Consider the following 55,202-nt stretch of genomic DNA (forward strand, 5'->3'; position numbering starts at 1 on the left):
CCCCGCCCGTTGCCGAGCAGGTCAGTGTTCTACGTGGGTCAATATTCGATGCAAATTACTACGCAGGGTGGGTCAGGATTCCGTGCAAATCAACAATAACCAGAAGCGCAGCCGCTATCGCGAGATCTAGACTCGTCAGGTTTCCGAGCATCCAGTTCAGCCGCCTGAATCGGTTAATGTGTGAAAACGGAACCTCGGGTGCGCCGGGAGGAAACGCAAAGAGACCTGATCTCGGAAGTAGGTGATCGTTGCCGAAATAATCTCGTTCCGCCCACGCGCTATGACGATAGCGGATAACGGCGAGCAGGTCGGCCAGAGAGCGCTCGCTGTGGCCCCCAGTCGGATGGTCTGCAAGGCTTTGCCTGGATCGGCCAGTCCCCGAGCGGTCCTGTTTAATCAGTCTCGCTATTGTCAATGGACTCGTTTTGCTCATTAGCCTTTGTCCATAGTCAAAGTGCTCAACGACTGTTTGCCAGTGTGCGCTGAAGACGCGATGAAGAATCGCTCGTCGACGCGACAGCTCAGCCTCGACTTCATCGAGGTAAGCCGCGTCGGTGCGAGCGAGCGAAATGCCGACGATTAGCGATTCCTTGTCGTCTTTATCCGGTGGTTCTCCCTCCTCAGCCGCCACGGCCGGCTCGTTCCATCGTCTTGGAAGAAAATTGGCCGGTGGCCTCGGGAAAATGACGCCAGCGGGTAGGAATTCAGTCGTTTGCTGGAGATTGCTCAGGAGTGGGAGCCAGTAGCGGACCCATTCTTCCAGCCTCGTTCGTAACTTACTTGTGCGATCGGGCCGAGTAAGACAAAACCTGTAGGCATCGACCACAAATATCTGCCACGCCTCGGCAGAGTCGGGCAACGACTTGTAACGCAGAGCAGTGAGGGCGTCCCCCAGCGCAGAAGCAGTGGTGAGCACGTTGAGCCGCGAATAGAACCTCAGACCGGTGAGCCGTCGGCAAATAGCAACGAGGAGTGGCTCTGCCTGCCTGCCCAACACGGCCAACGACGTAAGATCCTTGCCCGTACAACGGGGGCCGTTCCAGACCTCAGCCCGTATTTTATTAGTGTCGAAACAGAGCGTTATGGTTCCAACCCGAGTTTTGTGCATGTCAATTTCTCTGAGCATGCGACAACGCGCAATCCCTTTGTTATAGGGCACTCAAGCACGTTTGACAATTTTACAAGTCTGGAAAATTATCGTGATACGTCGCACGGGGAAATCGAAGTTGCAGTTCTGCAGCGCCGCGCGCACGCGCTCGCGGCTTTCGCGCACTTCCAGATCAGGCAGGCCGACGATCGAAAAAGAGGGTAATCCGTTGGCGAGGTGGACCTCGACGGTTACTTCAGGCGCGCGGCCAGAGGCCGGCGCGCGACTGCGCACCACGGCAAGCGACATGTTTTCTCCCGTCGGACGGCGCGCCGGGGCGCGCGCAAATCCCCTAAAACGCTGATGACGTCACGGCTCGCTTGCCTGTGAGGTGGACAGCACTGCGGCAGCGCTGACGCTGCGCAGTCAAGCGTTACGGCGTCTGGGTCGCGACCGGCAGCTTCTGTTCGAGCTCGGCGACACGGCGTTCCAGTTCTTCAAGGCGTGCGCGGGTGCGCACCAGCACCTGCGTCTGCGTATCGAATTCTTCACGCGTGACCAGGTCGAGTTTCGAAAAACCCTGCGACAGCATGGCTTTGACGTTGCGTTCGACATCTTTGGCCGGCGAGTTCTTGAACAGCTCGCTCATGCGTGCCTGGAAGTCGTTAAAAACGTCGTTCGGTTGTTTCATGGTGTTCCCCTTGGTGCACAAAAAATGTGCATGTTTCGTTACGTCTGTGCTTTGTTACGGCGAATGGGCGGTCTTGGTGCATTGCCCGTTGCGTGCCGTTGCCGCATGAGCGCCTTTGGTGCGCGCCCGTGCGTTCAAAACCTTCGAACACTCTAGCAACGATCCAAACGCCGCGCCAGCGCGCCCGGCCAACGTTGGCCATCCGGCCAGGGCCGCTTGCGCCCCTTTGCCGGCGTGCCCGGTGCGCAGTCTGACACAACATGGCATGCGAGTTGCTGTTACTGCCCCGCGCGCACTGCCGGGAGCTTTTTACCGGTGGCGAAACGAGACCACGCGAACGGGTTACGAGTACGCAAACGGGTTACGCAACGGGTTACGCAACTTAGCGAGGGATTTCATGAAACTCATTACCGCAATCATCAAGCCGTTCAAGCTCGATGAGGCGCGCGAAGCCTTGTCGGCCATCGGCGTTTCGGGCATCACGGTGACGGAAGTCAAAGGCTTCGGCCGCCAGAAGGGTCACACGGAGCTGTATCGCGGCGCCGAATACGTGGTGGATTTCCTGCCGAAGGTGAAGATCGAGGCCGCCGTGTCGGACGACATCGTCGATCAGGCGATCGAGGCGCTCGAACGCGCCGCGCGCACCGGCAAGATCGGCGACGGCAAGATTTTCGTCACGCCGATCGAACAGGTCATCCGGATTCGCACCGGGGAGACCGGCGCGGACGCTCTGTAACACCAAAAGATAGCGACACAGATAAGCGACAAGAGGAAACGAAGATGCGCAAACTATTGATGTCCTTGCTGATGGCCGGTTCGCTGCTCGCGGGCGGTATCGGCGCCGCCCTCGCGGACGACGCTTCCGCCCCCGCAGCCGCCTCGGCCGCTGCTTCCGATACGACGGCGAGTGCGCCGGCGCCGGACGCTTCAGCGGCGCCTGCCGCTGCCGCGGCTTCGGCACCGGCCGCTGACGCGTCCGCCGCGCCGGCTGCCAGCGCCGCTGCCGCCGCACCAGCAGCATCGGACGCTGCGCCGGCTGCCCCGACCGCGCCGTTCTCGGTCGATTCGTCGAAGATCAACTCGGGCGACACCGCCTGGATGCTGACCTCCACCGCGCTCGTGCTGTTCATGACGATCCCGGGTCTGGCGCTGTTCTACGGCGGCATGGTCCGCAAGAAAAGCGTGCTCGCGATCCTGATGCAAAGCTTCGCGATCACCTGCCTGGTGTCGATCATCTGGGTGGTGATCGGCTACACGCTGGCCTTCACGCCGGGCAACTCGTTCATCGGCGGCTTCTCGCGCTTCTTCATGGCGGGCATGAACTACATCAAGGGCGACAAGGCCACGACGCTGACCGTCAGCCACCTCGCCCCGACGATTCCCGAAACGGTCTACGTCGTCTATCAGATGACGTTCGCGATCATCACCCCGGCGCTGATCACGGGCGCGTTTGCCGACCGTATGAAGTTCTCGGCGATGCTGGTGTTCATGACGCTGTGGTCGATCATCGTCTACTCGCCGATCGCGCACATGGTCTGGGAACCGACCGGCTGGCTGGCTAGCGCGGGCATTCTCGACTTCGCGGGCGGCACGGTGGTGCACATCAACGCCGGTATCGCGGCGCTGGTCTGCGCGCTGGTGCTCGGCAAGCGTGTCGGTTACGGCAAGGAAGCGATGGCGCCGCACAACCTGACGCTCACGCTGATTGGTGGCGCGATGCTGTGGGTGGGCTGGTTCGGCTTCAACGCGGGTTCGGCAGTGGCGGCAGACGGCCGTGCCGGTTTCGCGATGTTCGCCACGCAAGTGGCAACGGCAGCCGCAGCACTCGCATGGATGTTCGCCGAATGGGCGACCAAGGGTAAGCCGTCGGTACTCGGTATCGTGTCGGGCGCCGTGGCGGGTCTGGTGGCGATTACGCCGGCTTCGGGCTTCGTCGGTATGACGGGTTCGCTGGTGATCGGAATTGCGGCAGGCGTGATCTGCTTCTGGTCGGCCACGTGGCTCAAGCACAAGCTCGGTTACGACGATTCGCTCGACGCGTTCGGCGTGCACTGCATCGGCGGTATCGTGGGTGCGCTGCTGACCGGTGTGTTTGCGGTCAAGGACATTGGCGGCGCGGACGGCAGCGTGATCCTGCAAGCCAAGGGCGTGCTGACGACGCTGGTCTACAGCGGCGTGGTGAGCTACATCCTGCTGAAGGTGATCGATATGGTAATGGGCATCCGCGTGACGGAAGAACAGGAACGCGAAGGTCTGGACGTGAGCCTGCACGGCGAACACGTCGAATAAACCCAGGCAGTCGGCGCCGCCCAGCGGCGCTGACCCGACAAGCAACAAGCGCAGCGATTTTGGCCCGCCTTTCATGGCGGGCTTTTTTCTTGGCGCTTATCTTGGAAACAGCAGATTTCCCCGCCTATCATCACGATAGCGAGAATGCATTCGCATTCGCTTGCGAATGGAGAAACCGTCCCCAAATGGGCAAAGCATTTGCAATACAATCTTTTTTCTCCAGTCTGCGAGTGATCAATGGTTCCGCACCTAGTTACGGCGTTAAACGGCCCGCTGCTCGACCTCGAGCGGAAGATCCTCGACGCCACGCCTGCCATCGAACGTTGGTTCCGGCTCGAATGGCAGGAGCACACGCCGCCGTTCTACTGTTCGGTCGATCTGCGTAACGCGGGCTTCAAGCTCGCGCCGGTCGACACCAATCTGTTCCCCGGCGCATTCAACAATCTGCCGCAGGAAGTGCTGCCGCTCGCCGTGCAGGCCGCGATGGCGTCGATCGAAAAGATCTGCCCGGACGCGAAGAACCTGCTGGTGATTCCCGAGCGCCATACCCGTAACACGTTTTATCTCGAGAACGTCGCCCGGCTGGCGGCGATCATGCGTCAGGCCGGCTTGAACGTGCGTTTCGGCACGCTCGACGAAAGCATCAACGGACCGGTCACGATCGCGTTGTCCGACGGCCAGAAGCTCGTGCTCGAACCGCTCGAACGCACGCCGCGGCGTCTGGGGCTGAAGAATTTCGATCCCTGTTCGATTCTGCTGAACAATGATCTGTCAGGCGGAATTCCGCCGATTCTGGAAAATCTGCACGAGCAGTATCTGCTGCCGCCGTTGCATGCCGGCTGGGCCGTGCGTCGCAAGTCGACGCATTTCTCCTGCTATGACGACGTCGCCAAGAAATTCGCGAAGATGGTCGAGATCGATCCATGGATGATCAATCCGTACTTCGCGCATGTGGAAGGCGTCGACTTCCAGGAGCGCACCGGCGAGGAAGCGCTGGCGGATGCGATCGACGGTGTGCTGAAGAAGATCGCCAAGAAGTATCGCGAGTACGGTATCTCCGAAAAACCGTATGTCGTGATCAAATCGGACGCCGGCACGTATGGTATGGGCGTGATGACGGTGCACGACGCCTCCGAGGTGGCCGCGCTCACCAAGCGCGAACGTGCCAAGATGGCGGCCACCAAAGACGGCCTCGAAGTGCATGACGTGATCGTGCAGGAAGGCGTGTACACCTTCGAACGGCTCGGCGACGAAGTCGCGGAACCGGTCGTGTACATGATCGACCGGTACGTCGTGGGCGGTTTCTACCGCGTGCACGGCAGCCGGGAGCGCGATCAGAATCTGAATGCGCCCGGCATGCACTTCGTGCCGCTCGGCTTCGAACACACGGCGTTGCCGGACGCGCATGCCAAGCCCGGCGCGGCGCCGCCGAACCGTTTCTATATGTATGGCGTGGTGGCGCGGCTCGGGTTGCTGGCCGCTTCGGTCGAACTGGAAAAGACCGATCCGGAAGCGATTCAGGTTTAAGCCACCCAGGGTGGTCGATGGCGGCGCGTGCCGCCATTGTCATTTTCAACGCGTAGTTTGACGCTCAATGCCAAGCCCATCAGGGCGCACCGGGACCTTCATGGACATTCTTTTCATCGCCGATCCGCTCACGCAGTTCAAGATCTACAAAGACTCGACCTACGCGATGATGGCCGAAGCGGCACGCCGTGGCCACACGGTGTACGCCTGCGAACCGAAGCATCTGGCGTGGACCGGCGGCGACGTCGAGGCGAACGTGCAGCGCTTCGCGATTGTCGGCGACGTGACCGATCTGCATCGCGACACGTGGTACGCCGCCGACGCGCCCGCAGCGCGCTCGCTCAAGAGTTTCAGCGCCGTGGTGATGCGCAAGGACCCGCCGTTCGACATGGAATACGTCACGTCGACGTGGCTGCTCGAAATGGCCGAGCGCGACGGCGCGCGCATCTTCAACAAGCCGCAAGCGATTCGCGACCATTCGGAAAAGCTCGCGATCGGCGAATTCGCGCAGTTCGTCACGCCCACGCTGGTCACGCGCGACGCGGCACGCTTGCGCGCGTTCCACGAACAGCATGGCGACGTGATTCTGAAACCGCTCGACGGCATGGGCGGCATGGGCGTGTTCCGCGTGAAGGCGGACGGCATGAACCTGGGTTCGATCATCGAAATGCTGAGCCACGACGGCGCGCGTTCGGTGATGGCGCAGAAGTTCATCCCCGAAATCAAGGAAGGCGACAAGCGCATTCTGCTGATCGGCGGCGAAGCGGTGCCGTATTCGCTGGCGCGGATTCCTCAGGGCAATGAAGTGCGCGGCAATCTGGCGGCCGGCGGCCTCGGCGTGGCGCGTCCGCTGACCGAACATGACCGCAAGATTGCCGACACGCTCGCACCGGTGCTGGCCGCACGCGGTTTGCTGCTGGCCGGACTGGATGCGATCGGCGACTGGCTGACCGAGGTGAACGTCACGAGCCCGACCTGTTTCCGCGAGATCATGGATCAGACCGGTTTCGACGTCGCCGCCATGTTTATCGACGCGTTGGAGCGCGCGGCGGCCTAGCCTTGAATGCCCGCCGCGGCCCCCAAATTGTGTAGTAAATCCGCATCAGGCAGAACACCGGCTTTGGCGCGAAAATGGGCCTGCTACAATGCCCGCTCTCCCGCGCCAAGCCGAATCGACGGCATCCGAGCGATGCCCGGGGCATAGGTTGCGGACTGTGATCGAGCCGTTTTTCAGCGCTACCGGCGTCCTGTCCGGCACGGCGCCAGGCTCGTCAGATGATGCGTTCCGGTCCTCATGGCCCACGGCCGGTCGAGGGCGCTTGGGGCCAGGGCTTTGTCCCGGTCCACGGTTCGGGGCCGTTCTTTTGCAGTAAGGCTGATATGGCAGGCATTCTGATCATTGCGCACGCTCCGTTCGCCACCGCGTTGCGCGATTGTATTTCGCACATCTATGGTGGCTTGCCGGCACGCATCGGCGTGATCGACGTCTCGCCGGATTGCGATCCGGTTGAACGGGTCGCTTTCGCGAACGCCGAGATCGAGCGTCTCAGGGAAGAAAACGGCGCGCTCGTGCTCACCGACATGTTCGGCGCCACGCCCGCGAATATCGCGGGGCGGCTCGCGACGCTGCCGGACGTGCGCGTGCTGTGCGGCGTCAATTTGCCGATGCTGGTGCGCGCGGTCTGTTATCGCGCCACGCCGCTCGACACGTTGGTCGACAAGGCGCTCGCCGGCGCCACTAAGGGCGTGCATGCGATCGGACCCGCCACGCCGGCGCCCGTCGCACCGTGCGCGGCCTCGGGCGATTGTCTTCCGGCCTTGCCGCCCGACGCGGCACCGGGCGACTGTCTGCCCACGTTGCCGGTCGGCGCCGACCTGACCCAGAAAACCGATTCGGCCGGCCTCTAGGCAGACTGGTCGGTTTGGCCCAGGCTTCAAACGCATTGCAAGCGGTTTGCAGTTTCACATTTCACCACAACACTTACCCGCGCTTCGGACCATCACATGCTGCAACAGGAAACGACTATTGTGAACAAGCTGGGGCTGCACGCGCGCGCGTCGGCCAAGTTGACGCAACTCGCGGGCAACTACCAGGCGGAAATCTGGATGAGCCGTAACGGCCGCCGTATCAACGCCAAGAGCATCATGGGCGTCATGATGCTGGCCGCGGGGATCGGCAGCACGGTGCTGATCGAAACCGAAGGGGCCGACGAAAAGGAAGCCATGGACGCATTGTTGAAACTGATTGCCGATAAATTCGGCGAAGGTCAGTAAGTTGCGCGTGCAGGTTGCGATAAGCACAAACGCCGCGGCTATCCGCGGCGTTTTTTTTAGCGCGCGACAATGAGTAGATCAAGACGCGCATGAGAAGCGCGCTTGAGAACTCTGCGAAAGCGCAACGAAGAGGCAGGCAGATTTGATTAAGGTTTGCGTAGTCCGAACGCAAGCCCGGTGAAGGCGGATCGTCGTGCCGCTTACGATTTTTCGTGCTGCGCTGCACACAGGCCCAACCTACGTGCAAACAGCGCGGAATTTATAATGACGACGAGAGTCTGAGAGCATTGCAGCGGTTTGCCGCGGCATCACACAACTAGAGGAGGTGCGCGTGTCCTTCACGCTGCATGGAATTCCCGTGTCACGCGGTATCGCCATCGGGCGGGCTTATCTGATCGCCCCGGCTGCACTTGACGTAGACCACTATCTGATCGAACCCGCCCAGATCGAGGGCGAGGTCGAGCGTTTTCGCGCGGCGCAGCAACAGGTGCACCATGAGCTCGACGCGTTGCGCGCCGATCTCGCGGCCGACGCGCCGAGCGAAATGGGCGCGTTCATCAACGTTCATTCAATGATCCTGAACGATGCGATGCTCGTGCAGGAAACCATCGATCTGATCCGCACACGCCGCTACAACGTGGAGTGGGCGCTGACCGAACAGCTCGAGCGTCTGTCGCGCCACTTCGACGATATCGAAGACGAATATTTGCGCGAGCGCAAAGCCGATATCGAACAGGTGGTGGAGCGCGTGCTGAAGGCGCTGGCGGGGGCATCGGTGGGGTTGGGCGACGACGTGCATGGCGCGTGCGACGAGATGATCGTGGTCGCGCACGACATCGCGCCGGCCGACATGATGCAATTCAAAACGCAAACGTTTCAAGGCTTTGTCACCGATCTCGGCGGCCGCACGTCGCATACGGCGATCGTCGCGCGTAGTCTGGGCATTCCGGCCGCAGTGGGCGTGCAGCACGCAAGCGCGCTGATTCGCCAGGACGACCTGATCATTGTCGACGGCGATCATGGCATCGTGATTGTCGATCCGGCGCCGATCGTGCTCGAAGAGTACTCGTACCGCCAGAGTGAAAAAGCGCTGGAGCAGCGCAAGCTGCAGCGGCTGAAGTTTTCGCCCACGCAAACGCTGTGCGGCACGCGTATCGAACTATGTGCGAATATCGAGTTGCCGGAGGACGCGAAAGCCGCGGTCGATTCGGGTGCGACCGGGGTGGGACTGTTCCGCACCGAGTTCCTGTTCATGAATCACAAGGACCGGCTGCCGGAAGAGGAAGAGCAGTTTGGCGCATACCGTCGCGCGGTGGAGTTGATGAACGGGTTGCCGGTCACGATCCGCACGATCGACGTGGGCGCCGACAAGCCGCTCGATTCGATGAGCGGCGGCGACGGTTACGAAACCGCCGCGAATCCCGCTTTGGGGCTCAGGGCGATTCGCTGGAGCCTGTCCGAGCCGCAGATGTTCCTCACGCAGTTGCGCGCGATCCTGCGAGCGTCCGCGTTCGGCACGGTGAAGATTCTGATTCCGATGCTTGCGCATGCACAGGAAATCGACCAGACGCTCGACCTGATTCGCGAAGCCAAGCGTCAGTTGGATGACGCGGGCATGGCCTACGATCCGAACGTGCAGGTCGGCGCGATGATCGAGATTCCGGCCGCCGCGATTGCGTTGCCGCTGTTCCTGAAGCGACTCGATTTCCTGTCGATCGGCACAAACGATCTGATCCAGTACACGCTGGCGATCGATCGGGCGGACAACTCGGTCGCGCATCTGTACGACCCATTGCATCCGGCGGTGCTGCATCTGATCGCCTTCACGCTGCGCGAGGCGAAGCGGGCGGGTGTGCCGGTCTCGGTGTGCGGCGAAATGGCGGGTGATCCGGCGTTGACGCGCTTGTTGCTCGGCATGGGCCTCACCGAGTTCTCGATGCACCCGAGCCAGATTCTGGTGGTCAAGCAGGAAGTGCTGCGCTCGCATCTGAAAACGCTGGAAAAGCCGGTGGCCGATGTGCTGGCTTCGTTCGAACCGGAAGAGGTGCAGGCGGCGCTCAAGCGGGTGACGCTGGTTTGATGTTTCGACGCTTCTAAAGAAAAACGCCGCACTGAAAAGTTGCGGCGTTTTTTATTGGGCGTTGTGGCGCGGTCGCTTCATTCCGAATGCGCGTGCCCACATACCGGGCAATCCGGCTGCCTTGCGATCCGCATCGTGGTCCATTCCATTCGCAACGAATCGAGCATCATCAAACGGCCCACCAGCGGTGTGCCGATGCCGCCGACGACCCTCAGCGCCTCGGCGGCCTGCATCGAGCCGATGATGCCGACGGTCGGCGCGAACACGCCCATGGTCGAGCACGCGACTTCCTCGAACGGCTGGTCTTCCGGGAACACGCACGCATAGCAGGGCGAGGCTTCTTCGCGGAAATCGAAGGTGCTGATCTGGCCGTCGAAGCGCAACGCCGCGCCCGACACCAGCGGCACGCCGTGCTTCACGCAGGCGCGGTTGATGGCGTGGCGTGTCGCGAAGTTATCCGTGCAATCGAGCACGACGGTGGCGTGCGGCACTTCGCGATCGAGCCATGCGTCGTCGATGCGTTCGTCTACCGCGTTCACCACGACCTCGGGGTTGATCTGCGCAAGCGCGTCACGCCCCGACTCCACTTTCTTGCGCCCGACCGATGCGGTCGCATGCAGGATCTGCCGCTGCAGATTGGTCAGGTCGACCGTATCGGCATCGACCAGCGTGAGACGGCCGACGCCCGCCGCGGCGAGATACATCGCCGCGGGCGAGCCCAATCCGCCCGCACCGACGATGATCGCGTGCGCGTCGATAAAACGCTGCTGCGCCTCGATGCCGATTTCGTCGACGAGGATATGGCGGGAATAGCGGAGGAGTTGATCGTCGTTCATGGCGGGGCGCGTATGGGTGTGCGCGCTGTGAAACGCAGACAAGCGGTCTGCGGTGCGCGTTTTCGTTATTTTAATCGCGCGAAGGGAACGGCTGATGGCGTGCGGCTGATACCGGGTGTCTTTGCCGCGATGGTTTTCGGCGCAGACACCCGGAGTTACACACTAAAGCGCTAAAGCTTGCTGCTTACTTGCTCGGCGCGGCGGCCGGTGCCGATGCACCCGGAACCGGCTGGGTGGGCTTCACCGCGACCGGCGCGGATGCCGACGTGGCCGGCTTGCTCTGCGCCAGACGACGCTCGCTCAGCGATTTCGATTCCTGCACCGGCTTGTTTTCGAGCTTGTTCAACGCCTGCTGCAGCATGAAGTCGTCGTTCGAGCCGAATTCCACCGGCTTGCGCTCACGATCCTTCTGGCGCTGTTCCGGCGTCTTCTTGTCGTTCTGCTCCTCGAGGATGCGCAGTTGTTCCATGCGATCCGTTTCACGCTGTTCCGCTTCCTTCTTCTCGTTCGGATCTTGCGTGTTCGCAAGGTGATTCGAGTAGTCGACTTCGCGCGTGACGAGTGCATCGTCCGGATCGCCTTCGGCGTACTGGTCGACCGCGATGTCAGGACGGATGCCCTTGTTCTGGATCGAGCGGCCGCTCGGCGTGTAGTAGTACGCCGTGGTCAGACGCAGCGCGGTATCGGCGGTCATGGGGCGCACGGTTTGCACCGAGCCCTTGCCGAAGGTGGTCTTGCCGACGATCAGCGCACGATGCTGATCCTGCAGCGCGCCCGCGACGATTTCCGACGCCGACGCGGAGTACGCGTTGGTCAGCACGACCATCGGCACGGTCTTGAAGATCGGTGCTTCGTCTTTCAGCGGATCGCTGTCGAAAGACTGCAGACGGTAGTTGTCGTAGGTATCGCGGTAGACCTGCTTCGAGTCCGGAATCTGGCCGTTGGTCGACACCACCACCGAATCCGGCGGCAGGAACGCGCCGGCCACGCCGACCGCGCTTTGCAGCAGACCGCCGCCGTTGTTGCGCAGGTCGAGCACGAGACCCTTCAGGTTCGGCTGCTGACGCGCGATGTCCTGCAGGCGAGCGGCCAGGTCAGGCGTGGTGCGTTCCTGGAAGCTCGTGATACGGATATACGCGTAGCCCGGCGCGAGAATCTTCATCTTGACCGACTGGACCTTGATGATTGCGCGCGTGACCGTGAGCGGGAACGTGCGGTCGTCGGTCTTGCGGAAGATCGTGAGCGTGACCTTGGTGCCCGGGTCGCCGCGCATCTGCTTGACCGCCTGGTCGAGCGTCATGCCGCGAACCGGCTTGTCGTTAATGCGCGTGATCAGGTCGCCCGGACGAATGCCGGCGCGGAACGCTGGCGTGTCTTCGATCGGCGAAATCACCTTGATCAGGCCGTCTTCCGACGAAATTTCGATGCCGAGACCCGCGAAGCGACCCTTGGTCTGCTCCTGCAGTTCTTCGTAATCGGTCTTGTCGAGATACGACGAGTGCGGGTCGAGACTCGCCACCATGCCCTTGATGGCTGCGGTGAGGAGCTTCTTGTCGTCGACCGGTTCGACGTACTCGTGCTTGATTTGCCCGAACACTTCGGCAAAGAGCCTGAGCTGGTCCAGCGGCAGCGGCGTGGCGGTGCTTGATGCGGCGCTGGCGGGTTGCTGGGCCGAGGCCGACAGTTGCAGGGTGGCAAATACACCGGTAGCAAGGCCCGCGGCAATCAGGCCGATATTTTTCAGGTTCTTTCGCATAGAGTCTGTTGCGGTCGGAAGCGCGTGGCAGCGTCGATAGAGATGGGGACGGACAAGTATAACTGCACACCCGCCCACAAAGGGCGCAGCGCAGGCAATCGTGATTCGACAGCGCAGGCCAAGCCTGGTTCGTGAGATCGTACCCGCGACGCGAAGTAATGTGCGGTAACGGCCAAAGCGCATGCGAAGCAGCAGGAAGGCCGCATGCACATGGCTGGAAAATGGCAGCAGAGTGGCTGCGAAATGGCCGTGCTGCAAGAGAGGGACGAAGGCCGGAACATCGGCCTTCGCAGGTAACGCTGATCAGCCGGCCTTGCCTTGCTTGGCGACCGCGGCTTGTGCCTTGGCGATCGCTTCCTGGTCGCCCAGGTAGTAATGCTTGATCGGCTTCAGGTTCTCGTCGAGTTCATAGACGAGCGGCACGCCGTTCGGAATATTCAGCCCGACGATGTCGTCGTCGGAAATATTGTCGAGGTACTTCACCATGGCACGGATCGAGTTGCCGTGGGCGGCGATCACGACCTTGCGGCCCGACTTGATGGCCGGCGCGATCGACTCGTTCCACAGCGGCAGCACACGCGCCACCGTGTCTTTCAGGCATTCGGTCAGCGGCAGCTGTTCGCGCGGCACCTTGGCGTAACGCGGATCGTCGTACGGCGCGCGTTCGTCGGTCGGCTCCAGGGCCGGCGGCGGCGTGTCGTAGCTGCGGCGCCAGACCAGCACCTGCTCGTCGCCGAACTTCGCGGCGGTTTCGGCCTTGTTCAGACCCGACAGCGCGCCGTAGTGGCGCTCGTTCAGGCGCCACGAATGCACCACCGGCAGGTACATCAGATCCATCTTGTCCTGCACGTGCCACAGCGTGCGAATGGCGCGTTTGAGCACCGACGTGTAGGCGATATCGAACGTGTAGCCCGATTCCTTCAGCAGCACGCCTGCCTGCTGCGCTTCCCGGTTGCCCTGTTCGGTGAGGTCGACGTCGACCCAGCCGGTGAAGCGGTTTTCCTTGTTCCACGTCGATTCGCCGTGGCGGATGAGAACGAGTTTGTACATGAGATTGCCGGTCGGTAGTAAGGAAGCGGTAAAAGCGTTGCGAGGGCTCGTTTGACGGAGCGTCGCCATCGCGTCAGACGGTTATTTTATAATGGCTGGATTGCCCTTTTCGATTTCTCTCTTTTTCGGCGGATTTTCCGTGAAGTTTTTCACTGATTACACAAACCTTGTACTGATCGCTATCGTCCTCATCTCTGGTGGGTTGCTGCTGTGGCCGACGATCAGCCGGCGTGGGCGCGGTGGCCTGTCGGCCGCTGAAGCCACCCAACTGATCAATCGGCGCAATGCGGCGGTCATCGATCTGCGGCCGTCCGCCGAGTTCGCCAAGGGCCATTTGCCCGCGGCACGGCAGCTTGAATTTGCCGAATTGCAGGCGAAAGTCGCGCAACTCGTCAAAAACAAGAACAACCCGGTACTGCTGGTTTGCCAGACCGGCCAGCAGTCGAACAAGGCAGCGCGTATCGTGCAGGATGCAGGGTATGCCGAAGTCCATGTTCTCGAAGGCGGTGTCGACGCCTGGCAGAAAGCCGGTATGCCGGTCGTGAAACAAGGAGCAGCCAAGTGAACAAAGTGATCATGTACAGCACCCAGGTGTGCCCGTATTGCCAGATGGCCGAACGTCTTTTAAAGTCGCGCGGCGTCGAGCATGTTGAGAAGGTACTGATCGACAAGGACCCGGCCCGTCGTGAAGAAATGATGACCCGGACGGGTCGTCGCACGGTGCCGCAGGTGTTCATCGGCGAGACGCATGTCGGCGGGTACGATGACCTGTCCGCGCTCGACCGCGCGGGCGGTTTGATGCCGCTGCTCGAAGCAACCGCCTGACTTCGCGCGCCGACCGGCGCTCGAATGGGCGGGTGAAATACAAGCCGGCGCATCCTCGCCCGATCCGGGTGGGCGGCGCGCCGCAACGATCTGGCGGTCCATGCAGGCATGGGCCGCCGTTACGCATACCTATCAGGGAATCACTTCATCATGTCCGACGAGAATAACCAGCCGTTCTTCAACATCCAGCGCATTTACCTGAAGGACATGTCGCTCGAGCAGCCGAATTCGCCGGGCATCTTCCTCGAGCAGGAAATGCCGTCGGTGGAAGTGGAAGTCGACGTGAAGGCCGAGCGCCTCGCCGACACCGTATTCGAAATCCTCGTCACGGGCACGGTCACGGCCAAGGTGTCGGACAAGGTTGCGTTCCTGATCGAAGCCAAGCAAGCCGGTATTTTCGACATCCGCAACATTCCGGCCGAGCAGATCGATCCGCTGGTCGGCATTGCCTGCCCGACGATCCTGTTCCCGTACCTGCGCTCGAACATTGCCGACGCGATCACCCGCGCCGGTTTCCCGCCGATCCACCTCGCCGAGATCAACTTCCAGGCGCTGTACGAGCAACGCCTCGCGCAGATGGGTAGCCAGGAAGGCGCGGCGCAGAACGGCGTCACGCACTAAGTGTCCGAGGCAGTGCCGGCTATGAAGGTTGCTGTCCTTGGCGCCGGCGCATGGGGCACAGCCCTCGCCGGCCATCTGGCCGTACGGCACGACACGGTGTTGTGGGCGCGCGAAGCCGCGCTCATTACCGACCTCTCCGCCTCGCACGAAAACGCCCGCTATCTGGCGGGCGTTGCTTTGCCTGCGGCGCTTCGCTATGAAGCCAACCTGAACGCGGCGCTCGACCACGCGCTGGCCGACGACGCGTTGTGCGTCGTGGCAACACCCGTGGCGGGTTTGCGCGGTCTGTTTCAGGCCATGCGCGACGCGGGCAAAGTGCCAGCGCATGTGGTGTGGTTGTGCAAGGGTTTCGAAGCCGATTCGCAGTTGCTGCCGCATCAGGTGGTGGCGGCCGAACTGGCGGGGCATGCCAGCAATGGCGTGCTGTCCGGTCCGAGTTTCGCGCGAGAAGTCGGGCAGGGCTTGCCGGTCGCGCTGACGATCGCGAGCGGTTCGGCGGTGTGCCGCGAGCGCACGGTCGCCGCATTTCATCATGGCGCGATGCGTATCTATACCGGCGACGACGTCGTCGGCGTGGAAGTGGGCGGCGCGGTGAAGAACGTGCTGGCGATCGCGACCGGCATCGCCGACGGTCTCGGGCTCGGTCTGAACGCGCGGGCCGCGCTGATCACGCGTGGTCTGGCCGAAATGTCCCGCCTCGGCGTGACGCTCAGTGGACGGGCGGAAACGTTCACGGGTCTCACTGGTTTGGGCGATCTGATTCTGACCGCCACCGGCGACCTGTCGCGCAATCGTACGGTCGGCGTGCAACTCGCCGCGGGCCGTACGCTCGACGACATTCTCGGCGGCCTCGGCCACGTGGCCGAAGGGGTGCGTTGTGCGCAAGCCGTTCTGGCCATTGCGCGCGCGCATGCGATCGAGATGCCGATCACGCAGGCGGTCTGCGCCGTGCTGTTCGACGGCGTGGCGCCTCGCGACGCCGTCAGCGCTCTTTTGCGGCGCGATTCCAAAGCGGAATAAGCGTTGTCTTCCAGCCGTTTAGCGCGTAAAAGCGCCGAACGGCTGGCCACCGTCGCGGTCCACGTTGTTATCGACGCTTCGGACTCGCGAGGTTCCCATGCTCAATATCAATGGTTGCACGCTGGAAGCGCGCCGGGTGGATATCACCACGCTCGCCGTGGACGCGATCGTCAACGCCGCGAATACCTCTCTATTAGGCGGTGGCGGGGTGGATGGCGCGATTCATCGAGCGGCCGGCAAGGATTTGCTGCGCGAATGCGAGACGCTCGGCGGCTGCGCGACCGGGGACGCGAAGCTCACTGGTGGTTACCGCTTGCCGGCCAGCTACTTGATCCACGCAGTCGGGCCGGTCTGGCGGGGTGGCGCGCAGGGCGAGGCCAAATTGCTGGCGTCCTGCTACCGGCGCTCGCTAGAAGTTGCGCGTGATGCGCAGTGCGCGAGCATCGCGTTTCCCGCAATTAGTTGCGGCATCTACCATTTTCCCGCCGACGATGCCGTGCGGATCGCGGTCGGTACCGTGCTCGACACCTTGCGGCACATGCCGCGAATCGAGCGAGTCGTGTTCGCCTGTTTCGACGACGCAATGCTCGCACGCTACCAGGCCGAACTAACGCGCTGTCAGGCGCCGCCGTCGAAGCCGGTCTGACGCCACGCCTCGAACACCACGATCGCAACCGTATTCGACAGGTTCAGGCTGCGGTTGCCGGGCCGCATCGGCAGGCGCACGCGTTGTTCGCCGGCAAACTGGTCAAGCACCGTGTCGGACAGGCCGCGCGTCTCGGCGCCGAACACGAACCAGTCGCCGGACTGGAAGGCGTGCTCGTGAAAGCGGCCCGAGCCGCGCGTGGTGAACGCGAACATGCGCGTCGGGTCCGGCGTTTCCTTGGCGACGAACGCAGCCCAGTCGGGGTGCACGTTCATTTGCGCATACTCGTGATAGTCGAGGCCGGCGCGGCGCAGCTTGGCGTCGTCGAGGGGGAAGCCGAGCGGTTCGATCAGATGCAGCCGCGCGCCGGTGTTGGCGCAGAGGCGGATCACGTTGCCGGTGTTCGGCGGAATTTCGGGTTCGACGAGAACGACATTGAACATGATGGGATGAGATTGGGAGACTAGTTTTTCGGGGTGCGCAGCGCGACAAAATTGGTGACCCGGCGCGCGCCCGCTGCTTTCAGCGTGCGCGCCAGCGCTTCGAGCGTGGCGCCTGTCGTCATCACATCGTCCACGACACCGACATGCAGACCATTGACGCTCGCCCTGACCTTGAACGCGCGGCCCACGTTCTGGCGGCGCGCGTCGAGGTCGAGCCGCGACTGCGGCGCGGTGTGGATCACACGCAGCAGCAAGGTGGCGTCGCTGCGCAGTTTCAGCGCGCGGGCCAGCGGCCTGGCGATCTGCCAGGCCTGGTTGTAGCCGCGCTCGGCGAGACGTTGCCGCGCCAGCGGCACGGGGGCGATCACGTCGGGCATGTCGGATGCATCGCGCCACGAGTCTTGCGCCAGACGCGCGAGACGTTGCGCGAACTCGCGCGCCAGCATCAACCGGGCGCGGAATTTCAGACCGACCGCCAGTGTGTCGAGCGGTGCGCGGTAGTCGGCGAGGGCGAAGGTCGCGTCGAACGGCGGCGGCTCGCCGACGCAGTCCGCACAGCGGTATTGCGTGTGGCCCGCCCAGCGTGTCGAAGCGAGCGGCACCGCACAGGTGGTGCAGCGCACGCTGCTTTCGTTCCAGTACGCTTCGTCGCAACAGACGCATAGCGTGTTATGCGACAAATTGCCGCATAACACGCACAGATTCGGCAACGCTGCCTGCATCACGTGCGGCCATGCCGAAGTCAGGCCACGCGCAAAACGCATGAACCGGCCGCCGGATGACGAAGAAAATGGTCGGAGTGCCACGATTGGAAGGCCCGCGCAGGCCGTCTCCGCTGAATGGAAGGAAACGAACGAGTATACTTCCTGCTCTACGCCAGTACGACACCCATGTCCCCAACTCCCGCTCAATCAGGCCGTCCGGCCTACGATTCACGGCGTCTCCGGCGCATCTTCGACCGCCGCGCGGTGACCTTCGACGACGTCGCGTTCCTGCCGCGCGAGATCGCGCAGCGCATGCGTGAGCGGCTCGATTACATCAAGGTCACGCCGGCCAGCGTGCTCGACGCCGGTTGCGGCGCGGGCGAAGACCTCCCCGCGTTGCGCGAGCGCTTCCCCGAAGCGCCGGTATTTGGCACCGACCTGTCGCACGGCATGCTGACCCGTGCGTTACACCATGACTCGGGCGACACGAGCTGGCGGCGCTTCCTGCCGGCTTCGCTCGGCAAGGCGCTCGGCGCCCGCGGTCCGCGCTTCGCGCAGGCCGACTTCTCGGCGCTGCCGTTCGCGGCCGGCGCCTTCGAATTCATCTGGTCCAACCTCGCGCTGCATTGGCACTCGCGGCCCGATCTCGTGTTTCCGGAGTGGCAGCGCGTGCTCAAGGTCAACGGCCTGCTGATGTTCAGCACGCTGGGCCCCGACACGCTCAAGGAGTTGCGTGGCGCATATGCCGAGGTCGAGGCCGCACACGGCATCGCTTCGCGCAAGCATGTGATCGACTTCGTCGATATGCACGATCTGGGCGATATGCTGGTCGAGAGCGGCTTCGAAATTCCTGTGATGGATCAGGAAGTGCTCACCATTACCTATAAGTCGCCGGAGTCGCTGCTCGCGGACGTGCGTCGCTGGGGCGCCTATCCGTTCGAGCGCGCGTTCGAGCGCGAAGCGTCCGCGGGCGGCGCCGCGCGTCGGCTGCACAAGGCTTTGCTGGCGGCGCTCGAAGCGCGTCGGCGCGCCGACGGCACCCTTGCGCTGACCTTCGAGGTGATCTACGGGCACGCGTGGAAAGCCGTGCCGCGCACCACCGCCGAAGGTCACGGAATCGTGCGAATCGAGGACATCGGACGAGGTTCATCGAGGAATCGTTGAAGCGGTAAAGACGACATCTGTTATGTCTGAAATTTCCACTTCAAAAGACGCGCAAAAGCTGCGTCAAAACGGCGCGGAGGCTTGTCGCGTCGGGCTTTTGGGCCATTTGGCCCTTGCTTGTGGATGCCATGGATCGCGCCTATAATGCGTCAGTTTGTCGCCCGGAGTCCCCACATTTGGGGCGGCAGGCCGGAGGCAAAGTACTGCATGATGAGGAGACTCGGTTGTGATCGGGCGGCTGGTTCAGAGGGCCGCGCCACATGACCGAAAGCGGTGATTCGCAGGAGGCAGCGATGGAAGCATCAGATCTGCTGGCGGATTCAGAACCAGTTCTCAAGGACTGGACCATGAAACGCAACTGTTCGATATCGCCGCGGCAGTTCGTCGGTTTCTACGTGTCGCTTGCGTTGTTCTCGTTGGCAATTGCCTTCATGCTGGTTCTGGTCGGCGCCTGGCTGGTGTTGCCGTTCACCGGTATCGAATTGCTGGCGGTGGGTATCGCGTTTGCCATATACGCGCGTCATGCTGTGGATTACGAGCGCATCCGGCTGTTTCCGAACCGGCTCGTGATCGAGCAGGTCAGCGCCGAGAAGCTCACGCAGTTCGAATTCAATCCGCGCTGGGTGCGGATCGAGCCGGGCGCAACACCGCGTGACCAGATCAAACTGGTCTCGCGCGGCCAGACGATCATGATCGGGCAACATCTCGCGCAGTATCGGCGCGCGCAGTTCGCAGGTGAATTGCGTATGTGGCTCACGCATTGTTAGAGGCGTTGAGACGCGCGGCGTTCAAGGGGAGCGCGAGACAGCCTGTCGGTGGGGTCGAGGGTTTGAATGGAAAATTTGGGTAAGGAAGCTATGAAAACAATCAAGCGAGCCCTCATGGGTGTGCTGGCGATGAGCGGACTGCTTTTCGCCGGTGCAGCCCTGGCAGTGGGCGATGTTCCGGGCGGCCCTGCCGTCAACGAGATCAATCTCCAGCCGCCTGCGACAAAAATCGCTGAGGAGCTCTTCAGCCTCCACATGTTCATGCTGGTTCTGTGCCTGGTCATCTTCGTCGGCGTGTTCGGCGTGATGTTCTATTCGATCTTTGCGCACCGCAAATCGAAAGGCCACAAAGCTTCGAATTTCCACGAAAGCACCACCGTCGAAATCATCTGGACGATCGTCCCGTTTGTCATCGTCGTGCTGATGGCGCTGCCGGCCACCAAGACCGTCGTCGCGATGAAAGACACCACGAATGCCGACCTCACCGTCAAGGTCACCGGCTATCAGTGGAAATGGGGCTACGACTACGTGAAGGGCCCGGGCGAAGGCATCAACTTCCTGTCCACGCTGGCCACGCCGCGTGCGCAAACCGATGGCCGCGAGCCGATTTCCACCACGTATCTGCAGGAAGTCGACAATCCGCTGGTTGTCCCGGTCGACAAGAAAATCCGCATCATCACCACCGCGAACGACGTGGTCCACTCCTGGTACGTGCCGGCTTTCGGCGTGAAGCAGGACGCGATCCCGGGTTTCGTGCGCGACACGTGGTTCAAGGCTGACAAGACCGGTACGTTCCGCGGCTTCTGTACTGAGTTGTGCGGCAAGGAACACGCGTTCATGCCGGTGGTGGTCGAAGTGCTGTCCGCCGACGACTACGCGAAGTGGGTCGAAACGCAAAAGGCGAAATTGGCCGCAGGCCAGGACGACCCGAACAAGACCTACACGATGGCCGAGCTGATGGAACGCGGCGGCAAGGTGTACACGGCGAACTGCGCGGTCTGTCACCAGCCGAACGGCAAGGGCGCGGGCGCATTCCCGGCGCTCGACGGCAGCAAGATCGCCAACGGCCCGATCGCCGAGCACGTCAGCCTGGTGCTGAAGGGCAAGAACGCGATGCCGTCCTGGGCGCCTACGCTGAACGACGTCGAAATCGCTTCGGTGATCACGTACGAGCGTAACTCGTGGGGCAACCACACCGGCGACATTCTCCAGCCGAAGCAGATTCTGGACGCCCGCAACGGCAAGCTGCCGGAAGGCGGCAACCATCTGGCCGACGCAGCAGGTGCGGGCGCAGCGGCAAGCGGCGCGGAAGCAGCGTCGGGCGCGGCGGCGGCATCGGGAGCGGCCGCAGCGGCAGCCGGCTCGGACAGCGCGGCGGGCACGCAGGCAGCGCTGCCGGCCAGCGTCTACTTCGACACCGGCAAGAGCACACTGCCGGCCGACGCGAAAGCGGCGGTCGACGCGGCCGCAGCCTACGCGAAGGCGCATCCGGACGCGAAATTCACGCTGTCGGGCTTCACCGACGCGACCGGCTCCGCCGACGTCAACGCGAAACTCGCGAAGACCCGCGCGGAAGCCGTGCGCGACGCACTGAAAGCAGCCGGCATTGCCGAAGACCATATTATTTTAAAGAAGCCGGAAACGATCACGGGCGGCAGCGACGCGAAAGAAGCCCGGCGTGTTCAGATCAGCCCGGCCGCCTGACGTGTTCATGGTCAGCACCGCAGTATTCGCATTAGGAGATTGTCATGTCTAGCATCGGACACGATGTAACCGCGGGCCACGAGCACGTACACGGCGACCACGCCCACGAAACGCCGCATGGCTGGCGTCGTTGGCTGTTCGCAACCAATCACAAGGACATCGGTACGCTGTACCTGATCTTCTCGTTCACCATGTTCCTCTCAGGGGGCGTGATGGCGCTGATGATCCGTGCCGAACTGTTCGAGCCGGGCCTGCAGATCATGCGGCCTGAGTTCTTCAATCAGCTGACCACCATGCACGGCCTGATCATGGTGTTCGGCGCGATCATGCCGGCCTTCGTCGGCTTCGCGAACTGGATGATTCCGCTGCAGATCGGCGCGTCGGACATGGCGTTCGCGCGCATGAACAACTTCAGCTTCTGGCTGCTGCCGGTGGCTGCCGTGCTGCTGGTCGGTTCGTTCTTCGCACCGGGCGGCGCGACCGCCGCGGGCTGGACGCTGTACGCGCCGCTCTCCACGCAGATGGGCCCGGGCATGGACTTCGCGATTTTCGCGGTCCACTTGATGGGCGCTTCGTCGATCATGGGCGGGATCAACATCGTCGTGACGATCCTGAACATGCGCGCACCCGGCCTTACGCTGATGAAGATGCCGATGTTCGTCTGGACGTGGCTGATCACCGCGTACCTGCTGATCGCCGTGATGCCGGTTCTGGCGGGCGCGATCACCATGGTGCTGTTCGATCGCCACTTCGGTACGTCGTTCTTCAACGCGGCAGGCGGCGGCGACCCGGTCATGTACCAGCACATCTTCTGGTTCTTCGGGCACCCCGAGGTGTACATCATGATCTTGCCGGCGTTCGGGATCGTGTCGCAGGTGATCCCGGCATTCTCGCGCAAGCCGCTGTTCGGCTATAGCTCGATGGTGTACGCCACTTCGTCGATCGCGATTCTGTCGTTCATGGTCTGGGCGCACCACATGTTCGCCACCGGCATGCCGGTGACGGGCCAACTGTTCTTCATGTACGCGACGATGCTGATCGCCGTGCCGACCGGCGTGAAGGTGTTCAACTGGGTCGCGACCATGTGGCGCGGTTCGTTGAGCTTCGAGACGCCCATGCTGTTCGCGGTCGGCTTCCTGATCGTGTTCACGTTCGGCGGCCTGTCGGGTCTGATGCTGGCCATGGCGCCGCTCGACATCCAGTATCACGGAACATATTTCGTGGTCGCGCACTTCCACTACGTGCTGGTGGCGGGCTCACTCTTCGCGCTGTTCTCGGGGTGGTACTACTGGGCGCCGAAGTGGACTGGCTGGATGTACAACGAAACGCGCGGCAAGATCCACTTCTGGGCGTCGATGTTCTTCTTCAACCTCGCGTTCCTGCCGATGCACTTCGTCGGTTTGGCCGGTATGCCGCGTCGTTACGCGGACTACCCGGCTCAGTTCACCGACTGGAACCAGGTCATCTCGATCGGCGCTTTCGGCTTCGGTCTGGCGCAGGTCTACTTCCTGTTCGCGGTTGCACTGCCGGCCTACCGTGGCGGCGGCGAACTCGAAAAGGCGAGCGACAAGCCGTGGGACGGCGCAACGGGCCTCGAATGGACCGTGCCGAGCCCGGCTCCGTTCCACACGTTCGAACACCCGCCGACGGTCGAGTAATCGGCAGTGGGGGAGGCAACCGGTTCCGGCTGCGGCGCGATATGCCGCGAACGGAACCGGGGCAGCGGCTCAGGCGGCTGCCACCCGGCAAGTCACAAAAGTATTCAGAAAATCGAGCATGACGCGCAATCCACAGGAAAGACGGTCGCCGGAGCAGATTCGCGCGGGCAACAGGCGGATAGGTTGGGTGATGTTCGTGATCGCGGCGGTCTTTTTCGCGAGCGTCATCATCAAGCAGCGGTTCTTCACCTGAGGCGGCGGTTGCCGTCTGTTCGCAGGTTTGTTGAGGATTGAGATGTCGACGCAACCGCCGGCTCCGGCCGATCGCTCTTTTAACCGTTCCATGTTGATCAAGCTGTTCGTCGTCGCGTTGATGATGTTTGGTTTCGGTTTCGCGCTGGTGCCGATGTACCGCGCGATCTGCCAGATCACCGGCATCAACAACCTGGTGCAGCGTGATGCCACGGCGCGCGAGGCGAAGAACACGCAGGTCGACATGAGCCGCACGATTTCGATCGAATTCGATGCGAACGCGCGCGGCCCGCTGGGTTTCAAGCCTGAGCAACGCAGTCTCGACGTCCATCCGGGCGAAGTGACCACCGTGATGTACGAGGTCAGGAACGAACAGGCGCGCACGATTCAGGCGCAAGCCATTCCGAGCTACGCGCCGAAGCAGGCGACCGAGTACTTCAAGAAGATCGAATGTTTTTGCTTTACGCAGCAGACGTTGACGGCGAATCAGACGAAGCGGATGCCGGTGGTGTTCGTGGTCGATCCGAAGTTGCCGAAAGACGTGAAGACGATCACGTTGTCGTACACGTTTTTCGAATTGAACACACCGGCCGCGGCAACGGCCGGCAGCGCAACACCCACGGCTAACACGGCCAATACGGCGGCAGCCACCGCCAATCCCGCCTGACGGGTTATCCCCCGCGCAGGCTAAGGAAACCGGGACAAGATGAGCGATAACGGCAGCGCCCCGCGCAAGAGTAGTTTTGGTCAGTCGATGCGGGCCGTGTTCTGGTCGTTCTTCGGTGTGCGCAAGCGTCGTGATCTGGAAGCCGACGCCACGCAACTGAATCCGCTGCATGTGATCGCGGCGGCGCTGATCTGCGCGGCCATTTTCATCGGCGTGCTGATCCTGGTCGTGCGTGCGGTGGTGGGTTGAGACGGCTAGATGCCGCGATAGTGACGGGCGCAGCAGCGCCCACGAATTAGAGTGAAGCGGTGCGGGTTCGACGCGCCGCCGAAGATACAGCCGGTGATTCCGGAACAACTGGACTGAAGTGGAGAATCAAGAATGAGCGGTCAAAACGAGAGCCCGTACTATTTCGTACCGCATCCGTCGCGGCATCCGATCAGCGCCGCTGCCGGGTTGCTGGTCATGCTCGGATCGCTTGCGGCCTGGATCAACGACCACGACTGGGCGCCGATCGGCGTGGTAGTCGGCTTGTTGTGGCTGCTCTTTACGCTGTGGCACTGGTTCGGCGACGCGATCGCGGAATCGGAAGGCGGCATGTACGGCAAGAATGTCGACAAGTCGTACCGCTGGAGCATGAGCTGGTTCATCTTTTCTGAAGTGATGTTCTTCGGCGCGTTCTTCGGCGCACTGTTCTACGCGCGTGAAATTGCGCTGCATCAACTGGGCAGCCTCGACTTCAAGCTAATCTGGCCGGACTTCTCGGCGGTGTGGCCGAACAACGGTCCGGCAGCGCTGGTCTCGACCTTCAAGTCGATGCAGCCGTGGCCGGTGCCGACCATCAATACCGCGCTGCTGCTGTCGTCGGGCGCAACGTTGACGGTCTCGCACCACGCGCTGCGTGAGGATCATCGCAAGAAGGCGATCATCTGGCTGGCGGCTACGCTGGTGCTCGGCGTCTGCTTCCTGTTCCTGCAAGGCTTCGAGTATTTCCACGCGTACAACGAACTGAATCTGACGCTGTCGTCGGGCGTGTATGGATCGACCTTCTTCCTGCTCACGGGCTTTCACGGTTTCCACGTGTTCCTCGGCGGCACGATGCTGGCGGTGGTGCTGGTGCGCCTGATTCGCGGCCACTTCACGGCGGAGCATCATTTCGCGTTCGAAGGCGCGGCGTGGTACTGGCACTTCGTGGACGTCGTGTGGCTCGGGCTGTACGTCGTCGTGTACTGGCTGTAAGCAGGTGATCTGGCAGTCTGGCCTGCGCCGACCGGCAAACCGGAATGTGTGCAGGCCGTTCGCGTGACGTTCTTCGGGGCGTGGCGCACGAGCAGTATGCAAAGCAACGCAAGCAGCGCCGCCCTCGACCCTGTCAGGGCGGCGTTTTGTTTGGCGGCGTGGGAAGCGTGGAGAGCTTGAAAGGTCGGGCTCAGCGCCCGTAGGGAATGCCGGTCGACTGAATCCAGCCCATCCAGTGAGCGAACAGGATGAACAGGAACAACGAGATCGACAGGCCCACCCGCGTGGCGAGCGACCAGACCATCCGCTTGGTTTTGCCCTTGTCATGCATCATGAAATACAGCGCCGACACCATGCTGGCGATGATCAGGACGAAGGCGATGGGAACGAGAATGTGCATGGAACCAGCTGAAACCCGAAAGCGCAGAGGCAAGACGTTTATTATCGCACCGCGCGCCGGCGTTTGCCGTAGCTTCCAGACGGCCTCGCGAGTCGCGTCAAAGGAGTGCGGTCGATGAAATTCCGCCTCATTCCCGCGCTGCTGATTCTGCTCGTGATCGTGGTGACGGTGCGGCTCGGTTTCTGGCAGCGCGATCGCGCGCATCAGAAAGAAGCGCTCGAGGCGCACATCTCGCAGTTCGAGAACGCGTCGGCGCAGACGCTGGGTAGCACGCCGCTTGCACTGAAGGACATCGAGTTTCATCGGGTAAAAGCGCGTGGCAGTTTCGTCGCGGACAAGGTCGTCTACCTCGATAATCGTCCGTATAACGATCAGCCGGGCTTTTACGTCGTGATGCCTTTTAAACTGGCCGGCGGCGGCTACGTGCTGGTGAATCGCGGCTGGTTGCCGCGCAACATGAGCAATCGCGAAACCATCGCGCCGTACAGTACGCCGCAGGGCGAGATCCAGATCGAGGGCATTGCGCGGGCCGACGCCACGCGCGCGTTCGAGTTGGGACAGGGCGGCTCGGCCGAGCATCAGTTGATCCGTCAGAATCTGGATACCGCCGCCTACGCCGCCGAAACCGGCTTGCCGCTGCAACCGTTCGTGATCCAGCAATTGAGCGACGACGGCGACAAACTGGTACGCGATTGGCCCGCGCCGGACAACGGCGTCGAGCGCAACTACGGCTATATGTTCCAGTGGTGGGGCATGGCGGCCGCCGCGCTGGTGTTCGGTCTGTATGCCGCGCGCCGGGCGGGCAGAAAAGCGCCGGTGTCCGGCGCATAACGCAAGCACAGCACAAGCGGTTTCGCGCGAGCTCGTCAGGGCACGACGCGAACCGCGCAATCATTGAAGTGAGGTCCTGTAGTGTCGACGCAATCCCCCCGTACGCCGCAAGCCGGCAAATCCGCCACGCCGAAAGCGATGCCAGGCCAGCCCAACGGCAAGGGCTCATGGCAACGCGGCCGCTGGGTCCTGCTGCTGCTGGCGGTGATCTGCGCGGCACCGATCGCCGTGTCCTATTTCACCTATTACGTGATCAAGCCGGCCGGCGGCAAGACGAACTACGGCACGCTGGTCGAGCCGCAGCGCCCGATCCCCGAATCGCTGACGGTTACCGGAGAAGACGGCAAGCCGCTCAAGCTGGCCACGCTACGCGGCAAATGGCTGATGATCTCGGTCGACAGCAGCGCGTGCGACAAAGCCTGCGTCACGAAGCTCTATTTCATGCGACAAATCCGCACAGCCCAGGGCCCGGAACGCGAGCGCGTCGTGCAAGTGTGGCTGCGCACCGATGCGGGCCATGTCGGTGACGTGATACAAAAGGCGTATCCGGACACCGACATGCTGATCGCCGATCCGGCCCAGGTCTCCGCCTGGCTGCCGGCCGACACCGGCACACAGGCGACCGACCACATCTATCTGGTCGATCCGAACGGCAATCTGATGATGCGTTTCCCGAAAGATCCGAACCCGAGCAAGATCAAGGGCGACGTGACCAAGCTGCTCAAATGGTCGACCATCGGCTGATGCGGCAACAAAGGTAAGAGAGAGATGTTCGTACTGCAACTGGCCCTGATCGGCTTGTGTATCGCGTTGTTGCCGTTGTCCTACGTGTGGGTCAAGGCCGACGACAACAAATTTCGCAAGCTGGTCTGGCTGACCACTTTTCTGACGCTCGATCTGGTGATGTTCGGCGGCTTCACGCGCCTCACCGATTCCGGGCTCGGTTGTCCCGACTGGCCGGGGTGCTACGGCACGTCGTCGCCGTTCATCGCGCATGCGGCGATCAGCGCGGCGCATCGATTGATGCCCACTGGGCCGGTCAGTTTGACGAAGGCCTGGATCGAGATGATCCACCGTTATTTCGCCATGGCGATCGGCGTGCTGATCATCGCGCAGACGATCATCGCTTGGACCGCGCGCATCAAGCGCCGCCCGCTCCATGTGTCGCAGTGGTGGCCGACCGCGCTGCTGCTGCTGATCCTCGTGCAGGGCGCGTTCGGCGCGTGGACCGTGACGATGAAACTGCAACCGGTCATCGTGACCACGCATCTGCTGCTCGGTCTCGCGCTGCTCGGCACGCTCGGCTGGCTGGCCGCGCGGCAAACGCCGCTGCCCGCCTACGAGCCCGAAGCCGCGCGCTGGCGCGTCGCGGCGCTCGCGGGCCTCGTGCTGCTGGTCGCGCAAATCGCGTTGGGCGGCTGGGTCAGCACGAACTACGCGGTGCTCGCCTGTACCGACTTCCCGACCTGCAACGGCCAATGGATTCCGCCGATGGACTTCGCGCACGGCTTTCACCTGTGGCGCGCGCTCGGTATGACCGGTGACGGTGAGATGATCACGCAGGACGCTTTGGTCGCGATCCACTGGACGCATCGCACATTCGCGATCGTGGTGGTCGCGTATCTGGTCTGGTTCGCGTTGAAATTGCGCCGTTTCGAGTCGCTGCGGCGGCCGGCGGATGGCGTACTGCTGGTGGTGCTGATCCAGTTCATCACCGGCTTGTCGAACATCGTTCTGCAATGGCCGTTGCCCATTGCGGTGGCGCATAACGGGGGGGCCGCGATCCTGCTGCTTTTGCTCGTTATGTTAAACTTTCGGATCGCTTATAGCCGTCCCGGCCGCGCCGCGCTTCCTGCGCGCGATGCCGCGCCAGCGTGACTCCACATGGACAGCACAACACTCTCCCAAACGCCCGGTAGCCGGGTCTCCCAGTATCTCGCCCTGACGAAGCCGCGCGTCACGCAACTCGCCGTGTTCTGCGCTGTCATCGGTATGTTTCTGTCCACGCCCGGCATGGTGCCGTGGACCGCGCTGATCGGCGGCACCGTCGGTATCTGGTTGCTGGCCGGCGCCGCGTTCGCGATCAACTGCCTGGTCGAACAGAAAATCGACGCGAAGATGCGGCGCACGTCGTGGCGTCCGTCGGCACGCGGCGAAATCACCACCACGCAGATTCTGTCGTTCTCCGCCGTGCTCGGCGGGCTCGGCATGTGGACGCTCTACACGTTCGCGAATCCGCTGACCATGTGGCTCACACTGGCTACCTTCGTCGGTTATGCGGTCATCTATACGCTGTTGCTCAAGCCGGCCACGCCGCAGAACATCGTGATCGGCGGCGCTTCGGGCGCCATGCCACCGGCGCTCGGCTGGGCTGCGGTCACCGGTCACGTGCCGGGCGACGCGTGGATCCTCGTGCTGATCATTTTCGTGTGGACGCCGCCGCATTTCTGGGCGCTCGCGCTGTATCGCCGCAAAGACTACGAAAACGCCGGCCTGCCGATGCTGCCGAACACGCACGGCGAACAGTACACGCGCCTGCATATTCTGCTGTACTCGGTGATCCTGTTCGCGGTCACGATGATGCCGTTCATCTCCGGCATGAGCGGCGTGGTGTACCTCGCGGCCGCCGTGCTGCTCGGCGCCATATTCCTTGCGTACGCCTGGAAGATCTACCGGGAGTACTCGGACGATCTCGCGCGCAAGATGTTCCGTTATTCGATCGTCTATCTGTCGCTGCTGTTCGCCGCGCTGCTGATCGACCACTATGCGCGCGTCCTGATCGGCGCGTAATACCACACCATGTTCAAGAACCGCTTCGCACGCAGCGCGCGTGCCGCTGTGATGGCCTGCGCGCTCGGCGCCGCGTTGATCGCCGCAGGCTGCGGAAAACAGCCGCCGGCGTTCACGAATCTCGACATCACTGGCAACACGCAATTCGGCAGCAACTTCTCGTTGCCCGACACGTCCGGCCAGGTTCGCACCATGGCCGACTACAAGGGCAAAGTGGTGGTGCTGTTCTTCGGCTACACGCATTGCCCGGACGTTTGCCCGACCACCATGGCCGAGCTCTCGCAGGCGCTTCAGCAACTCGGGCCGGACGCCGCAAAGCGCGTGCAGGTGCTGTTCGTCACCGTCGATCCCGAACGCGATACACCGGCGTTGCTCGCGCAATATGTGCCGGCGTTCAATCCGACCTTCGTCGGCTTGCGTCCGGCGGATCAGGCGCAGCTCACCAAGGTCACGAAAGATTTCCGCGTCTACTACGCGAAGGTGCCGGGCAAGACGCCGGACAGCTACACGATGGATCACACGGCTGCGAGCTATGTGTTCGATACGGACGGCAAGTTGCGTCTGTTCGCGCGCGACGGCCAGGGCGCAACGCCCTGGGTGCACGATATCAAGCTGCTGCTCGATTGATGCCGTGATGGACGCGGGTGCGTGCCTGCAGCATGTACCCGTTTGCTACCCGGCCTAATTGAGTACCCGCGAGTACTCGCGGGTACTCGCCGCGTCAAACTTCAACGCTTCAATTCGCGCAGCCTCAACCTCGCTCGTTTCATTCCTTCCGTACGACCCTCAAGCCGGCATCGGCAAATTCAAACCCGGCGCCAGCCGCGTCGCCTTGAACTCCGTCACCTCGTAGCGTGCGATCTGCTGCACCGCGAACGGGTCGCTGGCGAGAATCGCATCCAGTTTTTCACGTTCGACGCCCGCTGCCAGAATGATGCCGCCATCGCGCGGCACCTTCGGCCCGGCCGCGATGAACACGCCTGCTTCGAACTGTCTTGTCAGAAACGCACGATGCGCTTCGAGCACGTCGTCGACGCGTTCGAGCGATGCGATATAGCTCAGGTTGATGACGTACATGATGGTTCTCTTTTCTCCCAGGCGTCGATTATCGGTCAGCGGACGACTTATTGCGCGCGATCAACCCGATCGCCTGCGACGCCGTGAAGCAATCGGTTTCCTTACAACATGCCTCAAGTTGCCTGCACGCCATGCCGTTATAAATGAAGCAATCGTTTGCGGGCAGTCGCGGCGACGAACCACGCGCCCGCATTCGTCATGCTGAAGCAAGCTGAATACGGATCACACGAGAGAGACCATAACAATGAGCAGGATGAGTTTGAATCGCAAACTGTGGCTATCGCTCGCACTTGTCTGGCTGGGTTTGCTCGGCGTCGGGCTATGGAGCGCGGTCGAAACACGTAGCACGATGCTGGCCGAGCGCAAGGCGGGCATGGTGAACCTCGTCGACGCGGCGCAGGGCGTCGTGAACGGTTATTACACGCTGTCGCAGGGCGGCAGGATGAGCGAGGCCGACGCGCAGCGCGAAGCGCTCGCCCGTCTCGCGACCATGCGTTACGGCGAATCCGGCTACCTGTTCGTGATGGATTCGAAGCCGGTCGTGCTGATGCACCCGACGCTGCCGCAAATGACCGGCAAACCCGTCGGCGATTTCAAGGACCCGGACGGCAAGCTGCTGTACGTCGCGATCGTCGACGCGGCCAAAGCCAGCGGCCGCGGCTTTGCCGAATATCGCGGACGTCTGCCGCACAGCGAAACGGCGGTGCCGAAAATCAGCTACGTGGTGCGTTTCGCGCCGTGGGACTGGAACATCACGAGCGGCGTGTTCATCAAGGATATCGACACGGTCTACTACGAGACCTTGGCGCTGCATCTCGCCGTGGTGCTGGTGATCGGCGCGATCATCACGCTCGCTATGCTGCTGATCATCCGCAATGTGCGCGCGAGCCTCGGCGGCGAGCCGGATCAGGCGGCGCGGATCGCAGCGAGCATCGCACAAGGCGATCTGACGCAGGTCGTCGATGTGCGTCCGCAGGACACGACCAGCATGATGGCGGCGATGCATGGCATGCAGGATCGCTTGCAGCGGACCATCGGCGAGATTCGTCGCTCGTCGGAATCGATCGCCTCGGCGACGCAGCAGATTGCCGCGGGCAATAACGATCTGTCGCAGCGTACCGAGCAACAGGCGGCGTCGTTGCAGGAAACCGCGGCGAGCATGGAAGAGCTGACCGCGACGGTCAAGCAGAACGCCGACAACGCGCGTCAGGCGAGCGGGCTCGCGCACAACGCATCCGAAATCGCGACTCGCGGCAACGACGTCGTGAGCCGCGTGATCGGCACGATGGGCGAGATCAACGACAGCTCGAGGCAGATCGCGGACATCATCGGCGTGATCGAAGGGATCGCGTTTCAGACCAATATTCTCGCGTTGAATGCGGCCGTGGAAGCCGCGCGCGCCGGTGAGCAGGGCCGTGGTTTCGCGGTCGTCGCAGGCGAGGTGCGCAGCCTTGCGCAGCGTTCCGGTACGGCAGCCAAGGAGATCAAGCAGTTGATCGGCGCGTCGGTGGAGCGCGTGCATAACGGCTCGACACTGGTGCAGCAGGCCGGCACGACGATGGGCGAGATTCTGCAGGCGGTGCAGCGCGTCACCGACATCATGGGTGAGATCGCGGCGGCGTCGGAAGAGCAAAGCACGGGCATCGCGCAGGTCGGCCGCGCTGTCACGCAGATGGACGAAGTCACGCAGCAGAACGCGGCGCTAGTCGAACAGGCTGCGGCGGCCGCTGCTTCGTTGCAGGATCAGGCAGGGCGGTTGCGCGATACGGTGAGTGCGTTTCGAGTGGCTGGCGGGGCAACGGCGGGTTCGTCGGTTTCGGTAGCGGCGACGCGGCTCGCGGCGGCCACTTCGCGCGACGCCAAACCGGCGGCCGCGCAAAGCGCTTCGAAGCGGGTTACTAACGCGACTGGCTCGGCGCGAACTCATACACCGGCTCCGGCTCCGGCTCCGGCTCCGGTATCGGTCCAGGTCGAACCGAAGCTGTCGGCTTCCGCTGCACCCGTGGCATCGAATCCACCGGCAGCGGGCGCGAAGCTCGCAGCAAACGCAAGGCCGACGCCGGCTCCGAGTCCGGCGCGTGCCGCCGCCGAACCGGCAAAAACAGCTTCGTCCGACGAAGACTGGACGACGTTCTAACGAAGCCCAACCCGGCCGCGTGACGATCCGCACGCGGCCGCTCACGATGCATACCTATATGCCATCGTGATATTTCCCATCTCGCCGGGCATATGAGACCATTTGCGGTCCAGTTGGCGCCGCTCTGCCAAAAGCAGCACGCGCGCCCACTTTCACCCGAATCTGACACCGATCAGAGCGTCGATCAGCCCACCTGATCGACAGGAACCAGCGAGAATCACATGCAGCGCAGAAACATCCTCAAAGCCCTCTCCGCAGTGATCGCCGGCGCGGCGATCGTGACCAGCGTCGGCGCATATGCCGACGACAAAGTGATCAAGGTCGGCACCATCGGCGGCCCGGACGCGCAAATCTGGCAAGTCGTCACCCAGGTCGCGAAGCGCGAAGGTCTCAACGTGAAGGTCGTCGAATTCAACGACTACGTGCAGCCGAACGCCGCACTCGACGCGGGCGATCTCGACGCGAACAGCTTCCAGCATCAGCCTTACCTCGACAGCCAGGTCAAGCAACGCGGCTACAAGATCGTCAACGCCGGTCTCACGTACATCTCGCCGCTCGGCATCTATTCGAAGAAACTGAAGTCGGTGAAGGATCTGCCGCAAGGCGCGAAGGTCGCGGTGCCGAACGACCCGTCGAACGAAAATCGCGCGCTGCTGTTGCTGCAGGCGCAAGGCGTGATCAAGCTGAAGGCCGGCGCGGGCACGAACGGCAATAACGCCACGCCGCTCGACGTCGCCGACAATCCGAAGAAGGTCAAGCTCGTCGAACTCGACGCCGCGCAACTGCCGCGTTCGCTGTCGGACGTCGATGCTGCTGTGATCAACACGAACTTCGCGCTGGCCGCCGGCCTGCAGCCGACCAAAGACGCGATCGCGCTCGAAGACATCCACAGCCCGTACGCGAACCTGATCGCCGTGCGTGCGCAGGACAAAGACAAGCCGTGGGTGAAGAAGCTGGTCGCCGCTTATCAGTCGGAAGACGTGCGCCAGTTCATCAAGGCGCAGTTCAAGGGTTCGATGGTGCCGTCGTTCTAAGCGGCTGAATTACCCGAGCGGTAGCGGGCGCGTGCCGACACAGCACCGCCCGTTTCCGCCAGCCTACGAGCCTGCAAACCCGCAAACCCGCAAGCCCGCAAACCGACAAGCCGACAAGCCGACAAGCCGACAAGCCGACAAGCCGACAAGCCGACAAGCCGACAAGCCGACAAGCCGACAAGCCGACAAGCACCGCTCGACACGGGCCACCAAGCGAGCGCATCGAACCGCGCTCGGCGCATCGCGCGCCACCTCGCTGCTACAACCCCAACTCCCAGCGCTCGATCGTCAGCTCCTTGCCGAAGCGACGCTCCGGCGCCGTGCCGGCCAGCGTAAAACCCATGCGCTCGCACAAGCGTCGTGGCTCGGCAAGCGAAAGCTCGGTGGTCAGCGTGAGCTTCGTATAGCCGGCGCGCCGCGCGAAGCGCACACATTCGTTGATCAGTTGCGTGCCGATGCCGAGCCGCTGCAAATCCGGCTCGACCCACAAGAGCCGCACGCCCGCCACCGTCGTCGACACCCCGACGATGCACACCGAGCCGACCACCACACCCTCCTGATCGGCGACCCAGCACATCTCGCGCACCGGATCGCCGCGCTGCGTGTAATCCGCGACGACCCGCGCCAGCAACCCCTCGAACGAACGATCCCAGCCGTATTGCGCCGCAAACCACTGCGCCTGCCGATGCACGAGCCAGCCGCATTCACCGGGACGCGGCTGGCGCAGCAGCACGAGCTCGTGCGACGGCTGCGCGCGCAACATCCGCTCGATCAGCTTCATCGCACCGATCAACTGTTCCTGGGAGAGTGGCGTGAGACCTTGAAGCAGCGCCGACACCTCTTCGATCGCCGCGGTATCGAGCGGTGCGTAGGCCGCGTGGCCATTGTCGGTGAGGGCGATCAGCGACTGCCGGGCGTCCGTCTCCGACGGGCGCCGCGTGATCAGATTGCGTCGTTCGAAGCTGGTCAGCAGGCGGCTCAGATAACCGCTATCGAGGCCGAGCGCGCGCCCGAGCACCGAAGCCGTTTGCGCACGTCCGCGCGAGAGCTCGTGCAGCACGCGCACTTCCGTCAGCGAAAACGCGCTTCTTGCCAAATGCTCATGCAGCGCGCCAATGTGCTGGGTGTAGAAGCGGTTGAAATGGCGGACGGCCTGAGCGCGCCGCAGCGCCTCGGAATCTGTCAAATGCTGCTCCCCGGGGAATTATTTTGGCCTCGTATCCAGCACTATATTGGAACGTATCTTATTAAAAAAGCGGCGCCGACCCCGAGGTAGACGAATTGGTATCAGACAGGTATCAAGCGCGGTTTTCATCAGACTAGTAGAGGGCGAGCGTGGGCTCCGTCAACGCGCTTTCAGAAGCCTGAATACGGGTAAGTCCTGGGCTCCAGGAAGCCCCGTCCAGCACCCTCTCAAACCTCGCAAACGCTTGTTGCATAAGGCTTTTGGCCGATCTAGACCAGACTGATACCAGTTGATTGACTGGTATTATGTTGGTTATATAATGGGCTCTCATTTTTCGTTGGCCGAGATTCCCACAACGGCCCCCGGAGCCCCATGGAAACTCGCTGGTCCGCACTGATGCCTGACGCTCGCAACGTCACGCCGCTCTATTTGCAGCTCGCGCGCAATCTGGCGACGGCGATCCATTGTGGCGTCTGGTCGGCGGGCGAGGCGCTGCCGTCGGAGCGGACCTTGTCGGACGCGATCGGCGTGTCGCGTATCACCGCACGCAAGGCGATCGAACTGCTGGTCGAGCAAGGCTTGATCCGGCGCGCTCGCGGTGCGGGCAGCTTCATTACGCCGCGGGTCGAAGATCCGCTGTCGCGCCTCACCGGTTTCACCAAGAAGATGCAGCAACGCGGTTTCCGGCCGGATTCGGTGTGGCTCGAGCGCGATATCCGCGCCGCCAATCGTGACGAGCTGGTGCATCTGGGCTTGTCGCCCGGCGCGGCAGTGGCGAGTTTGCGGCGCCTGCGGCGCGCGGACGGCATCGTGATGGCGGTCGAGCATTCCGCGCTGCCGGCGGCGATCGTGCCCGACCCGCAAGCGATCGGCGTGTCGCTCTACGCGCATCTGGAACAACGCGGTCAGGCCGTGGTACGCGCGTTGCAGCACTTTCGCGCCGTCAACGCGTCGAGTGAGATTGCTTCGCTGATGGACCTCGAACCGCGCTCCGCGCTGCTGGTCATTACCCGCATCGGCTATAGCGCGGACCAGCGCGCCATCGAACTGACCGACACCTATTGCCGCGACGATTACTACGACTTCGTCGCCGAGTTGCGAACCTGACCGGCTGATCCGCCGGCGGGCCGCAAGGCCCACCGGGCGACGCGGCGATATCGCGCGCGGTTCGGCCACACCCCCGTATTACGCCTGACCAGAGAGACTCATGCTGACCGGAAACATACTCACCACCGATGGGTGGATTCACGGCACGCTCGAATACGAAAACGGCCGCATCACGGCACTGACCGGCGCCCGCGTCGATCCGTCGACCAACGACGCGCCGTACATCCTGCCGGGCTTCATCGATCTGCACGTGCATGGCGGCGGCGGTTCCGACGTAATGGAAGCCGGCGACGCGATCGAGGTGATCGCCCGCACGCATGCGCGCTACGGCACGACCAGCCTGCTCGCCACCACCATGACCGCGCCGCGCGACGAACTGATGAACGTGGTCGCCGGTCTCGGCAACAACGCGAAAGTCCGCACGCCCGGCGGCGCGCGCGTGCTCGGCGTGCATCTGGAAGGGCCGTACATCAATCCCGGCAAACTCGGCGCGCAACCCGACGCGGCGGTCTCCGCGGTGATGGAAGAAGTGCTGAAGTATCTGTCGATCGCACCGATTCGCGTGGTCACGCTGGCGCCGGAAATTGCCGGCCACATGGAGATCATCTCCGCGATGGCGGCGCGCGGCGTGCGCGTGCAGCTCGGCCATTCGCTCGGCACCTACGACGACGCCGTCGCGGCGCTCAAGCACGGCGCCTGCGGCTTCACGCATCTGTTCAACGCGATGTCGCCGCTGCATCACCGCAATCCCGGGCTCGTCGGCGCCGCGCTCGCGCATGCCGAATTCGCCGAAATCATTCCCGATCTGCTGCACGTGCATCCGGGTGCGATCCGCGCCGCGTTGCGCGCGATTCCGCGCCTGTATGTGGTGACGGACAGCACCTCGGCCACCGGCATGCCGGACGGCGAATACCGCCTCGGCAGCCAGCACGTCACCAAGTGTCTCGGCGGCGTGCGTCTGGCCGACGGCACGCTCGCCGGCAGCACGCTGACCATGGATCAGGCGCTGCGCAATCTCGTCTCGATCGGCTTGCCGATCGCCGATGTATCAAACCGTTTGTCGCGCTACGCCGCCGACTATCTCGGCATCGAAGACCGCGGCCGCATCGCGCGCGGCGCATGGGCCGACGTGGTCGTGTTCGATCGTGAACTGGCGTTGACCGCGACTTACGTCGAAGGAGAAGCAATTGTCGAATATGCTTAAAGAGGCGCTGGCGTCCGCTGAAACGGTCGCCGCGCAACTCACGGACACCTCGCGCGTCGAGGCCTTGGCCGCGAAGCTCGCGCAGCAGCCGCGCCATGTTGCGCTCACCGTCGCGCGCGGCAGTTCGGACCACGCGGCGAGCTACTTCGCCAGCTTGACCATGAGCCGCCTCGGCGTGCCGGTCGCGTCGCTGCCGATGTCGGTCGCGACGCTCCAGCAAGCGCCGCTGCAAGTGCGCGATCAGCTCGCGCTGGCGTTTTCGCAGTCGGGCAAGAGCCCGGATCTGGTCGGCACGATGCAGGCGCTGCGCGAAGCCGGCGCGCTGACCGTCGCCGCGGTGAACGCGCCCAGCTCGCCGTTGGCCGATGCGTGCGAGTGGCATCTGCCGCTCGTCGCCGGTCCGGAACTGAGCGTCGCGGCCACCAAGAGCTATATCGCGATGCTGTCGATCTCCGCGCAACTGGTCGCGCATTGGCAGCAAGACGCCGACCTGCTCGCCGCGTTGAACACGCTGCCCGACGCGCTGCGAACGGCGGGCACGCTCGACTGGAGTCAAGCCGTCGACGAATTGCGCGGCGTCGAACGCATGATCGTGATCGGCCGCGGTCTGGGTCTCGCGATCGCGCAGGAAGCCGCCCTCAAGCTGAAGGAAACCTCCGGTATTCAGGCCGAAGCGTTTTCGAGCGCGGAAGTGCGTCATGGTCCGATGGAATTGATCGACCGCGACTATCCGCTGCTGGTGTTCGCACCGCGCGGACCCGAGCAGGCCGGCCTGCTGCAACTCGCCCGCGACATGCGTGCGCGCGGCGCCAACGTGCTGCTCGCGGCGCCTGCCGACGTGGCGGAAGCCACGCTGCCGCTCGCGACCACCGCTCATGCGGCGCTCGATCCGATCGCCGCGATCCTGTCCTTTTACGTGATGGCCGCCGGCCTTGCCGCCGCACGCGGGCGCAATCCCGATGCGCCGCGCCATCTCAACAAAGTCACCGAAACTCACTGACGAGAAATCAGATGCGACGTGTCGAGGAGTCCCGCTTGATGAGCCCCACTGCAGGCCATATTGTTTTGCTCGCGCCGATGACCGGTCCGGTCGTGCCGCTGGCGAAGGTGCCCGACCCGGTGTTTTCGGGCGGCATGTTCGGCGACGGCATCGGCGTCGATCCGCTCGAGGGGCGGCTCGTCGCGCCGTGCGACGGCACCGTCACGCATCTCGCGCGCACGGGTCATGCAGTCACGCTGGCCACCGCCGAAGGCGCGGAAATTCTGCTGCATATCGGTATCGACACGGTCGAACTGAACGGCAAGGGCTTTGCGCCGATGGTCGCGCAAGGCGCCCACGTGCGTGCCGGCGACATCCTGATCGAGTTCGACCAGGATCAGGTCGCGCTGAACGCGCCGAGCCTGGTATCGGTGATCGCGATTGCCAATTCGGACGCGTTCGAAATCGTCGAGCGCGTGGAAGGCGGCATGCTGAAAGCCGGTGAGACGCCGCTGCTGGTGCTGCGTGCCCGCGACGGCGCTGTCGCCGAAGCGTCGCGCCAGGCGAGCGCCACGAATGTCACGGAAGAAGCGCGTCAGCAGGTCACGCTGGTTCACGCGGGAGGCTTGCATGCGCGTCCGGCGGCGCGTGCTCGCGAAGCGGCGCGCGGTTTCGACGCACGCGTCGAAGTACGTTACGAAGGGCGCAAGGCGGCGATCGAAAGCGTGGTCGGTTTGCTCGGGCTGGGTGCGGGCGAAGGCGCGACCGTCGAATTGCTCGGCGTCGGCCCGCAAGCCAAGGCCGCGATCGAAGCGATTGCTCATGAATTGACGCGTGAAGCGCACGGCGAAGTCGAGGAAAAACCGGCCCGTCAAAGCTCGCCCGCGCCGCAAGCGGTGGCGCATCCGGCGGGTGAAGCGCTCGCGCCGAATACGCTCGCGGGCGTGTGCGCGGCGCCGGGCGTCGCGGTCGGCAAGCTGGTGCGTTGGGACGACGCTGACATCGATCCGCCGGAGAAGGCGAACGGCAGCTCGGCGGCGGAAAGCCGTCTGCTCGACAAGGCGATTGCCACCGTCGACGCGGACCTCGGCACGACCGTACGCGATGCGTCGCAACGCGGTGCGGTCGGTGAGGCGGGGATTTTCGCGGTGCATCGCGTGTTGCTCGAAGATCCGACGCTGCTCGACGCGGCGCGTGATCTGATCAGTCTCGGCAAGAGCGCCGGGTTTGCGTGGCGCGACGCGATTCGCGCGCAGATCGCGATCCTGTCGAACATCGAAGACGCGTTGCTCGCCGAACGTGCCGCCGATCTGCGCGACATCGAAAAACGCGTGCTGCGCGCACTGGGTTATACGAACGCAGCGGCACGTGTGCTGCCGGAAGAAGCCGTGCTCGCGGCGGAAGAATTCACGCCGTCGGATCTGTCGACGCTGGATCGGTCGCGTGTCACGGCACTCGTCATGGCACGCGGCGGGGCGACCTCGCACGCGGCGATTCTCGCGCGTCAGGCCGGGATTCCCGCGCTGGTTGCCGTCGGCGATGCATTGCACGCGATTCCCGAAGGCACGCAAGTCGTGGTGAACGCGACCGCCGGCCGGCTGGAGTTCGCGCCGACCGAAGTCGATGTGGAACGTGCGCGCACGGAACGCAGCCGCCTCGCCAATGTGCGCGAAGCGAACCGCCGCACGTCGCAGCAAGCGGCGGTGACCGCCGACGGTCACGCGATCGAAGTGGCGGCGAACATCGCCACGCTCGACGACGCCAAAATCGCCGTCGACAACGGCGCCGATTCCGTCGGCCTGCTGCGCACCGAGCTGCTGTTCATTCATCGCGCGGCGGCGCCGACCACGGACGAGCATCGGCAGAGCTATCAGTCGATCGTCGACGCGTTGAGCGGGCGCACCGCGATCATTCGTACGCTCGATGTCGGCGCCGACAAGGAAGTCGATTACCTGACGCTGCCGCCCGAACCGAATCCGGCGCTCGGCCTGCGCGGCATTCGCCTCGCGCAAGTGCGCCCGGATCTGCTCGACGATCAGCTGCGCGGTCTGCTGGCCGTGCAGCCGTTCGGCGCCGTGCGCATTCTGCTGCCGATGGTGACCGACTCGGGTGAGTTGATCCGCATCCGCAAACGCATCGACGAATTCGCCCGCGAGTTGGGCCGCACGGAACCGATCGAAGTCGGCGTCATGATCGAAGTGCCGTCGGCAGCCTTGCTGGCCGACCAGCTGTCGCAGTACGCGGACTTTCTGTCGATCGGCACCAACGATCTGACGCAGTACACGCTCGCGATGGACCGCTGCCAGGCCGACCTCGCCGCGCAAGCCGACGGCTTGCACCCAGCCGTGTTGCGCCTGATTGCGGCCACCGTGCAAGGGGCGGCGAAGCATGGCAAGTGGGTCGGCGTGTGCGGCGCGCTGGCGGGCGATCCGGTGGCGATGCCGCTGCTCGTCGGCCTCGGCGTGACCGAGCTGTCGGTCGATCCCGTGTCGGTGCCGGGCATCAAAGCGCGCGTGCGCAATCTCGATTATCAGTTGTGTCGCCAGCGCGCCCAGGATGCCTTGGCGCTCGAATCGGCACAGGCGGTAAGAGCAGTGAGCCGCGAAACCTGGCCGCTGGACTGAGCACCCCACAGTCCGCAGCCGGCTTCGCAGAACGAAGACGTGTAGCTAGAAAATTCAACGACAACAGTCGACCACGAGACTAAGGATTGGAGGTATCGATGGATGGGAATCCGTTTCTGAAGATTCAGCGCCTGGGACGCGCGCTGATGCTGCCGATTGCGGTGCTGCCGGTTGCCGGCCTGCTGCTGCGCCTCGGCCAACCCGATGTGTTCAACATCAAGATGATCGCCGACGCCGGCGGCGCGATTTTCGACAACCTGCCGCTGCTGTTCGCGATCGGCGTGGCGGTCGGCTTCGCGAAAGACAACAACGGCGTGGCGGGTCTCGCGGGCGCGATCGGTTATCTGATCGAAGTCGCGGTGATGAAGGACATCAACGACAAGCTGAACATGGGCGTGTTGTCGGGGATCATCGCGGGTATTGTCGCGGGCTTGTTGTACAACAAGTACAAGGACATCAAGCTGCCCGATTACCTCGCGTTCTTCGGAGGGAAACGCTTCGTGCCGATTGTCACGGGGGTGGTCTGCCTGGTGCTCGGCATAGCGTTCGGGTACGTGTGGCAACCGGTGCAAGCCGTGATCGATTCGGCCGGGCATTGGCTGACTACCGCGGGTGCGCTCGGCGCGTTCGTGTTCGGCGTGCTGAACCGTCTGCTGCTCGTCACGGGTCTGCATCACATTCTCAATTCGCTGACGTGGTTCGTGTTCGGCACGTTCACGCCGCCGGGCGGCGTCGCGGTGACGGGCGATCTGCACCGCTTCTTTGCCGGCGACCCGACGGCCGGAACGTTCATGACGGGCTTCTTCCCGGTCATGATGTTCGGTCTGCCGGCCGCCTGTCTGGCGATGTTCCATGAAGCGCCGAAGGAACGCCGTGCAGTGGTGGGCGGTTTGCTTTTCTCGATGGCCCTCACGTCGTTCCTGACGGGCGTGACCGAGCCGATCGAATTCAGCTTCATGTTCCTCGCACCGGTGCTGTATGTGATTCACGCGCTGTTGACCGGCTTGTCGCTTGCGATCTGCTCGGCGCTCGGCATTCACCTCGGCTTCACGTTCTCGGCCGGCGCGATCGACTACGTGCTGAACTACGGCCTGTCGACCAAGGGCTGGTGGGCGATTCCGATCGGCATCGTGTATTCGGTCGTGTATTACGGGCTGTTCCGCTTCTTCATCCGCAAGTTCAACATGGCGACGCCGGGTCGCGAACCCGCTGCCGCAGATGAGCAGGTCGGATCGTTCGAGGCGGGTGGTTTCGTTTCGCCGGTAGCCGGTGCGGCTGTGCCGCGTGCTCAGCGGTATATCGCTGCGCTGGGCGGTGCGGCGAATCTGTCGGTGGTGGATGCTTGCACGACGCGTCTGCGGTTGTCGGTGGTGGATTCGAACAAGGTCTCCGAGAACGAATTGAAGACGATCGGCGCGCGCGGCGTGCTCAAGCGCGGGTCGGGCAATGTGCAGGTGATCATCGGGCCGGAAGCGGACATCATCGCGGATGAAATTCGTACGGTGATCGCGCAGGGTGGTGGTGAGGCGGTGAAGGCGGCGAGTGTTGCGCCTGCTGCCGTTGCTGCGCCGGTGGCGGTTGCGACAGGCGGGCAAGGTGGTCCGCTCGATCCGGATCCGCTGCGCTGGCTCGCCGTGTTCGGCGGCGCGGGCAACGTGGTGTCGCTGGATGCGGTCGCCGCGACGCGTTTGCGCGTGGTCGTGCGCGATCCGTCGGCGGTGGATCGTCAGCGGCTCGCTACGCTCGATACGGCATGGATTTCGGCGGATACGTTCCATATCGTCGTCGGCGATTCGGCGCAACGCTACGCGGCGGTGCTGGCGACGCGTATGTCGGCCAACGGCGGCAGTGCTTCGCCTGTGCCGGCGTAATGGTTTGCTGAGAGAGCGGGGCGGCTCGCGCGCCGCTTTGCTGCGGGTCATGCATTGCTGTACTAGCGACTCCACGCGCTAACGCAGCACGGCAGCACCTCGCAACGAAAAAGCGGCACCTTGATTTTTCAAGGTGCCGCTTTTGCGTTAACCGACCGGCCTGATCGCAGCCGGTTCACCTCGCCTCAGCGCGTCTTAGCCTTCGCTTCCACCGGCTTACGCGACTCCAACCACATCACATTGATGATGCCGAACGCCAACGCCACGCCGATCCCAAGTAGCCAACTGAAATACCACATCACAAACTCCCGTAAAAAGCGTAGTGCCAGTCAATACATCGAATGATGGTTTTCCTCGAGCGCGGCGGCGGTCACCTTGCCGCGCATCACGCGATACACCCAACTGGTGTAAATCAGGATCAGCGGCAGGAAGATGACGACCGCCACCAGCATGATCTGCAGCGTCATGCGGCTCGACGTCGAATCCCACACGGTGAGGCTGCTGCGACCGTCGAGCGACGAGGGCATGATGAACGGGAACATCGAAAAGCCCGCCGTCAGAATCACGCCGATGATCATCAGCGAGGTCGACAGAAACGCGCTCTTCTCGAACCGCGAGCGCGCCAGCAGCAAGGCCAGCACGCCGCCTACCAGACCCGCCACCGGCGCGGCCGCCATCCACGGATAGTTCGCGTAGTTGGTGAGCCACAGGCCAGGCGCGCCGATCACGTTTTTCATCAGCGGATTGGCGACGGAATCGAGCGGCGGCGCGTCGATCACCTGATAGCCGCCGATCACCGTCGCGATCAGCACACCGGCAATCAGGAACAGCACCACGCCCACCAGCGACGCGATCCGCAGCGCGAGCGAGGCCCGCTCGGCCACCACGCCGTCCGACTTCATCTTCACGAAGGCCGCGCCGTGCGCCGCCAGCATCGACACGCTCACCAGCCCGCACAACACCGCGAACGGATTGAGCAGCGCGAAGAAGCCGCCGTGGTAGGTGACGCGCAGGTCGGTATCGAACGAGAACGGCACGCCTTGCAGCAGGTTGCCGAACGCGACGCCGATCACCAGCGAAGGCACGAAGCCGCCGACGAACAACGCCCAGTCCCACGCGCTGCGCCAGCGCGGGTCCTCGCGTTTGCTGCGGTAGTCGAAGCCGACCGGCCGGAAGAACAGCGAGAACAACACCAGCAACATCGCGAAGTAGAAGCCCGAGAACGAGGCCGCGTAGACCAGTGGCCACGCCGCGAACATCGCGCCGCCGGCCGTGATGAACCACACCTGATTGCCTTCCCACGTCGCGCCGACGGTGTTCACGACAATGCGGCGCTCGGCGTCGGTCTTCGCGATGAACGGCAGCAGAATCGCCGCGCCCATGTCGAAGCCGTCGGTGAGCGCGAAGCCGATCAGCAGCACGCCGATCAGCACCCACCAGATCAGTTTGAGGGTTGCGTAATCCATGATGATCTTTTCCTTGATGCTCAGTGGCGGCGCATCAGGCTGCCGTGTTGGTCGGCAGCGGCTGATTCAGCGGCGCTTGCAGTTCGTGGTGGTAGCGGCCGGTATGCAAAGACGACGGCCCCAGACGCGCGTACTTGAACATCAGCATGATTTCGATGATGAACAACACCGTGTAGAACACCACGAAGCCGCCGATGCTCAGATACAGATCGGTCGGCGTCAGGCTCGACGCGGAAAGGCTGGTCGGCAGGATGCCGGCGATCGTCCACGGTTGACGGCCCACTTCAGCCACGATCCAGCCGAACTCGGCCGCGAGCCACGGCAACGGGATCGCCCACACCGCCCAGCGCAGGAACCAGCGCCGCTTTTCCAGCAGCAGCGAGCGTTGCGCGCAAAACCAGAACGCCGTGACGAAGGTCGCGAGGAACAGGATGCCGAGGCCGACCATCAGGCGGAACGAGAAGAACACGGGAGCGACTGGCGGAATCGTTTTCTTCGCCGCCTGGACGATCTGGTCCGGCGTCGCGTCGGTGACGTTCGCGGTGAACTGCTTGAGCATCAGGCCGTAGCCGAGGTCTTTCTTGTGCGCGTCGAAAGCGGCTTTGGCTTCGTCGGTGGCATCGCCCTGCTTGAGCTTTTGCAGCGCGGCGTAGGCCAGCATGCCGTTCTTGATGCGCACTTCGTTTTGCGCCATCAGGTCTTTCAGGCCGACCACGGGTTCATCGACCGAACGGGTGGCGATCAGGCCGAGTGCGTACGGAATCCGGATCGCGTAGTCCGTGCGCTCCTCCTTCTGATTCGGAATACCGATGATCGTGAACGGTGCGGGCGCCGGCGCGGTTTCCCATTCGGATTCGATCGCGGCCAGTTTCACCTGCTGGACTTCACCGGTGCGGTAGCCGGATTCGTCGCCGAGCACGATCACGCACAACGTCGACGCCAGACCGAAGCCGGCGGCAATCGCGAACGAACGCAGCGCGAATTCGGTGTCGCGGCGCTTGAGCAGATACCACGACGACACGCCGAGCACGAACATCGACGCGGTCACGTAACCGGCCGACACGGTGTGCACGAACTTCACCTGCGCGACCGGGTTGAACAGCACGGAGAAGATGCTGTCGAGTTCCATCCGCATGGTCTGGTAGTTGAAGGTGGCGCCGACCGGATTGTTCATCCAGCCGTTGGCCACCAGAATCCACAGCGCGGACAGATTCGAGCCGAGCGCGACGAGGAAAGTGACCATGACGTGCTGCACTTTCGAGAGTCGCTTCCAGCCGAAGAAGAACAGACCGACGAAGGTCGATTCCAGAAAGAACGCCATCAGGCCTTCAACGGCGAGCGGCACGCCGAAAATGTCGCCGACATAGTGCGAGTAATACGACCAGTTGGTGCCGAACTGGAATTCAAGCGTCAACCCCGTGGTCACGCCCATCGCGAAGTTGATCCCGAACAGCTTGCCCCAGAACTGGGTCATGTCCTTGTAGATCTGCTTGCCGGTCATCACATAGACGGATTCCATGATGACGAGCAGCCACGACAGGCCGAGCGTGAGCGGCACGAACAGAAAGTGATAAAGCGCCGTGATGGCGAACTGGAGGCGCGATAGTTCTACGACTTCGCTAACGTGCATGTTGATCACCTTGGGACGGATGGGAGGCAGGCACGGACAACAGCATCTGCGCGACTTGCTCGGGCGGCAGCGACATGTGCTCCGCCTGCGGATGATTGAAAAACGTGTATTTGAGCGCCATCAGCAGTACAAATTTGATGGCGAGGACGATGGCGATGTCCCGCGCCAACGTCGGACCGCGCACCCAGCCGTCGAACCGTTTGCGCAGGTTCGAGCGGGGGCGGTTGTTGCGTTTGAGGGCTATGGTCATGATCGGTCGAAGGCGACTTCTCGCCGGTGAGTCCGGCTGGATCCAGGCCGCTTGAGCGGTCTGGAGAGTGCATCCCGATTCTAGGAGCAGAACCCTATGCGCATCATTTCAGCGCTGCGGCATTGGGTCGCTACGCTCGCCCCGTCTGAACAGTATTGCCATCTGGTTTGTGATACGTCAAGAAAACGTAGGGAGGATGGGCGAGGCTACGAGAGGGTCCGAGCACGGCGAAGGCGTCGCCGTACGGACGAAAAAAAGCCCCGCCGTCTTGCGAGGGCGGGGCTTTGCGGGCAGTTGGCGTTGACCTGGCGGTGTGCCTTGCTGCGAAGGTTTACGCCTTACGCATATTCAGTCAGGGCACCGCGCATCTTCTTCATGGCGCTGGCTTCGATCTGGCGAATCCGTTCCGCCGACACGCCGAACTCGTCGGCGAGTTCGTGCAGCGTCGAGCCGCCCGAACCGTCGTCTTCCACCTTCAGCCAGCGTGCCTCGATAATGCGGCGGCTGCGGGCATCCAACGCGTTCAGCGCGCTCGCGATACCGTCGCTTTGCAGCTTGTCGCGTTGGCGCGAAGCCAGTACGGCGGTCGGTTCGCTATGCGAATCGGCCAGATAGGCGATCGGCGCGTACGCCTCTTCACCGTCTTCCACCTGGCCTTCGAGCGCGATATCGCCGCCTGACAAACGCGTTTCCATTTCGGAGACTTCTTCGCGCTTCACGTTCAGCTCTTTGGCCAGATCGTCGATCTGGTCCGGCGTGAACGCGCCCAGCCCCTGCTTGTGGCTGCGCAGGTTGAAGAACAGCTTGCGTTGCGCCTTGGTGGTGGCGACCTTCACCATCCGCCAGTTGCGCAGAATGTATTCGTGGATCTCAGCCTTGATCCAGTGCATGGCGTACGACACCAGGCGCACGTTCTGCTCCGGGTCGAAGCGTTTCACGGCCTTCATCAGGCCGATGTTGCCTTCCTGAATCAGGTCGGCGTGCGGCAGCCCGTAACCGAGATAGTTGCGCGCGATCGACACGACCAGGCGCAAGTGCGACAGCACCATACGGCGCGCGGACTCGAGGTTGTCCTGCTCGCGAAATTCGGTGGCGAACTGGCGTTCTTCTGCCGGCGTCAGCATCGGAATCCGATTAACGGCCTGGATGTAGGCGTCGATATTGCCCAGTTGGCCGGGCAGCAGCGAGGAATGCGAGAGCGCCAGCGCACCTGCCGAAGCGGCCTTAGCCGCCGACGGGCTCAGAGTACTCGGAAGGGTGATTGCATGGCTCACGTGGAAAACTCCTTTGGAATCAGACAAAAGCGTATTCAGGTAAACGACTCCAGCGTTGGATGTTAGCACTCTGATTTCCCGAGTGCTAATACTTAGAGGTCGTAGGGACATCCAAGTTCCGCAATTTTCTATTGAAATTTGAATTTCAATAGCCATGATACGCGTTCTGCGCAGGCCATGCGTGAGCCGTATAACTTACCTAACAGTATGCCTTCATTGTTATATTTGACCGATTTTTGCGGATTTTGATGTGACTAATTGCGAAAACTTAGGTTTCTTCATACGATCCATCGATCCGACTTTGTCTTTAGAATAAGGGGACTGTTACAGATCCTTTAACGTTCGGCGAGATCGGGTGTTAGATGAACAATAAAAACGATGGGTTGCGTGGTCTGGCGCTAAAAGCCGCGTGTGCGGCCCTGTTGATCGGCGCCTCGGCGGCGGCCTCGGCCGACCAGTTCGGCGTGCAGATCGCCGGCGGTCTCGGCGACCGGCACGTCAAGAAACTCGATCTCGGCTTCGTCTGGGATCCGAATCTGACCTGGTGGCAGATCGGCGACTGGCATTTCTCGCTGATCGGTGAAGCGCACCTCGCCTGGTGGCATACCAACGAAGGTAATGTGCACGACAACATCGGTGAAGTTGGTGTGACGCCGATCATCCGTTTCATCAAGGGAAGCGGGTCGCTGCGTCCGTACGCCGAACTGGGCGCGGGCATCCGGCTGCTGTCGAGTCCGCGGCTGTCCGACAAGTTCACGCTCGGCACCGCGTTCCAGTTCGCCGACATGGCGGGCGTGGGGCTGCAGTTCGGCAGCCACCAGCAGTATCAGGCGGGCTACCGTTTCCAGCATGTTTCCAACGGTGGTATCAAAGAGCCGAATCCTGGTATAAATTTCCACCAGCTATATCTGCAATATAACTTCTGACGACCGTGGCCTCGTTCGGCTTACCGGTGCGAGGGGCTGAGCGATGGTGGCAAAGATGATCGAAGCGATTCGCGGGCTCGAGCGAGAGCGCTTTCGTGCGATGGTCGACGGCGACGGGCCTTCGCTCGACGCGCTGCTCGCGGATAACGTCAGCTATGTCCATACGAACGGCAAGCGGGAAACGAAGCGGCAGTTCATCGACGGCATCACCGCCGGGCGGCGGCGTTACCGGCAGATCGAGGTGCAGTCCCAAGACGTGCTGCCGGTCGGCCGCGAAACCTGCGTCGTGACCGGCCGCGCGCTGATCGAGATGGAAGCGAATAACGGCGCGTTGCTGTTTCCGATCGCCTACACGGCGATTCATACGCAGGAAGACGGGCAATGGCGGCTGATCGCGTGGCAGGCGACCCGTTGTGCGATCGAGTGAGCCTCGTGGGCTCACGTTTTCCTTTTCAGGGCCGCTGCGCCTTGTGAGCGCATGGCCCATGACCCATGACATTAAGCGGCGAGAGTGCGTGGGTTTCAGCGTTTCGCCTCACCTTGTCTCGACTTGCGTGTGAATCTCACGCGGCAATGGGTTGCCGGCTTGCGGCGCTTTGCTTCATGACGCCGCCAGACTTATGAGTCGTCGTTTCTTCTGTGGTTATCGCTTCCTCGCCAGTGACGCCATCGCCTCGCCGTACCTTCGTCTGCCGCGCCGCAACGCCCGCATACGGATGCCGCTGATGCACCGGAAGCTGGTTGCAGCGCTCCACGACACGCCGCACCGCATCGATATCCGAGAAATCCAGACCTGAGTCCACGCCCTGCGCGTCGAGGTTCATCGCGAGCGTGACGAGATCCAGATTGCCGGTGCGCTCGCCGTTGCCGAACAGACATCCTTCGACGCGGTCCGCGCCCGCCATCAGCGCGAGTTCCGCCGCGGCCACGGCCGTACCGCGATCGTTATGCGGATGCACCGACAGCACGATGCTGTCGCGATAGCCGAGATTGCGGTGCATCCATTCGATCTGATCGGCGAAGACGTTCGGCGTCGCCGCTTCGACGCTCGCAGGCAGGTTGACGATCATCTTGCGATCGCGCGTGGGCCGCCACGTTTGCGCGACCGCGTCGCAAACCTCGCGCGAGAACGGCAGCTCCGCCGTGTTGAAGGTCTCGGGCGAGTACTGGAAGGTCCACTGCGTCTGCGGCCGCGCCTGCGCGTGTGCCTTGATGACCCGTGTGCCTTCCACGGCCAGCGCCTTGATCTCGGCCTTCGACTGGTTGAAGACGATACGCCGGAACGACGGACAGATCGCGTTGTACAAATGGACGATGGCGCGTGGCGCGCCCGCGAGCGCGTCGAAAGTCCGCGCGATCAATTCGGCGCGCGACGGCACGAACGCTTCGATGGTCACGTCGTCGGGAATGCGCTTTTCTTCGATCAGCTTGCGCACGAAGTCGAAGTCGGTTTGCGAGGCCGACGGAAAGCCCACCTCGATCTCCTTGAAGCCGATCGCCACCAGCATCTCGAAGAATTCGAGCTTCTGCGTGGCGTTCATCGGTTCGATCAGCGCCTGGTTGCCGTCACGCAGATCGGTGCTCATCCAGACGGGCGCCTGGTCGATCGTGCGACTCGGCCATTTGCGGCCGGTCAGCCGCACGGTGGGGAAGGGACGGTATTTTTCAGCGGGATTGCGCAACATGTCGGGCCTCGTTCGTGGTGTCGTGTGCGAAAGGGTGTGGCGTCGAGCGGTTGGCGGACGGCCACGGGTGCACGGTCCGCCAGCCGATGGCTAGCGGCACCAACGAACGGGCGCGAACGAACAGCGTCATGGCGACGACGAAAACGGACGTGGATGATGCCCATGCAACGTGCATATGACCCTCGCGCTTCGTCCGAACGGTAAGCGGACGAATGCAAACGACTACAGGTTGTGAAGAACTACGGTTTGGGGTGACGCGGGAACTGCTGGAACTGCCGGGAGGACTGTGCTCTGGCGCAACCCCCGTGGGTGGCCAATGCGCAGCGCTACGTCTGACTTACGCTAGACGTAGCGATAGGGGCCGCGCCAGGCGGCCGAAGCTAATTCGGAGGGTGTTCGGAAGGAAACGCATGAGGGCTAATTTAAGACAGCGTGCGGCGGTGTGTCAACTCGCGGCGCTTGCGTTTCCTGAAGCGAACGCTGTTTTCCACGCCGGGCGGCTGAGCGCAGCGCAGATCAAACCGGCATTCTCGCGACGTCGACGATCAACTCGACCTGCCGCTCGATGGCGCTCGGCACGGGCGCTTCGCCGCGTAATACGGCGGCGATCCATGCGGCGGTAGTCGGCGCGTCCCTGGCCTCGGGCAAGTCGACCTCGGGCGCATCCGGCGACGAGCGCTCGTGCGGCACGCGCGTTTCGCAGACGCCGTCGTGCAACCAGTCCACCTGCACCTGACGGCGCGTGTCGGCCACCGCTTCGCCTTCGGTGCCGCGCGCCAGCAGCGCGCCGCCCTCGGCCGCATCGGGATGCGTGTTGAACAGTTGCGTGAGACTGTCCCGGTACGGCGGATGCGTGTAATTGACGAGGCGCAGCCCAGCCGGTGCAAACGGCTGCAGGATTTTCACCAGTGTATGGGTCGAATTGCGTACCCCCATGCGCCGCCGCAACGCGAGCAGGCGCGCGAGTTTCTGGGCGAGCACGTCGATCGGTGCGAACGCGATACGCCGCTCGGCGAGACCGTCTTCGATATCGGCGTGCGCGTGTGCGTGAGGAATCTGCAGATGCGTGAAGATTTCCGCGCTGGTCACGCGGCCCGGATCTTCGGTGACGCCATGCACTAGCACCGGCACGCCTTCGCGCGCCAACAGCAGCGCGAGCAACGGCACCAGGTTGGGTTGCTTGCGCGCGCCGTTGTAGCTGGGGATCGACACCGGCCGGAACTCGCCGTGCGGCAGATGAATCGGCTCGAACGACGCATGCGCGCCGGCCAGCATCGCGGCGAGCTCATCGGCGGTCTCGCCTTTTACGCGGTAGGCGAGCAGCACCGCGCCGAGTTCGAGCTCGGCCACGCGGCCGTCGAGCATGGCGCTGTAGAGCGAGCGTGTGTCGTCGGCGGTCAGCGCGCGGGCGCCGTTCGGGCCGCGGCCGATTTCCTTGATGAAACGGGCGCAAGGGAAGGGGGTCACGGTGTCGGCGGAGTCGGTCATCGGGCGCGGGAGACGAGGTGGCGTGCCGCCTGGAGCGGTCTGCCACGGTATTCAAAGGATTGTTCAGTGTGAGTATCGCATCTATGACGCTTCGGCGAGGCCGCGCGCCGGATTCGCCGCCGCCGCGCGCGCTTGCCCGACTGCCCGACTGCCGCGCGTGGCGCTTTTCCGCGCGTTACACTCGATGCTTTAGCGCCGCCGCGGCGTCCCACCACAGTGCTGCACCGCAGTGGTACACCGCAGTGGTACACATCAAGCAACGGAGAACGGGATGAGTTACGTATTTGCACCCGCACCGCAAGTCGCGGTGCCGGTCGTGGGATCCAGCGAGCAATTCGCGGTGCGTCGCATCTACTGTGTGGGCCGCAATTACGAGGCGCACGCGCGCGAGATGGGACATGATCCCGACCGCGAACCGCCGTTCTTCTTCAGCAAGCCGGCCGATGCCGTGCTGTACGTCGCGCCCGGCACGACCGGCGAGTTCCCGTACCCGTCGCTGTCGAAAAACGTTCACTTCGAAATGGAGCTGGTGGCGGCGATCGGCCAGGGCGGCAAGAACATTCCGGCTGAGAGCGCGCTCGATCACGTCTACGGCTATGCGCTCGGTCTCGACATGACGCGCCGCGATCTGCAGGCCGAGGCGAAGAAGCTGGGCCGTCCGTGGGATACCGCGAAGGGCTTCGACCATTCGGCGCCGTTGGGCCCGATTCACCCGGTGACGACGGTGGGTCACGTCGCCAGGGGCGCGATCTGGTTGTCGGTGAACGGCGAGGAAAAGCAAAGCTCGGACGTGTCGCAACTGATCTGGTCGGTGGCCGAGACGATTGCGTATCTGTCGACGCTGTTCGAACTGCAAACCGGCGATCTGATTTTCACCGGCACGCCGGAAGGTGTCGGCGCGGTGGTGCAGGGCGACCTGATGAAGGGCGGCGTGGACGGACTCGGCGAGTTCAGCGTGCGCGTGGTCTGAGGGCGGGCCGGAGGAGACAGACAAGATGAAGCTTTACAGCTACTTCCGTAGTTCGGCGTCGTACCGCGTGCGCATTGCATTGAACGTCAAGAACCTGCCGTACGACTATGTGCCGGTGCACCTGGTGCGCGACGGCGGCGAGCAGTTGAAGCCGGAGTATCGCAAGGTGAACCTGGACGGCATCGTGCCGACCTTCGTCGACGGCAACGAGGTGATGCCGCAGTCGCTCGCGATCATCGAGTATCTGGAGGAAACGCATCCGCAGCCGCCGCTGTTGCCGGGGACGCCGGCCGAGCGCGCGTATGTGCGCTCGGTGGCGTTGCAGGTGGCGTGCGAGATTCATCCGCTGAACAACCTGCGCGTGCTGAAGTACCTGAAGCACACGCTGTGCGTGGAGGAAGATGCGAAAGACGCGTGGTACAAGCATTGGGTCGAGGCGGGCTTCGCGACACTGGAAACCCATCTGGCCGGCAACCCGCGCACCGGCAAGCTGTGTTTCGGCGACACGCCGACCTTGGCGGACGCCTGTCTGATTCCGCAAGTGTTCAATGCGCAGCGCTTCAAGGTCGACACGGCGAAGTTTCCGACGATTCAGCGCATCTACGATCACGCGATGCAACTCGACGCGTTTGCTCGCGCGGCGCCTGGCGTGCAGCCGGACGCTGAGTGAGGTGAGGGGTTGAAGGTGAAAAGGGCACTCCGCGGAGTGCCCTTTTGCTTGTTGTTGATTCTGTTGCCGATGTCGCCTTTGCTGCGCGAACAGAGTTCTCGCGCCGTTCAACCGCCCAGCAGCGCGTCCGAAAACTCTTCCGCGCTGAACGGTTGCAAATCCTCGACCTTCTCGCCGACGCCGATGAAATACACCGGGATCGGCCGCTGCCGTGCGATCGCGGCAAGAATGCCACCCTTCGCCGTGCCATCGAGCTTGGTGACGATCAGGCCGGTGAGGCCCAGCGCGTCGTCGAAGGCTTTCACTTGCGCGAGCGCGTTCTGGCCGGTGTTCGCGTCGATCACCAGCAGCACTTCGTGCGGCGCGCCGTCTAGCGCCTTGCCGATTACGCGCTTCACCTTGCGCAGCTCTTCCATCAGATGCAACTGGGTGGGCAACCGGCCGGCCGTGTCCGCCATCATCACGTCGATCTTGCGCGCTCGCGCGGCGCCGACCGCGTCGAAGATCACCGCCGCCGGGTCGCCGCTTTCCTGCGACACGACCGTGACGTTGTTGCGCTGACCCCAGATCGCCAACTGCTCGCGTGCGGCGGCGCGGAACGTGTCGCCGGCGGCCAGCAGTACCGACTGGTCGAAACTCTGCAGATGCTTGGCGAGCTTGCCGATACTGGTGGTTTTGCCCGCGCCGTTCACGCCGGCGATCATCATGACGAGCGGCTGCGCGCGGCCGAGCATCAGCGATTTTTCGAGCGGCTTGAGCAGGTCGATCAGCAGTGTGCGCAGCGCCGCCTTCACCTGTTGCGGATCGGTGAGGCGCTCGGCACGCACCTTTTCGCGCAGCGATTCGAGCAGGAACTCGGTGGCGCCGACGCCCGCGTCGGACATCAGCAGTGCGGTTTCGAGTTCCTCGTAGAGGTCGTCGTCGATCTTCGCGTTGACAAAAATGCCGGTCAGGCTGGAACTCGTTTTCGACAGGCCGGTTTTCAGGCGTGTCAGCCACGAACGCTTGGCGCTGGCATCCTGCGTGGGAGGCGGGACGATTTCGACGGTTTCCGGCGTTTCCGCAGCTTCGTATTCTTCTGAGAACGTGGCTTCTTCGGGCTCCGGCTCGATTGGGGCGGCCACGGGAGCTGGGGCAGGAGCGGCCGGAGCCACCGCCGGACGCGGCGCCGACGGCGCGACAGGCGCGGCCGGCGTCTCTACAGCGCGTTCGGGCGCCAGGTTTTCCGGCGTGGTTTGCGACTCGTCCGACGCGTTATCGGACTCTTTCGAACCCTTGAATCGTTTGAAAAAGCTGAACATGATCTGGCGTGGTGAGAGCGCGCGCCGATGCGCGCAGCCGGCACAAGGCCGGTGGGAGCGGCAGGCAGCGTTGCGATGCGGGATGCAAGGCGCTGGAAGCCGCACATTTTATCAGGCGCGCCGCCGCCCGTCGTATCGGCCGAACGGCCAGGCTGGACGCGGCGCGCCCCTGTGGTAACGTTGGCGCTCCGGCCCTCACGCATCGGCGTGGCGGGCGCCTATATCAAGTCATCGAAACTGCATGCCCCGTTCTTCATCTTCACGCGCTCACGGCGCTTCGTCCAAAGGCGGCAAACCGCACGCCATCCGTATCATTGGCGGCGACTGGAAGCGCACACCTTTGCCCGTGCTCGACCTCGACGGCCTGCGCCCCACGCCTGACCGCGTGCGCGAAACGCTCTTCAACTGGCTTGGCCAGGACCTGGAAGGCCGGCGCTGCCTCGATCTGTTTGCCGGCAGCGGCGCGTTGGGCTTCGAGGCGGCGTCGCGCGGCGCCGCGCGGGTCCTGATGGTGGAGCGCAATGCGCGCGCCGCCGCCCAGTTGCGCGCGAACCAGGCGCGCCTCGCGGCCCGCACGATCGAAATCGCCGAAGCGGACGGCCTGCGGCTTGCTGCAAGCCTGGCGCCCGGCTCGTTCGAGGTGGTGTTTCTCGATCCGCCTTTCGACGCCGGCTTGCTCGACAAGGCGCTCGCGCTGGCCGTGCCGTTGGTCAGCGCCGAAGGTTTTCTCTACGTGGAAGCGGGCGAGGCGCTGGAACCCGAGGGCAACGAGACGCTGGCCGGCTGGGAAATCGTGCGGCAAGGGAAAGCGGGCGCTGTCCACTTTCATTTGCTGCAGCGCGAAAATAAGGAATAATGCGCGTTCCATAACAAGCGCCGGGCGGCTTGCCGTTACGCGCGCGGTCGGTGCCAAATGCGTCGAGTGGACGCTTTGACGTGCCCCATTGTCTAGAGAGGAGAAGTCTCATGGTAGTCGCCGTGTACCCGGGCACATTCGACCCG

56 protein-coding genes and 1 pseudogene (1 of these 57 running past the window's edge) are annotated in these 55,202 nt (G+C 63.1%); 38 read left to right on the forward strand and 19 right to left on the reverse strand.

Features of this window, described 5'->3' with window-relative positions; translation table 11 throughout:
- Positions 1-58: 58 nt before the first annotated feature.
- The 3 genes from BX591_RS36115 to BX591_RS15810 all read right to left on the reverse strand — a co-directional run bounded on the left by BX591_RS36115 (position 59) and on the right by BX591_RS15810 (position 1,778).
- On the reverse strand, positions 59-631 hold the full coding sequence (locus BX591_RS36115) for a hypothetical protein (protein WP_146749775.1): 573 nt from the start codon (positions 629-631) through the stop codon (positions 59-61).
- Positions 632-1,159: 528 nt separating this feature from the next.
- Positions 1,160-1,396 (reverse strand): magnesium chelatase domain-containing protein, encoded by a 237-nt coding sequence (locus BX591_RS15805; protein WP_276330770.1) that lies wholly within the window; start codon positions 1,394-1,396, stop codon positions 1,160-1,162.
- Positions 1,397-1,520: 124 nt separating this feature from the next.
- Positions 1,521-1,778: an accessory factor UbiK family protein gene (locus BX591_RS15810; protein ID WP_035553708.1), complete on the reverse strand. Its 258-nt coding sequence runs from the start codon at positions 1,776-1,778 to the stop codon at positions 1,521-1,523.
- A 397-nt stretch (positions 1,779-2,175) separates the two neighbouring features.
- On the opposite strand from BX591_RS15810, the gene BX591_RS15815 reads away from it, so the two are divergent.
- The 7 genes from BX591_RS15815 (at position 2,176) to ptsP (BX591_RS15845) (ending at position 9,948) form a co-directional block, all read left to right on the forward strand.
- Positions 2,176-2,514, forward strand: coding sequence for a P-II family nitrogen regulator (locus BX591_RS15815; RefSeq protein ID WP_006048089.1), 339 nt, complete (start codon positions 2,176-2,178; stop codon positions 2,512-2,514).
- A 44-nt stretch (positions 2,515-2,558) separates the two neighbouring features.
- On the forward strand, positions 2,559-4,067 hold the full coding sequence (locus BX591_RS15820) for an ammonium transporter (RefSeq protein ID WP_111932354.1): 1,509 nt from the start codon (positions 2,559-2,561) through the stop codon (positions 4,065-4,067).
- A gap of 237 nt (positions 4,068-4,304) precedes the next feature.
- Positions 4,305-5,594, forward strand: coding sequence for a glutamate--cysteine ligase (gene gshA, locus BX591_RS15825; protein ID WP_111932355.1), 1,290 nt, complete (start codon positions 4,305-4,307; stop codon positions 5,592-5,594).
- 100 nt (positions 5,595-5,694) lie between these two features.
- On the forward strand, positions 5,695-6,651 hold the full coding sequence (gshB, locus tag BX591_RS15830; protein ID WP_111932356.1) for a glutathione synthase: 957 nt from the start codon (positions 5,695-5,697) through the stop codon (positions 6,649-6,651).
- Between the two features lie 323 nt (positions 6,652-6,974).
- Positions 6,975-7,502 (forward strand): PTS sugar transporter subunit IIA, encoded by a 528-nt coding sequence (locus BX591_RS15835; protein WP_111932357.1) that lies wholly within the window; start codon positions 6,975-6,977, stop codon positions 7,500-7,502.
- Between the two features lie 96 nt (positions 7,503-7,598).
- Positions 7,599-7,868, forward strand: coding sequence for an HPr family phosphocarrier protein (locus tag BX591_RS15840; RefSeq protein ID WP_007179472.1), 270 nt, complete (start codon positions 7,599-7,601; stop codon positions 7,866-7,868).
- A gap of 331 nt (positions 7,869-8,199) precedes the next feature.
- The gene (gene ptsP / locus BX591_RS15845) at positions 8,200-9,948 is read left to right on the forward strand and encodes a phosphoenolpyruvate--protein phosphotransferase (RefSeq protein WP_111932358.1); all 1,749 of its coding nucleotides are present in this window, start codon (positions 8,200-8,202) and stop codon (positions 9,946-9,948) included.
- Positions 9,949-10,025: 77 nt separating this feature from the next.
- Here ptsP (BX591_RS15845) and BX591_RS15850 read toward each other — a convergent pair whose 3' ends face one another.
- From BX591_RS15850 to gpmA, 3 genes are all read right to left on the reverse strand, one after another.
- On the reverse strand, positions 10,026-10,784 hold the full coding sequence (locus tag BX591_RS15850; RefSeq protein ID WP_111932359.1) for a HesA/MoeB/ThiF family protein: 759 nt from the start codon (positions 10,782-10,784) through the stop codon (positions 10,026-10,028).
- A gap of 184 nt (positions 10,785-10,968) precedes the next feature.
- Positions 10,969-12,540, reverse strand: coding sequence for a S41 family peptidase (locus BX591_RS15855; RefSeq protein ID WP_111932360.1), 1,572 nt, complete (start codon positions 12,538-12,540; stop codon positions 10,969-10,971).
- Positions 12,541-12,843: 303 nt separating this feature from the next.
- Positions 12,844-13,590, reverse strand: coding sequence for a 2,3-diphosphoglycerate-dependent phosphoglycerate mutase (gene gpmA, locus BX591_RS15860; protein WP_111932361.1), 747 nt, complete (start codon positions 13,588-13,590; stop codon positions 12,844-12,846).
- 139 nt (positions 13,591-13,729) lie between these two features.
- Between gpmA and BX591_RS15865 the strand changes: the two genes are divergently transcribed.
- The 5 genes from BX591_RS15865 (at position 13,730) to BX591_RS15885 (ending at position 16,702) form a co-directional block, all read left to right on the forward strand.
- Positions 13,730-14,155, forward strand: coding sequence for a rhodanese-like domain-containing protein (locus BX591_RS15865; protein WP_035562459.1), 426 nt, complete (start codon positions 13,730-13,732; stop codon positions 14,153-14,155).
- The gene (grxC, locus tag BX591_RS15870; protein ID WP_007179466.1) at positions 14,152-14,415 is read left to right on the forward strand and encodes a glutaredoxin 3; all 264 of its coding nucleotides are present in this window, start codon (positions 14,152-14,154) and stop codon (positions 14,413-14,415) included. The genes BX591_RS15865 and grxC overlap by 4 nt, the downstream gene beginning before the upstream one ends.
- A gap of 150 nt (positions 14,416-14,565) precedes the next feature.
- Positions 14,566-15,036, forward strand: a complete 471-nt coding sequence (secB, locus tag BX591_RS15875; protein WP_074762880.1) for a protein-export chaperone SecB — start codon at positions 14,566-14,568, stop codon at positions 15,034-15,036.
- A 21-nt stretch (positions 15,037-15,057) separates the two neighbouring features.
- Positions 15,058-16,056, forward strand: coding sequence for an NAD(P)H-dependent glycerol-3-phosphate dehydrogenase (locus BX591_RS15880; RefSeq protein ID WP_111932362.1), 999 nt, complete (start codon positions 15,058-15,060; stop codon positions 16,054-16,056).
- 97 nt (positions 16,057-16,153) lie between these two features.
- Positions 16,154-16,702 carry an O-acetyl-ADP-ribose deacetylase gene (locus BX591_RS15885; protein ID WP_111932363.1) on the forward strand — a complete coding sequence of 183 codons (549 nt, stop codon included), beginning with the start codon at positions 16,154-16,156 and terminating at the stop codon, positions 16,700-16,702.
- Here the strand turns inward: BX591_RS15885 and trmL are convergent.
- Positions 16,675-17,145 (reverse strand): tRNA (uridine(34)/cytosine(34)/5-carboxymethylaminomethyluridine(34)-2'-O)-methyltransferase TrmL, encoded by a 471-nt coding sequence (gene trmL / locus BX591_RS15890; RefSeq protein ID WP_111932364.1) that lies wholly within the window; start codon positions 17,143-17,145, stop codon positions 16,675-16,677. The genes BX591_RS15885 and trmL overlap by 28 nt on opposite strands.
- Positions 17,146-17,165: 20 nt before the next feature.
- The gene (locus tag BX591_RS15895) at positions 17,166-17,909 is read right to left on the reverse strand and encodes a ComF family protein (RefSeq protein WP_111932365.1); all 744 of its coding nucleotides are present in this window, start codon (positions 17,907-17,909) and stop codon (positions 17,166-17,168) included.
- Positions 17,910-18,035: 126 nt separating this feature from the next.
- Here BX591_RS15895 and BX591_RS15900 point away from each other — a divergent pair, with 126 nt between their 5' ends.
- The 8 genes from BX591_RS15900 to BX591_RS15930 all read left to right on the forward strand — a co-directional run bounded on the left by BX591_RS15900 (position 18,036) and on the right by BX591_RS15930 (position 25,300).
- A complete protein-coding gene (locus BX591_RS15900) occupies positions 18,036-19,013 on the forward strand; it encodes a methyltransferase domain-containing protein (protein WP_111932366.1) in 978 nt (325 codons plus the stop codon).
- Between the two features lie 293 nt (positions 19,014-19,306).
- Positions 19,307-19,780 carry a DUF2244 domain-containing protein gene (locus tag BX591_RS15905; protein WP_111932367.1) on the forward strand — a complete coding sequence of 158 codons (474 nt, stop codon included), beginning with the start codon at positions 19,307-19,309 and terminating at the stop codon, positions 19,778-19,780.
- A 66-nt stretch (positions 19,781-19,846) separates the two neighbouring features.
- The gene (gene coxB / locus BX591_RS15910) at positions 19,847-21,484 is read left to right on the forward strand and encodes a cytochrome c oxidase subunit II (RefSeq protein ID WP_111932368.1); all 1,638 of its coding nucleotides are present in this window, start codon (positions 19,847-19,849) and stop codon (positions 21,482-21,484) included.
- A 44-nt stretch (positions 21,485-21,528) separates the two neighbouring features.
- The gene (gene ctaD, locus BX591_RS15915; protein ID WP_105510849.1) at positions 21,529-23,142 is read left to right on the forward strand and encodes a cytochrome c oxidase subunit I; all 1,614 of its coding nucleotides are present in this window, start codon (positions 21,529-21,531) and stop codon (positions 23,140-23,142) included.
- Between the two features lie 118 nt (positions 23,143-23,260).
- Positions 23,261-23,395, forward strand: coding sequence for a cytochrome oxidase small assembly protein (locus tag BX591_RS36955; protein WP_035553669.1), 135 nt, complete (start codon positions 23,261-23,263; stop codon positions 23,393-23,395).
- Between the two features lie 42 nt (positions 23,396-23,437).
- Complete coding sequence (locus BX591_RS15920) at positions 23,438-24,061, forward strand: cytochrome c oxidase assembly protein (protein ID WP_111932369.1); 624 nt, start codon at positions 23,438-23,440, stop codon at positions 24,059-24,061.
- 39 nt (positions 24,062-24,100) lie between these two features.
- Positions 24,101-24,310: a DUF2970 domain-containing protein gene (locus tag BX591_RS15925; protein ID WP_105510851.1), complete on the forward strand. Its 210-nt coding sequence runs from the start codon at positions 24,101-24,103 to the stop codon at positions 24,308-24,310.
- Positions 24,311-24,442: 132 nt separating this feature from the next.
- Positions 24,443-25,300 (forward strand): cytochrome c oxidase subunit 3, encoded by an 858-nt coding sequence (locus BX591_RS15930; protein WP_111932370.1) that lies wholly within the window; start codon positions 24,443-24,445, stop codon positions 25,298-25,300.
- Positions 25,301-25,490: 190 nt separating this feature from the next.
- On the opposite strand, the gene BX591_RS15935 is transcribed toward BX591_RS15930, so the two are convergent.
- A complete protein-coding gene (locus BX591_RS15935; RefSeq protein ID WP_007179452.1) occupies positions 25,491-25,700 on the reverse strand; it encodes a twin transmembrane helix small protein in 210 nt (69 codons plus the stop codon).
- A 114-nt stretch (positions 25,701-25,814) separates the two neighbouring features.
- On the opposite strand from BX591_RS15935, the gene BX591_RS15940 reads away from it, so the two are divergent.
- The 5 genes from BX591_RS15940 to BX591_RS15960 all read left to right on the forward strand — a co-directional run bounded on the left by BX591_RS15940 (position 25,815) and on the right by BX591_RS15960 (position 29,948).
- Complete coding sequence (locus BX591_RS15940; RefSeq protein ID WP_111932371.1) at positions 25,815-26,531, forward strand: SURF1 family protein; 717 nt, start codon at positions 25,815-25,817, stop codon at positions 26,529-26,531.
- Between the two features lie 138 nt (positions 26,532-26,669).
- Positions 26,670-27,275 carry an SCO family protein gene (locus BX591_RS15945; RefSeq protein WP_244147029.1) on the forward strand — a complete coding sequence of 202 codons (606 nt, stop codon included), beginning with the start codon at positions 26,670-26,672 and terminating at the stop codon, positions 27,273-27,275.
- Positions 27,276-27,299: 24 nt separating this feature from the next.
- Positions 27,300-28,409 carry a COX15/CtaA family protein gene (locus BX591_RS15950; RefSeq protein ID WP_111932373.1) on the forward strand — a complete coding sequence of 370 codons (1,110 nt, stop codon included), beginning with the start codon at positions 27,300-27,302 and terminating at the stop codon, positions 28,407-28,409.
- Positions 28,410-28,415: 6 nt separating this feature from the next.
- Positions 28,416-29,321, forward strand: a complete 906-nt coding sequence (gene cyoE / locus BX591_RS15955; protein ID WP_111932374.1) for a heme o synthase — start codon at positions 28,416-28,418, stop codon at positions 29,319-29,321.
- A 9-nt stretch (positions 29,322-29,330) separates the two neighbouring features.
- Entirely contained in the window at positions 29,331-29,948 is a 618-nt protein-coding gene (locus tag BX591_RS15960; RefSeq protein WP_111932375.1) for an SCO family protein, read from the forward strand.
- A 159-nt stretch (positions 29,949-30,107) separates the two neighbouring features.
- Here BX591_RS15960 and BX591_RS15965 read toward each other — a convergent pair whose 3' ends face one another.
- Positions 30,108-30,398, reverse strand: a complete 291-nt coding sequence (locus BX591_RS15965; RefSeq protein ID WP_111932376.1) for a YciI family protein — start codon at positions 30,396-30,398, stop codon at positions 30,108-30,110.
- A 253-nt stretch (positions 30,399-30,651) separates the two neighbouring features.
- Here BX591_RS15965 and BX591_RS15970 point away from each other — a divergent pair, with 253 nt between their 5' ends.
- Together BX591_RS15970 and BX591_RS15975 are read left to right on the forward strand one after the other, a co-directional pair.
- Positions 30,652-32,535: a methyl-accepting chemotaxis protein gene (locus BX591_RS15970; protein WP_167444570.1), complete on the forward strand. Its 1,884-nt coding sequence runs from the start codon at positions 30,652-30,654 to the stop codon at positions 32,533-32,535.
- A 221-nt stretch (positions 32,536-32,756) separates the two neighbouring features.
- Positions 32,757-33,569: a MetQ/NlpA family ABC transporter substrate-binding protein gene (locus BX591_RS15975; RefSeq protein ID WP_111932378.1), complete on the forward strand. Its 813-nt coding sequence runs from the start codon at positions 32,757-32,759 to the stop codon at positions 33,567-33,569.
- Between the two features lie 259 nt (positions 33,570-33,828).
- Here BX591_RS15975 and BX591_RS15980 read toward each other — a convergent pair whose 3' ends face one another.
- A complete protein-coding gene (locus BX591_RS15980; protein ID WP_111932379.1) occupies positions 33,829-34,755 on the reverse strand; it encodes a bifunctional helix-turn-helix transcriptional regulator/GNAT family N-acetyltransferase in 927 nt (308 codons plus the stop codon).
- 372 nt (positions 34,756-35,127) lie between these two features.
- Here BX591_RS15980 and BX591_RS15985 point away from each other — a divergent pair, with 372 nt between their 5' ends.
- From BX591_RS15985 to nagE, 5 genes are all read left to right on the forward strand, one after another.
- Entirely contained in the window at positions 35,128-35,862 is a 735-nt protein-coding gene (locus tag BX591_RS15985) for a GntR family transcriptional regulator (protein WP_111932380.1), read from the forward strand.
- 100 nt (positions 35,863-35,962) lie between these two features.
- Positions 35,963-37,066, forward strand: a complete 1,104-nt coding sequence (nagA, locus tag BX591_RS15990) for an N-acetylglucosamine-6-phosphate deacetylase (protein ID WP_105510863.1) — start codon at positions 35,963-35,965, stop codon at positions 37,064-37,066.
- A complete protein-coding gene (locus BX591_RS15995) occupies positions 37,059-38,066 on the forward strand; it encodes an SIS domain-containing protein (protein ID WP_111932381.1) in 1,008 nt (335 codons plus the stop codon). The genes nagA and BX591_RS15995 overlap by 8 nt, the downstream gene beginning before the upstream one ends.
- A gap of 38 nt (positions 38,067-38,104) precedes the next feature.
- Positions 38,105-40,669, forward strand: coding sequence for a phosphoenolpyruvate--protein phosphotransferase (gene ptsP / locus BX591_RS16000; RefSeq protein ID WP_176343089.1), 2,565 nt, complete (start codon positions 38,105-38,107; stop codon positions 40,667-40,669).
- 98 nt (positions 40,670-40,767) lie between these two features.
- Positions 40,768-42,540 carry an N-acetylglucosamine-specific PTS transporter subunit IIBC gene (gene nagE, locus BX591_RS16005; protein ID WP_111932383.1) on the forward strand — a complete coding sequence of 591 codons (1,773 nt, stop codon included), beginning with the start codon at positions 40,768-40,770 and terminating at the stop codon, positions 42,538-42,540.
- Between the two features lie 185 nt (positions 42,541-42,725).
- Here the strand turns inward: nagE and cydX are convergent, their stop codons facing one another.
- From cydX to rpoH, 5 genes are all read right to left on the reverse strand, one after another.
- Positions 42,726-42,839 carry a cytochrome bd-I oxidase subunit CydX gene (gene cydX / locus BX591_RS16010; protein ID WP_111932384.1) on the reverse strand — a complete coding sequence of 38 codons (114 nt, stop codon included), beginning with the start codon at positions 42,837-42,839 and terminating at the stop codon, positions 42,726-42,728.
- Positions 42,840-42,869: 30 nt separating this feature from the next.
- Entirely contained in the window at positions 42,870-44,006 is a 1,137-nt protein-coding gene (gene cydB, locus BX591_RS16015) for a cytochrome d ubiquinol oxidase subunit II (RefSeq protein ID WP_111932385.1), read from the reverse strand.
- Between the two features lie 34 nt (positions 44,007-44,040).
- On the reverse strand, positions 44,041-45,636 hold the full coding sequence (locus tag BX591_RS16020) for a cytochrome ubiquinol oxidase subunit I (protein WP_111932386.1): 1,596 nt from the start codon (positions 45,634-45,636) through the stop codon (positions 44,041-44,043).
- Positions 45,626-45,886, reverse strand: a complete 261-nt coding sequence (cydP, locus tag BX591_RS16025; RefSeq protein WP_111932387.1) for a cytochrome oxidase putative small subunit CydP — start codon at positions 45,884-45,886, stop codon at positions 45,626-45,628. The genes BX591_RS16020 and cydP overlap by 11 nt, the downstream gene beginning before the upstream one ends.
- 338 nt (positions 45,887-46,224) lie before the next feature.
- Complete coding sequence (gene rpoH / locus BX591_RS16030) at positions 46,225-47,160, reverse strand: RNA polymerase sigma factor RpoH (protein ID WP_111932388.1); 936 nt, start codon at positions 47,158-47,160, stop codon at positions 46,225-46,227.
- A 362-nt stretch (positions 47,161-47,522) separates the two neighbouring features.
- On the opposite strand from rpoH, the gene BX591_RS16035 reads away from it, so the two are divergent.
- Both BX591_RS16035 and BX591_RS16040 read left to right on the forward strand, forming a co-directional pair.
- Positions 47,523-48,086, forward strand: a complete 564-nt coding sequence (locus tag BX591_RS16035) for an acyloxyacyl hydrolase (RefSeq protein WP_111932389.1) — start codon at positions 47,523-47,525, stop codon at positions 48,084-48,086.
- Positions 48,087-48,129: 43 nt separating this feature from the next.
- Positions 48,130-48,513 carry a nuclear transport factor 2 family protein gene (locus BX591_RS16040; RefSeq protein ID WP_111932390.1) on the forward strand — a complete coding sequence of 128 codons (384 nt, stop codon included), beginning with the start codon at positions 48,130-48,132 and terminating at the stop codon, positions 48,511-48,513.
- A gap of 277 nt (positions 48,514-48,790) precedes the next feature.
- Here the strand turns inward: BX591_RS16040 and BX591_RS16045 are convergent.
- Positions 48,791-49,771: pseudogene (locus BX591_RS16045) on the reverse strand (2-isopropylmalate synthase); the annotation flags it as partial.
- A gap of 516 nt (positions 49,772-50,287) precedes the next feature.
- Positions 50,288-51,259, reverse strand: coding sequence for a DNA-binding protein YbiB (gene ybiB, locus BX591_RS16050; protein WP_111932391.1), 972 nt, complete (start codon positions 51,257-51,259; stop codon positions 50,288-50,290).
- 271 nt (positions 51,260-51,530) lie between these two features.
- Between ybiB and BX591_RS16055 the strand changes: the two genes are divergently transcribed.
- A complete protein-coding gene (locus tag BX591_RS16055; RefSeq protein WP_111932392.1) occupies positions 51,531-52,229 on the forward strand; it encodes a fumarylacetoacetate hydrolase family protein in 699 nt (232 codons plus the stop codon).
- A gap of 25 nt (positions 52,230-52,254) precedes the next feature.
- On the forward strand, positions 52,255-52,899 hold the full coding sequence (gene maiA, locus BX591_RS16060) for a maleylacetoacetate isomerase (RefSeq protein WP_111932393.1): 645 nt from the start codon (positions 52,255-52,257) through the stop codon (positions 52,897-52,899).
- Between the two features lie 107 nt (positions 52,900-53,006).
- Here maiA and ftsY read toward each other — a convergent pair whose 3' ends face one another.
- Positions 53,007-54,200 carry a signal recognition particle-docking protein FtsY gene (gene ftsY / locus BX591_RS16065; RefSeq protein ID WP_111932394.1) on the reverse strand — a complete coding sequence of 398 codons (1,194 nt, stop codon included), beginning with the start codon at positions 54,198-54,200 and terminating at the stop codon, positions 53,007-53,009.
- Between the two features lie 241 nt (positions 54,201-54,441).
- Between ftsY and rsmD the strand changes: the two genes are divergently transcribed.
- Positions 54,442-55,056: a 16S rRNA (guanine(966)-N(2))-methyltransferase RsmD gene (gene rsmD, locus BX591_RS16070; RefSeq protein ID WP_111932395.1), complete on the forward strand. Its 615-nt coding sequence runs from the start codon at positions 54,442-54,444 to the stop codon at positions 55,054-55,056.
- 110 nt (positions 55,057-55,166) lie between these two features.
- A protein-coding gene (gene coaD, locus BX591_RS16075) for a pantetheine-phosphate adenylyltransferase (RefSeq protein WP_111932396.1) crosses the window boundary here: on the forward strand, positions 55,167-55,202 show its 5' portion. The gene runs 480 nt beyond the window's last position; 36 of the gene's 516 nt are visible here — the first part of the coding sequence; the start codon lies at positions 55,167-55,169; its stop codon lies off the right edge, out of view.

It is taken from the genome of Paraburkholderia bryophila, assembly GCF_003269035.1.
GTDB classification, from domain to species: domain Bacteria; phylum Pseudomonadota; class Gammaproteobacteria; order Burkholderiales; family Burkholderiaceae; genus Paraburkholderia; species Paraburkholderia bryophila.

What these genes read in the sequence shown, in the direction of transcription:
- BX591_RS15805 (WP_276330770.1), bottom strand. Translation starts at nt 1,396, where the DNA reads ATGTCGCTTGCCGTGGTGCGCAGTCGCGCGCCGGCCTCTGGCCGCGCG.
- BX591_RS15810 (WP_035553708.1), bottom strand. Translation starts at nt 1,778, where the DNA reads ATGAAACAACCGAACGACGTTTTTAACGACTTCCAGGCACGCATGAGC.
- BX591_RS15815 (WP_006048089.1), top strand. Translation starts at nt 2,176, where the DNA reads ATGAAACTCATTACCGCAATCATCAAGCCGTTCAAGCTCGATGAGGCG.
- BX591_RS15820 (WP_111932354.1), top strand. Translation starts at nt 2,559, where the DNA reads ATGCGCAAACTATTGATGTCCTTGCTGATGGCCGGTTCGCTGCTCGCG.
- gshA (WP_111932355.1), top strand. Translation starts at nt 4,305, where the DNA reads ATGGTTCCGCACCTAGTTACGGCGTTAAACGGCCCGCTGCTCGACCTC.
- gshB (WP_111932356.1), top strand. Translation starts at nt 5,695, where the DNA reads ATGGACATTCTTTTCATCGCCGATCCGCTCACGCAGTTCAAGATCTAC.
- BX591_RS15835 (WP_111932357.1), top strand. Translation starts at nt 6,975, where the DNA reads ATGGCAGGCATTCTGATCATTGCGCACGCTCCGTTCGCCACCGCGTTG.
- BX591_RS15840 (WP_007179472.1), top strand. Translation starts at nt 7,599, where the DNA reads ATGCTGCAACAGGAAACGACTATTGTGAACAAGCTGGGGCTGCACGCG.
- BX591_RS15850 (WP_111932359.1), bottom strand. Translation starts at nt 10,784, where the DNA reads ATGAACGACGATCAACTCCTCCGCTATTCCCGCCATATCCTCGTCGAC.
- BX591_RS15855 (WP_111932360.1), bottom strand. Translation starts at nt 12,540, where the DNA reads ATGCGAAAGAACCTGAAAAATATCGGCCTGATTGCCGCGGGCCTTGCT.
- gpmA (WP_111932361.1), bottom strand. Translation starts at nt 13,590, where the DNA reads ATGTACAAACTCGTTCTCATCCGCCACGGCGAATCGACGTGGAACAAG.
- secB (WP_074762880.1), top strand. Translation starts at nt 14,566, where the DNA reads ATGTCCGACGAGAATAACCAGCCGTTCTTCAACATCCAGCGCATTTAC.
- BX591_RS15880 (WP_111932362.1), top strand. Translation starts at nt 15,058, where the DNA reads ATGAAGGTTGCTGTCCTTGGCGCCGGCGCATGGGGCACAGCCCTCGCC.
- BX591_RS15885 (WP_111932363.1), top strand. Translation starts at nt 16,154, where the DNA reads ATGCTCAATATCAATGGTTGCACGCTGGAAGCGCGCCGGGTGGATATC.
- trmL (WP_111932364.1), bottom strand. Translation starts at nt 17,145, where the DNA reads ATGTTCAATGTCGTTCTCGTCGAACCCGAAATTCCGCCGAACACCGGC.
- BX591_RS15895 (WP_111932365.1), bottom strand. Translation starts at nt 17,909, where the DNA reads ATGCGTTTTGCGCGTGGCCTGACTTCGGCATGGCCGCACGTGATGCAG.
- BX591_RS15900 (WP_111932366.1), top strand. Translation starts at nt 18,036, where the DNA reads ATGTCCCCAACTCCCGCTCAATCAGGCCGTCCGGCCTACGATTCACGG.
- BX591_RS15905 (WP_111932367.1), top strand. Translation starts at nt 19,307, where the DNA reads ATGGAAGCATCAGATCTGCTGGCGGATTCAGAACCAGTTCTCAAGGAC.
- coxB (WP_111932368.1), top strand. Translation starts at nt 19,847, where the DNA reads ATGGAAAATTTGGGTAAGGAAGCTATGAAAACAATCAAGCGAGCCCTC.
- ctaD (WP_105510849.1), top strand. Translation starts at nt 21,529, where the DNA reads ATGTCTAGCATCGGACACGATGTAACCGCGGGCCACGAGCACGTACAC.
- BX591_RS36955 (WP_035553669.1), top strand. Translation starts at nt 23,261, where the DNA reads ATGACGCGCAATCCACAGGAAAGACGGTCGCCGGAGCAGATTCGCGCG.
- BX591_RS15920 (WP_111932369.1), top strand. Translation starts at nt 23,438, where the DNA reads ATGTCGACGCAACCGCCGGCTCCGGCCGATCGCTCTTTTAACCGTTCC.
- BX591_RS15925 (WP_105510851.1), top strand. Translation starts at nt 24,101, where the DNA reads ATGAGCGATAACGGCAGCGCCCCGCGCAAGAGTAGTTTTGGTCAGTCG.
- BX591_RS15930 (WP_111932370.1), top strand. Translation starts at nt 24,443, where the DNA reads ATGAGCGGTCAAAACGAGAGCCCGTACTATTTCGTACCGCATCCGTCG.
- BX591_RS15935 (WP_007179452.1), bottom strand. Translation starts at nt 25,700, where the DNA reads ATGCACATTCTCGTTCCCATCGCCTTCGTCCTGATCATCGCCAGCATG.
- BX591_RS15940 (WP_111932371.1), top strand. Translation starts at nt 25,815, where the DNA reads ATGAAATTCCGCCTCATTCCCGCGCTGCTGATTCTGCTCGTGATCGTG.
- BX591_RS15945 (WP_244147029.1), top strand. Translation starts at nt 26,670, where the DNA reads ATGCCAGGCCAGCCCAACGGCAAGGGCTCATGGCAACGCGGCCGCTGG.
- BX591_RS15950 (WP_111932373.1), top strand. Translation starts at nt 27,300, where the DNA reads ATGTTCGTACTGCAACTGGCCCTGATCGGCTTGTGTATCGCGTTGTTG.
- cyoE (WP_111932374.1), top strand. Translation starts at nt 28,416, where the DNA reads ATGGACAGCACAACACTCTCCCAAACGCCCGGTAGCCGGGTCTCCCAG.
- BX591_RS15960 (WP_111932375.1), top strand. Translation starts at nt 29,331, where the DNA reads ATGTTCAAGAACCGCTTCGCACGCAGCGCGCGTGCCGCTGTGATGGCC.
- BX591_RS15965 (WP_111932376.1), bottom strand. Translation starts at nt 30,398, where the DNA reads ATGTACGTCATCAACCTGAGCTATATCGCATCGCTCGAACGCGTCGAC.
- BX591_RS15970 (WP_167444570.1), top strand. Translation starts at nt 30,652, where the DNA reads ATGAGTTTGAATCGCAAACTGTGGCTATCGCTCGCACTTGTCTGGCTG.
- BX591_RS15975 (WP_111932378.1), top strand. Translation starts at nt 32,757, where the DNA reads ATGCAGCGCAGAAACATCCTCAAAGCCCTCTCCGCAGTGATCGCCGGC.
- BX591_RS15985 (WP_111932380.1), top strand. Translation starts at nt 35,128, where the DNA reads ATGGAAACTCGCTGGTCCGCACTGATGCCTGACGCTCGCAACGTCACG.
- nagA (WP_105510863.1), top strand. Translation starts at nt 35,963, where the DNA reads ATGCTGACCGGAAACATACTCACCACCGATGGGTGGATTCACGGCACG.
- BX591_RS15995 (WP_111932381.1), top strand. Translation starts at nt 37,059, where the DNA reads ATGCTTAAAGAGGCGCTGGCGTCCGCTGAAACGGTCGCCGCGCAACTC.
- ptsP (WP_176343089.1), top strand. Translation starts at nt 38,105, where the DNA reads ATGAGCCCCACTGCAGGCCATATTGTTTTGCTCGCGCCGATGACCGGT.
- nagE (WP_111932383.1), top strand. Translation starts at nt 40,768, where the DNA reads ATGGATGGGAATCCGTTTCTGAAGATTCAGCGCCTGGGACGCGCGCTG.
- cydX (WP_111932384.1), bottom strand. Translation starts at nt 42,839, where the DNA reads ATGTGGTATTTCAGTTGGCTACTTGGGATCGGCGTGGCGTTGGCGTTC.
- cydB (WP_111932385.1), bottom strand. Translation starts at nt 44,006, where the DNA reads ATGGATTACGCAACCCTCAAACTGATCTGGTGGGTGCTGATCGGCGTG.
- BX591_RS16020 (WP_111932386.1), bottom strand. Translation starts at nt 45,636, where the DNA reads ATGCACGTTAGCGAAGTCGTAGAACTATCGCGCCTCCAGTTCGCCATC.
- cydP (WP_111932387.1), bottom strand. Translation starts at nt 45,886, where the DNA reads ATGACCATAGCCCTCAAACGCAACAACCGCCCCCGCTCGAACCTGCGC.
- BX591_RS16035 (WP_111932389.1), top strand. Translation starts at nt 47,523, where the DNA reads ATGAACAATAAAAACGATGGGTTGCGTGGTCTGGCGCTAAAAGCCGCG.
- BX591_RS16040 (WP_111932390.1), top strand. Translation starts at nt 48,130, where the DNA reads ATGGTGGCAAAGATGATCGAAGCGATTCGCGGGCTCGAGCGAGAGCGC.
- ybiB (WP_111932391.1), bottom strand. Translation starts at nt 51,259, where the DNA reads ATGACCGACTCCGCCGACACCGTGACCCCCTTCCCTTGCGCCCGTTTC.
- BX591_RS16055 (WP_111932392.1), top strand. Translation starts at nt 51,531, where the DNA reads ATGAGTTACGTATTTGCACCCGCACCGCAAGTCGCGGTGCCGGTCGTG.
- maiA (WP_111932393.1), top strand. Translation starts at nt 52,255, where the DNA reads ATGAAGCTTTACAGCTACTTCCGTAGTTCGGCGTCGTACCGCGTGCGC.
- ftsY (WP_111932394.1), bottom strand. Translation starts at nt 54,200, where the DNA reads ATGTTCAGCTTTTTCAAACGATTCAAGGGTTCGAAAGAGTCCGATAAC.
- rsmD (WP_111932395.1), top strand. Translation starts at nt 54,442, where the DNA reads ATGCCCCGTTCTTCATCTTCACGCGCTCACGGCGCTTCGTCCAAAGGC.